Genomic DNA, 46,946 nt, shown 5'->3' on the forward strand with positions numbered 1-46,946 from the left:
GTTGTATTTACGCGGGATTATACGCCGTATGCGTCGGTGGCGGATTTGTCGCGCCGGGTTTATGATGGGTATGTGAAGTGAGTTTTTTGCTCAGCCCAAAAATCGGGCGGATTTAATGAAGTACGTGAGACCATTGCTTGAAAAAGATTTTGTGGAAACAATGGCCTCATGGCCTATCGTACGATGGACCGTCCCACGTTTGGGGATCGCCTACGCCTGGGCGTCCTTTTTATTTTTACTCGGCGCAGAAATCGCGCCGATTCAATGCAGTTACTTGCCATCCTTGCTTGAGAAATGATTCTTTTGAGAGCAAGGAAGGCATGGCGATTCGCAAGAGATTACGTACCACAATTTCATGTTAAAGTCGCCCGAAAAAATGGAGCCCTTGGGCGAGCCACTTCTTGGAATTTTTTCGGTTTTTTAGAGGAAACATGATTCGCCTGAAGCTCATATCGGCCCATCTGCGTTGTCAAAAAGACGCAGACTTCCTAGCAGCACAAAAATGCGTGTGCGGCTTCGTCAGCCTGCAGCTTTTTTCCTAGCATCTGAACCAATCTGAGCCCCATTTGAATCATGTAAATAGAAGAAAGACCAGAACGCCGGCACCAAACTGCTCCTCCTCATCCACCATCCACGCTCGCAAGCAAGCCTTTTCGGTGGATACCCCCGCTTTGGTAAGGCGGAACGGCATTCGCCGTTTCCAAGGCGAAAACACGAAGGGAAAAACACAGAGGCAAAAGATTGAAACGCAAAAGATTGTAAGGCAAAAATCGTAAGAAAAGCCCAAAACCAAATTCAGACGCAGGTTTGGTTTTGGGCTCTTGGTTTTTATTTAGCTTTTGTAAGAGGATAATCCTTGGGTTGGCTGATCGTTACACGGCTCGATATCGATTCTTCCCCTTCACCGTTTCACGAACCACCTTCCCCCGCAGGCGAAGGTAGTCCAGGTGGGCGACAGTTTCGCCGACGGCAAAGAATTTTTGGGCGAGGGGAAATTCTTCCCAGTTGCGGGATCGGATCTTCCACTGCATGCGGCCTGCAATTTCATAAGGCGTCAGCCCCGGCTTTTCGGTTACGATACGGAGCGCTTCGGCAATGCGGCGCTCATGGTGTTCCCGAAGGGCTTTTACGCGTTCTTTTATGGTGCCCATGACGCGGCGATGGCTTGGAAAGGGATGGGGCGCTTCAAGGTTCTCCACTTTTCCCAAACTCTCGAGATAGGCACCTAAGGAGTCCGCCACATTTTCCCAGTCGCAAATATTAGGAGAAATGGTAAAGAGGATGTGGTCTCCGGAAAAAAGCCAGCCTTCCGTCGGCGCGTAAAGGCAGAAATGTCCTGGTGTATGGCCTGGCGTCCAAATCGCCTCAAGGTCCACACCGCCATAATGCAGTTTGTCGCCGTCTTCAAGATATGTGTAGCCGTCAAAGGGTTCCGGTCCTTTCGTTTGGGCAGGATTGACGCGGCGCAGTCCATCTGTTTCTTCTTTCGTAAAGCCATTTTGGACGCATTTTTCGTAGCGCTTGTCCCAGAAGGCCGGATCCTTGAGATTGCGCATGATAGTGCCGTCAATGCGACTGATGTAAATCTTGCAGCCCTCACGGTGCAGGAACGTCGACTGACCCGTATGGTCATTGTGGACGTGGGTCAAAAAGATATCCGTCCGCGTAAGGTCCACGCCGATAGCGTCCAGTTCTTCCACCATGGCCTTTCGACATGTTTCTTCATTGAACCCCGTATCGATGAGAAGGTTGCGCTCTCCTGTAATGAGGTAGCTATTGAGAGCCTTAAGGGGGTTTCCCACGAGAGGGATTTCCAGGCGCCACAGGTTGTTAGCAAGTTGTTCTGCCATGAGAGGGTCCTCCCTTAGTTCATGAGGGGATCCGGGCCAAAGCGGTTGTCGCCAGCCGTTCCCTTTTTGCAAAAGAGCAGGAAAAGAAAGTACAGATTGATGAATGGAATCATGAGCAGGAAAAGGCTCCCCCACGACCGGTCAAGGTCATGGAAGCGCCGCAGGGCAAGGCCCAGCTGAAGGACTGACAAAAAGGCGTCGATGATCCGGGCTGCAAATTCGCCCATGGTAAAGGAAAAACCTGCATCCATGACGGCCATGTGAAGCAGCTCTTCACTGCTTGGATTGTCTGGCTGGAATAGCCTAAAGAAAAAGGCCAAAAGGACCTGAAGGCCTGCCAGGATGAGGGTACGTTGAAAATAGCGTTTTCTGTTGAGGCGTCCCCGAAAACCTAGGAACTTATCCTGAAGCGCGGCATCATGCCACGGTTCGTATTGGGGGCCTGCCGCAAAAGGCGTCTTTGCTTCCTCGGTCGATGCACCGCAGGCGTCACAAAATTTAGCACCGTCGGGCAGGAGATGCCCGCAGTGTTTGCAGAATTGAGTCATCATTGCTCCTTTGGGCCTTATTGGCCTCACCCCCGTGTGCCTTTCAGCATCTTTTGGGGAATATCCTAGAAAAAGAATCATTTTGTAAATCATACCCGAAACGGGGACTTTATGCAAGCAAAGAAGGCGTCAAGGAAAACTCCTTGAACGCCCTCGTACAAAAGCTTACAAATTCGATTCCGTGAGGAAAAGCAAGGTCGCTGTCATTGGTAAAAGCGGGCTTTGTGCCATGAGCCTCGCCGATGCCGAAAGGCGACCAATGAAGCGATCCTCATCGTGACGTGTCACGGCATGTTGTACAACTGGTCCATGTTGCTGCGGAAAGGGCACTCCGTCAAGAGATAAGGCCTCACACGCAGCGGGACTTCCCAAAAGCAGGGCCCCTGCTGAAAATACTGTCAGTACCACCTGTTTCGTCTTATTTCCCATCATCATCAACTCCCGACCTATCCTTGCTACCGATGTGGTTCATCGTCTGCTTTTCTATGGGGACTTGACCCCGTGCTACAAGATTAATGTAACATTTTAAGATGATAAAAACAAGTCGAATAGCCTTTTTGTAATAATTTTTAATCAATGGGATAAAATCAAGAAATTTTAGTGATAGGCGGGAGGCTGTCAAGCAATCTATTGGGGAAGGCCCGAATGGCTGTTTCGAGCAAAAAATCAGAGCGGAAAAGACCGTAACGCTGGATCCAAACTGCCCTATGGGAGGGGCAAATGGTCACTGCTATTTGTAAGGAAACGGTGCTGCCTATTATTTAGTCAGCGCAATTTGTGCACCGAATAAATAATCAACACTCCACTCCATCTGTCATTCTCTCATCGACTCCTATTTCTACGCTTGCCTTAATGGCAAGGGTTAACCCTTCCACAATCATCTCTAGACTCATACTGGGTTCGTTTTTTAGGCGGGCGGCCTGCTTCGGAAGGTACGGCACATGGATAAAGCCGCCGCGGCGCCCTTTGCCTTCTTTTTTCATGAAATCCATGAGCCCATAAAAGACATGGTTACAGACAAAGGTTCCAGCCGAGTTTGATACCTGAGCAGGGATTCCCGCTGCCATAAGCCGCATTACGATGCGCTTGATGGGAAGAGTTGAAAAATAAGCTGCCGGGCCGTCCGGCACAATCATTTCGTCAATGGGCTGGTTGCCTTTATTGTCCGGAATGCGGAAGTCGTCGCAATTGATGGCAACTCGTTCAGGGGTAATGGCCATACGTCCCCCCGCCTGTCCAACGGCGATCATGAGCTGGGGATCAAACCGCTCGATGCCGCGCTTGATGGCCGAAAGCGCCTCATAACGGACTGTAGGGATCATAAGGGCATGCACGGGATGCTGTCCGTCAATCACTTTTCCATCAAGGCGTTTTACGGCTTCCCAAGCTGGGTTGATGGGTTCGCCGTCAAAAGGATCGAAGCCGGTCACTAAAATCTCCATAGTTTCTCCTTCCAATGCTAAGATGCGTAAAAAACTTATTTTATGGCTGATAACGTCTACTGTGCCAATCATATCTATAACGTGAACAAAATTTGCAAAAGCAAATCCGGTTCAGATGGGTCCAATTGCGAGGAGCTTCCGCCTCCACTGACGACGCAAGTCAGTTGTCTAGTGCAGTTATTTATAGTCTTCGAGGTTTCCCATTTACCTTTCAGCATGCCTCCATTGCATCCACAAAACACGGAAGTAAGCAATGGAAGCATGCTCTTGGGGAGATTGGCGTGATTCTTGCTTCGACCCGATTAATAACACTCCGTCACTTCCCACGCCCCCTGATCGGTATGGAGCAGTTCCTCTGCTTTTTCACTGAGGGGGCTGCCGAGAAATTCCGCATAGAGGGCTTCGATTTGAGGATTGCGATGACTGAGGCGCAGGGCCATTTTTTGGTCAAGGGCATAGAGACTTTGACCGCGCGCTTCGGCTCGCTCTTCATCATCGATGGAAATCGGCTGGCCACCGCCGCCGCTGCAGCCGCCGGGACAGGCCATCACTTCCACGAAGTCATAATGGACTTTTCCTGCTTTGATGGCTTCCAACAGGTGCCGCGCGTTGCCAAGACCGCTTACAACAGCGCAGTGCACGTCGGCACCGCCCAAGGTGTAGGTCCTTTCCCTGAGGGCCGGACCGGTGCGGATGTCGGCAAACAGGTCCGGATCGGGATCTTTTCCTGTGACTTCATAATAGGCTGTCCGCAGGGCTGCTTCCATGACGCCGCCTGTCACACCGAAGATAGTGCCAGCCCCTGTATGGGTTCCCATGGGATCATCGAGGGGTTCTTCCTTGAGCAGGTGGGGATAGATGCGATCCGCGTTCAGCATACGGATAAATTCCCGTGTCGTAAGGACGCAGTCCACGTCCTTACCATGCTGGGTCCGCATCGTGGGAAGGTCGCATTCTGCTTTTTTGGCAAGGCAGGGCATGATGGAAACGAGAAAGAGTTTTTCCGGCTCCGTTCCCAGTTTTTTTGCAAGCCAGGTCTTTGCGATGGCGCCAAACATCTGCTGCGGGGACTTGGAGGTTGACAGGCGGTCTGTCAGTTCCGGGAACTTTCCTTTGAGAAAGCGCACCCAGCCGGGGCAGCAGCTTGTAAATAGGGGGAATTTCTTTGTCTTACCGTTCTTAAATTTCTCGAGAAATTCGTTGGCTTCTTCCATGATGGTAAGGTCGGCCCCAAAGCACGTATCATAAACATAGCGAAAGCCCATACGGCGCAGGGCAGCGGCCAGTTTTCCCATCGGTGCTTCCTGGGGGGAAACTCCGTAGGCTTCACATAGGGCTGTGCGGACCGCCGGCGCGATTTGGACAATGGGAATGAGCTCAGGATTGGCAAGGGCACTGTAGACTTTATCCGTGTCATCCCGTTCCCGAAGGCCTGCCGTAGGGCAGTGGGTGATGCACTGCCCGCAGAGGGTGCAGTCCGAGTCCTTGATGACGCGGTTATGGGATACATCGACCGTGGTCCTTGATCCGGTGCCATCAACGTCCCAAATATGGACGGTCTGCATCTTGTCACAGACCTGGATGCAGCGCATACATTTGATGCATTTTTGATAATCTCGGTAGAGAGGGTAGGTTGTGGTCCAGGCTCCTCGCGCGCCTTTAGGCAGTTCCCGTTCGTAGGGAAGGGAAATGATGCCAAGGGAGTTTGCCAGACGCTGGAGCTGGCAGCTGCCGCTTCTTACACAGGTGGCGCACAGACAGTCATGCTGGCTTAAGATGAGCTCCACATTGATGCGGCGTGTTTCCCGGGCCCGCGGCGAATTGGTATGGACGACCATGCCCTCGACAACAGAACTGTTGCAGGCCGTAACCATAGCCGTTTCCCCTTCTACTTCAACGGAACAGACGCGGCAGGCGGCAATTTCGTTGAGCTCCTTGAGGTAGCACAGATGGGGGATGATGATTCCTGCTGATTTGGCTGCTTCAAGGATGGTCGTTCCTTCCGCAACGCGGACGGTTTGATTGTCAATGGTGAGTGTTACCATTCGGTTTGTCTCCCTCCTTTGAAGCTGCCAAAGCCAAAGTGATCACAGCGCAGGCAGCGGCTTGCTTCCTGACGGGCTTCTTCGGCCGTCATACCTTCTACAGGCAGGCTGAAGTCACCGGAACAGTCAGGTCTTCCGTGATACTTGAGATTGATGCGTCCGCAGGGCGGCGTGTTTGTAAAGTGGGCCGGCGGAATCTCGATATCGACCGAAATCTTGTGGTCAAAGCCGAGAAATGCGTCGATATTGGCTGCCGCGACTTTTCCCGCGGCAATGGCTCGGATGACCGTAGCCGGTCCAGAAACAGCGTCGCCGCCGGCAAAGATATTATTGAGGCCTGGTACGGCGCTTGACCGTTCGGCCTTGATGGCACCGTGATCTGTTGCCACGCCAATTTGTTCAAAGGGTTTTGTGACGATGGACTGACCAATGGCAACGATGACGTAGTCGCAGGGAATGCGCGTGAGGTCCGTCGCCGCGTTTCCCGGACGGGGCCGGCCATCGTGACCGTATTTCCCGATGATCTGGGGACGGGTCCATAGGGCTGCCACTTTGCCATCCCCATCCTTTTCGATGTGGTCAGGCGCTTCAAGGGGACGGATTTCACAGCCTTCTGCCATGGCAGCACTGATTTCTTCGGGTAAGGCCGTCATATCTTCGACACGGCGCCGGTAGAGGCAAATGACGCTTGCCGCACCAAGGCGTTTGGCCGTTCTTGTCGCATCCATGGAGACATTGCCGCCGCCGATGACGCAGATGCGTTTATCCGTAAAGTCAGGAATGATGTTTTCTCCAATGCCGCGCAGCATGGAGACGGCACTGATCACATTTTTGGCATCTTCTCCTTCGATGCGCAGCTTTTTGTCGCTGTGGGCACCGATGGCAATGTAAACAGCATCATAATCTTTCTGGATATTTTCGATCCCGACATCCTTTCCAATGGAGATGCCTGTATGGACATCGATACCCGTCCAAAGGATATGACTGATGTCACGGTCAAGGATTTCCGGCGGCAGGCGGTAATCAGGAATGCCATAGCGGAGCATCCCGCCTAGCTGGGGCCGCTGCTCAAAAATGGTACAGGAATGTCCCATGAGGGATAGGTAGTAGGCTGCCGTAAGGCCGCCAGGACCGCCGCCGATGATGGCAACTGTACGTCCCGTCGGTTTGGCACTTTTGGGCGGTGCCGCGGGTTTTGAATGGTCAATGGCAAAGCGCTTCAACCCGCAGATATTGACGGCATCGTCAACCATGCGGCGCCGGCAGTGGATTTCACAGGGGTGTTCGCAGACATAGCCGCAGACACCGGGAAAGGGATTGTCCTTACGAATGAGGGCGACAGCCTCGTCATAGCGCTTTTCCCGGATAAGGGCAATATAGCCCGGGACATCCACATGGGCTGGGCAGACCGAGACGCAGGGAACCGGATGGGTGAGTCCCGTAATGCAGCGGCCGCGGAGAATGTGCTCCTCGTAGTCGTCACGGAAGCCTTTGACTCCTTTAAGGACCATGACGGCAGCCTCGTAGCCAATGGCACAGTCCGCCGAGTCTGCAATGACTTTTGCCGTCCGCTCGATGCGGTCAATGGTTTCAAGTGTGGCCGTGCGGTTCATGACGGATTCAATCAGCGTTGCCAGCTGGCCCAGTCCAATGCGGCAAGGTACGCATTTCCCGCAGGTCTGGGCATGGCAGAGCCGCAGGAAACTGAGCGACATATCAATGGGACACAGACCGGGCGAACTGGCGCTGATGCGCCGCTCTATATCCCGGTAGAGCCCGCGCAGGACCACTTCGGCACTGGACGGGGTCTCAATGGACAGTCTTGTCATAGGATAAACCTCCCTTTTGAGGGGCACGGGGCACCTCCTCGTGGATGCATGCAGGGCCTTTTTCCCTCTCTTTGAAAAAAGACAATAAATAATCCGATAATTCGCAAAATAGTACAGCCCCATTATACACCAAAAACGAGAAACCGTTGTATATAAAATCTGGATAGACGATAGAAGCTGTCGAATCTTGTATAGAAAAATGCACAAGGCACTTCAGAAAAAGTACCTTGTGCAGGAAGTGTGGACAAACTCCCCAAGTCTGTCCGTCAGTAAAGCCACAGGGCTCCATTTTCCGCTCCGCTGACAATGCCGCGGTAGCGCTTCATAACGCCAAAAGCAGGGTGATTGGGCTTTTGGATTTCCTTTTTGCGCCGCTGGAGTTCTTCATCTGAGATTTCCACTTCGAGAAGATGCTGGTTGAGGTCGATGTGGATCATATCCCCGTTTTTGACGCAGGCAATGGGCCCGTCATCCCAGGCTTCAGGTGAAATGTGCCCGACGCAGGGACCGCGGGAGGCACCGGAAAAACGGCCGTCCGTGATCATGGCGACAGATTTTTGAAGGCCCATGCCGATGAGCATAGCCGCGGGAATGCTCATTTCCCGCATGCCTGGTCCGCCTTTGGGCCCTTCATAACGGATGACGAGTACGGACCCCGGTTTGATGTCCTTATGGAGAAAGGTTTCCATCACTTCTTCTTCGGAATCAAAAACGACGGCAGGACCGCGGTGAACGAACATGGCGGGGTCGACGCCGCTTTTCTTGACTACGGCACCCTTTGGGGCCAGGTTCCCGTAAAGCACGCTGTAGCAGCCCTTTTCAAATAGGGGATCTGTCAGATCGTGGATCACGTTCCGGTCAATGGGTCCTGTAAAGGCATCAAGGGCCTCGCCTAAGGTGCCGCCCATGGCAAGAGGCACATCCTTGTGAAGGAAGGGTGCGATGGTCTTGAGCGTTCCTAGGGATCCACCGGCTTTGCCGTAGTCAACCATATTGTATTGGGAGGCCGGTTTAAATTTCGCGATGACCGGGACCTGTTCCTGGATCTTATCGAATTCTTCCAAGGTAAGGGGAACCTCGGAGACGGAGGCAATGGCCATGATGTGGAGGGCAAAGTTGCTGGAACCGCCCGTTGCCGACGTGTGGAGGATACCGTTTTCAAGGGATTTTTTGGTAAGGAAAGCGCGTGCTGTGATTTTTTCCCGCGTGAGAGTGACAATCCGTTCTCCCACATCACGGGCCTGTTTTACCTTCTGGGAGACGCAAAAGGGCATTGTCGCCGACCCAAAGGGGGCAAGACCAATAGCTTCCGTAAAGACGGCCATGGTATTTGCCGTGCCGTACATGGAGCAGGTACCGCAGGATGCACAGATATTCTGGCGGAAACGGGAGAAAGTCGTTTCATCGATTTTCCCGGCCCTGTAGGCTCCAATTGACTCCTTGAGGTCCGGTGTAGCATAGGTGATGCCATTTTCCTCATAAGGGAGCATGGATCCTGGAGTCAAAAAGAGGCTCGGCAGGTCAAGGGAAGCGGCTGCCATGAGCATTGCAGGGACAATCTTATCACAGGCACACAAAAAGACGAGACCATCAAAATTGTGGGCCCGTACCATGGTTTCGATGGAGCCCGCAATGAGGTCGCGCGAAGCCAGTACATACTGCATACCCCTTAGCTGGGCCATGCCGTCGCAGGGAGCGGGGACCGTAAATTCAGCCGGCGCACCGCCAGCGGCCCAAACGCCTTCTTTAACATATTGGGCCAGCTCCTTTAAGGGTTTGTGCCCGGGATTGACATCGTTCCAGGAATTGACAATGCCGATGATGGGCTTTTTAAGGTCCTTGTCGCGATAGCCCGCGGCGTTCATGAGACCGATATAATAGGCTTCCGCATTGGGATCGATGAGAGTCATAACTGGTTCCTCCTTGTGGTACGGGATTGATTATCTTTAGTGTAGCCGAAAACGGAGCTTACGTAAAACAGAAGGTTCCTACATAGACCACAGGGTAAAACCTGTGATAAAATAAAAAAGGAAAGGAGGGAGGTCCATGCAAACTTCCTATGAAATGTTCCTCCTTGCTGCAAAGACGCTCAATTTTACCAAGGCGGCCAGCCTTGCCCACATTACGCAGCAAAGTTTCAGTGAACATATCAAAAAGCTTGAAAAAGAAGTTGGAACCGTGCTTTTTACGCGGTCTCCCCGCGTTGCACTCACCGAATCGGGCCGCATTTTTTACGAAACCGTACGGCAAATGGATCTTATCGAACGCCGCTGCTTGGTGCACTTAAAGGAGCGGGAAGCCGGAACGCGGGGACATGTGCGTCTTGGCACCAATGCGGCACGGGCCAAATGTTTTCTCCCCGATCTTTTGGAGCGGTATCATAAGGCCTATCCCGCCGTTACGGTGGAGACCGTGCTCGGGGATACCAGGGAACTGGAACCCCTTCTTGGGGAGGGACGCCTTGACGTGCTGCTTGGTGTGGACTGTACGGAGTCGGCGCTGTTTCACCGCATCCCCGTCGGGACGGAGGCACTTTACCTTGTCGGAAATCGAGAGTATGTAAAAGGACATCTCAAAAAAGGACGGGCAGTCACGCTTCAACCGGGGAGTGTGGTGAGTCTTCACGATTTTGAGAATCTCACGATCCTTGGAAAAGAAAAGCGAAGCACTGTTTATTCCCGGGTTACGGAGGTCCTTAAACGGGAAGGCCTCTTTACGGCCCCACTTTTTTCCATCAGTGATGATGAGACCCAATTTGAATTGGCACGGCGTAAATTAGGGGTGACCTTTTGTTCACAGCTGCATTTGACTTCCCTTTTTGACGCAAAGGAAGCCCCCCTTACGCCGCTTTCCGTAAAGGAAATCACGGATACGCTCCGGACGGACCTTGTAACGGCTAAGGCTCCTTACGAGGCTCCTTATCTGACGGCCTTTTTGGAGGAAAGCCGCCGTGTCCTACAGGAAAAATATGCGGAAATCCGGAAATTCATGGCAAAAAAGGGCTGAATTTCTGACAGTTTTAATTCCTATCAAACAGTATGGATTTTTTTTGAAATTTATAGTAAAATGGTATGGCAAGAGTCAGAAAGAATGCTTTTGGAGGAACCACGTCATGAAGATCTCAACAAAAGGTCGGTATGCCCTGCGTCTCATGCTGGATCTTGCCATGAATGGCAAGGAAAACTTTGTTCCCATCCGCAGTGTATCCGAACGCCAGGAAATCTCCGAGAAATATTTGGAGCAAATCATTACTGCCCTCTCCAGAGCCAAACTGGTCAAGAGCGCTCGTGGCGCCCAAGGCGGCTATAAGCTTGTCAAGGCACCGGAAGAATATACGACGGGAGAGATCCTGCGCGCTGTCGAAGGATCCCTTGCCCCTGTGGCCTGTCTGGAACCGGGCCATACAGTCTGTGCCCGCGCCAAAAAATGTATTACCCTGAATTTGTATAAGGAAATCCAGGAAGCCGTGGATTCTGTCGTAGATCGTACGACGCTGGCGGACCTGGTGGCCCAGCAGGAGGCGCAGGATAAAGCGTAACTGTTTTTGGCCAGCCCAAAAATCAGGCTGATTTGATGAAGTTACATGGCCCCATTGCTTTCGTTGAAATATATGGAAGCAATGGGGCCATGTCGATTCGTAGGAGGGTCCGTCTCACGTTTGGGGATCCCTTACGCCTGGGCGCTCCCCCTCCTAACCACGTGTCGTCACCTTCCGCGCCCAGCTCATCAAAGCGGAAACTTTTTGCAATCTTCGGCCCATATGGGCCCAGCTGCTTTGTCGCCCACACTCCCAACCTCCTAGACGTACCGGCCTCTGGCCGCAAGGAAACTCACGCGTCGTCGATTCGGAGAACTTTCGCGCAACAGCTCCCGCGTCGCTGCGCTAGCTGGTTGCTGGCGTCTCAGGTCCGTCGTCGTCGGTGGAAGCGGGGCTCCTCGCAATTGGACCCGTCTGAGCCAAATTCGCAAAAAGCAAATGAAAGAAAAGCCCGTAAGGCAAAAGAGAGTAACGCGCGGCCACAAAGCGTCCCGACCGGAGGGGGCCGAATCAATTTTTCGATAACACGGTCCTGCAACCGGCTATGGAGCAAGAGGTCCATACGCAGCGGTTTTGGCCCATCGAAAAATGCTCCTCGCTAGCCGTTCGTAAGGAAACGTCGGCCACAAACCGGCCTCCTCATCCACCACCCAACAAGCCTGCTTGTTACAATCCTGCTAAGAAAGATTGTCTGCAACATCGTCATACACGAAAACGTATCCGTTACTTTTGCATCCGCCGGAGTCTAATTAGGCGGATGTAAGGGATAAAAGGGCTCTGCGCTCCCTGGATAAGCGCCTGTCACGATCTCTCGCTTCGCTTTTTCAAAGGCGCCAAGGAAGCTTGCGAATCGATCGGCGATGCGCTTACCGCCCTGGCGGGGCGGAACGGCTTTCGCCGTCTCCAAGGCAAAAAGACCGTGACGTGAGCCCTGAATAGAACGTAGATACGAGTTCGGTTCTGGGCTTTTTGTAGGTTGAATCCGTTAGCGTAGTTAGTCTGATATGGGGGAATATTTATCCGATGGGATCTTTATCCATTCTATCCATATGATTATGATTACAATGAAATTAAGAAATGATTTCCTTCGTTTAAGCACTGCCCGCCTTTGTGTTTTGCCTCTGAGCTCGACTCGTAGAGTCGAGCCGCTCCACCAGGGCGGGGGACCAAAAGCCGCATGTTGCCTCATTAAAATGAGGCAAGCGTGCCCTTTTGGTGGTGGATGAGGAGCGTAGCGACGTTTCCTTACGAGCGAAAGCGAGGCATATCCGCCCGGGTTTCGAAGGTCGCTTTTGGAGCGGAGCGAAAGTCCGAAAAACATGTTTAAGGACGGATTTAATTCGGCGCCCAGTCCGAAGGACACGGTTTGGCGCCGACGTTATGGCCTTTTCTCCATTTTCCTTTTTCGAATAGGGCTCCAGATTGGCCCCGATGCTGGGAAAAACGCGAAGCAGGCTGACGACGTCGTATAATATTGTCATCCAACCCTCTATTTTCTCTTGCGTGAATTTAGGGAAAGGGCTATAATACTAACTATTGGGGCATTAGCTCAGCTGGGAGAGCGCAAGGTTCGCAATCTTGAGGTCAGGGGTTCGATCCCCCTATGCTCCACCAATTTGGAAGATTCCCCAACTCGTGTTACGGGTTGGGGGTTTGTTTTTTATAGGAGGAAAGATGCTGAAAAAGGTTCCCTTTTTACTGATGCTAAGCGCTTCCTTGATTGCTTTTTCAGCGCCTCTTCCTTGCGTCAGAGCAAAGGAGGCCCCTAAAAGCGTGCCCCTTGAGGCGCCTTTTTCCTACGAAGGCGCGCTGTGGCGTCTTGACGCAGAAAATGCACCTGGACTTCCGCGCAATTATAGGACCTGTGATGATGCTTATCGGGCAATCCCTCCTCGCTACGCAAAGGAAGCTTCTTCCCGTATTCCCAGCTGCAAAGGACTGTCTGAGCTCCATATCTCAGGATCCAGCCAGTACTCTGAAAAAGGACTCGATGCAATCCTTGCAGATCTTCGAAATAGAACCCAAGGACCTATTGTCCTTGTTGACCTGCGACAGGAGAGCCATGGCTTTGTGAATGGAATGCCCGTAAGCTGGTATGGGAAACGGAATTGGGCCAACAGGGGAAAGGGACACTTTGCTGTACTTGCTGATGAAGCGCAGCGTATCCACGCCCTTCAGGGACAGGACGTGACCCTTGTGCGTCTCAAAACGGATAAAAGGTCTGCTTCAACCATGACCGTGGAGGCGGGTCAGGTGCTTACGGAAGCGGAACTTGCTGCTCAAAAAGGAGTGATGTATGTCCGCTTTACAGCAACAGACCATCTGTGGCCTGATGCAGGGGAAATTGAGCGGTTCCGCCGTTTCGTAAAGACTTTGCCTAAGGACGCCTGGCTTCATTTTCACTGCGTTGCCGGTGAGGGACGAACAACGGCCTTCATGACCATGTATGATATGCTGAAAAATCCCGATGTCCCCTATGAGGATATTGTCCTGCGCCAGCTGCGGATTGGCGGCGTCTATACGCCTTTTCTCGGAAAGGGCCTTTCAACGTGGAAAAAGCCCTATTACAGGGCAAAGAAGAGGGGGCTTGAAGCGTTTTATCGAAAGCTTCATAAGACGCAGGTAACCGATTGAGATATTTCATAATCCAGAGGGGAGGGACGCTGGACTGCATGAACCGCGTACTCCCCTAGGAAGGGTTTCCTTTTACGCAGGAAACCCTTTTTTGTCGCTCTATGGACGCCCTTACCCTATGATATAATCGTGGTGAAAGATTATTTTATCAATTGTTTGCTGAATTTTTCGACGAAACAGGACTTTCCTGAAAAAAGGAGGAACCAGAATCATGACACCGGACGAAAAAGCGCGCTATTATGGGCGCATGGAAAAAAACTTTCCCCAGTTTCTAAAGGCTATGGAGCGGCTTGTGGCGGTCCCGAGCTATCTTAAGGAAGACGATGACTATCCCCATGTGCCGGCCATCAAGAAGGTTCTTGATGAAACCATGGCCCTTATGAAGGACCTGGGGTATCGTACGTATGCCGATCCAGACGGTTACTATGGATGGGCGGAAATTGGTGAAGGCGATACCCTGATCGGTGTTTTAGGGCATCTTGACGTGGTCCCGCCAGGGCTCATCGATGATTGGAAGAGTGATCCCTTTACAGTGAACTACCGCGACGGTAAGGCCTATGGCCGCGGCGTTCAGGATGATAAAGGCCCAACCTTGACTGCTGTCTATGCCGTTAAAGCTCTTCTTGACGAAGGATTTACCCCCAATTACCGTCTGCGCTTTATTTTTGGCACCGATGAAGAAAACCTCTGGCGCGGCATCAAGGTCTATATGGAAAAAGAGGAAAAACCGGATTTTGGTTTTACGCCTGATTCCATTTTCCCCCTTATCCATGCTGAAAAAGGGGTCCTTGAATATACACTCCATGCGCCGAACGAAAGTGGTCTCACCTTTAAGGCCGGTGATGCCTATAACGTCGTTCCCAGCTATGTCAAGGCTCCTAAATCGCAGGCCCTCATAGAGGCCCTGAAGAATCTTCATTATGAATACCGCGATGAAGGGGAGACCGTGGGCATTCTTGGTAAAGGGATGCATGCCCAGTTTGCTGAAAAGGGTGTCAATGCCATCCATCGCTATCTGCTTGCCCTTGAGGCCATGGGATACCCGACGAAGGCGGCCCGTTTTGTGAAGGACAATCTGGAGGGGCATCTTTTTGCAGAACCTATTTTTGGTGATGTCAAGGATGACGCATCCGGTGAGCTCAAATTCAACCTCGGTAAGATTGAACTTACGGAAAAAGAAGAAATCCTGTCCATCGATATGCGCATTCCCGTGACCTATCCAAAGGAAAAGGCGGTTGAAGCCATTACGCAAAAAGCGGCTGAATACGGCTTTACCTATCATGAATTTGACTGGTTGAAACCGGTCTATCTGCCCCTTGATTCGCCTATCATCAAAAAGCTCATGGATAGCTATGTTGAAGCGACGGGTGATACGGAGCATAAACCCCTTTCCAGCGGCGGCGCCACCTATGCCCGTGCCATGGATAACTGTGTGGCCTACGGCATCATCCTTCCCGGCGTTGAAAAAAGTGAACACATGCCAAATGAAAATATGGTTGTTGATGATTATAAAACGGCGATGAAAATCTACATCCACACTTTTGTGAATTTCAACCGCTGATGCCTCCTCTTGCTTCCTGTTTCCGTACAAATAGAAAGAAGGGTCCTTATGTCAGACGTACAAGCAAAGAAAAAGAAACAAATGCTGAGCTCTTATTCCATTGTATTTTTAGTCCTGATCGTTGTCGCTATCCTGACTTGGTTTGTCCCTCAATCCGTTGTCGTTAAAAATAACGGGACAAAGGAAATCATTTACAACGCCATTATGGTCGAAGGCAAAGTCGTGACCGGACAGGGCCTGCAGCCCATGGGCCTGTGGGACATCCTCATGGCGCCGATCCGGGGCTTTGTCAAGGCCGCTCCTGTTGGCTTTGCCATCCTTATGGCCGGAAGCTTCCTGCACCTCATGAACCATGTCGGAGCCATGAATTCGGCCATTGGCTGGCTCCTCAAACGGTTTACGGGAAAGGCCCTGATCATCGTTCTCATGTTTGTTTCTGCCTTATTTGGCGCGGTCTATGGACTGTGGGAAGAAATCCCGGCTTATTCCATGGTCGTCGTTCCCCTTTTTGTACTTGCCGGGTATGACGTCATTACTGGGATCGGTGTCCTTTTTGTCGGGGCTACGGCGGGCAATATGGCAAGTATTGTCAACCCCTTTTCCTTGGGGGCTGCCGTAGGGGCCATTGGAACCGATGGACTGTCCATGGGCAGCGGCATGCTGCTGCGTATTGTCATTTTCTTCGTCCTTTATGTTGTGGGGCTCGTCTATATGCTCCACTATGCCGACACGGTCAAAAGGGATCCAACAAGATCCATCGTCCACGGTCTTGATATCAAGACCCTTGTTGATGAAGATCACAAAATGGAAGAATTTACGAGCCGCAAAGCTTGGTCCATCACCCTGCTGGTGGTCATTATCCTGGCCCTTGTCTGCGGGTACATGCCTTGGGACGCCATCAAGTTTGCTGACGGCAGCACCATGAAGGACGTGGTGAATCTGCCTTTCCGCAGCTTGGCCAAGGTCCCTATCCTGGGTGAACTGTTTGGCGCGGGTCATTATACGGAATTTGGCGATTGGTACTTTGATGAATTTGCCTTTGTCTTCCTTGTTGGTGCCTTGCTCTTGGGGCCCATCAACAAGATTCCTGAACCGGAATTTGTTCGCGAATTTGTTGCCGGTGCCCGTGAAATGCTGGGCGTTGTTCTCGTCCTCACCGTGGCAAACGGGATTTCTGTCATCATGGGCAGCAAAACGGCCGGTATGAGCGTAACGTTCGTGTACTGGATCCAGAATGCCCTTCAAGGTGTTCCCGGCTGGGCTTTTGCCATTGCAGCCGCCCTTGCTTATGTGGGCATTGGGTTCTTTATGCAGTCGACAAGCGGTGTTGCCGGCATTACTATGCCGATTCTTGGTGCCGTAGCCTATGCGCTTTTCCAAAGTGCTCCCATTGGTTCCATTGGTGGACAGGTCATGCTGATTGCTGCTTTTACGATTGGTCTTAACTTTACGAGTGCAATCTATCCCAGTGCGACCAATATGGGGACCCTTGAAATCTATCAGATTCCCTATGATCGGTATCTGTCCTTTATGCTGAAAATTGATATGGTTATGCTTATTGTCGGTATCGCGATTGTGTCCGTGGCACCGATGCTGGGCATCTTGTAAGTCATTTTTTGGCGCTGCGGAAGCTGCGCCGCAATTAGGTGAAGGTGAGCCCCTTGCTCTTTGGGAAAAGTGGGGCTCATTTTTTTATGAAACGAAAGAGGGAAATTTTTGCGATTTTCCCATCAATTATGTCCTATCACTTTTATTCTTGTGACAGATAGGGTATACTTTTATCTATCGCATATTTTTTTAGAGAGAAAAGAAAATCGAGGGGGACTTTTTTATGAACATCGTTATGGAACTTGCGCTGATTTTCGGCGTTTGTCTCGTTGGGGTCATAGTGGCATCCATCATGCCCTTTGCCGTCCCATACAGCGTCATCAGTCTGCTCATCCTGATGACCTTGCTGTATCAAAAGGCCATCAAGCCCTATCAGATTGAAAAAGCAAGCCGCTTTTTCATCGAAAATATGGGCATCTTTTTTGTACCGGCCGTCGTGGGCACGATGGAATACGTGGAGACGCTGAAAAACTATCTGCTGCCCTTTTTGGTCATTACGCTTGTGACAACGCCGCTGATTTATTTTGTGACGGGGTGGACTGTTCAGCTGATGCTGCGCCATAGGGAAAAGAAGGGAGTTCGTCATGCTTGAAAACGTGACAGCCACGCCTTTTCTTGGCCTTTTCCTCATCCTTGTCTGTTGGATCATTGGTGTCAAACTGCAGAAAAAGACAGGGTGGCTCGTCTGCAATCCTGTGCTGACGTCTTCCTGTATGATTGTCCTCATTCTCATGGCAACCGGCATTCCTTTGGACCATTTTCGTACCGGTGGCTCGCTTATTTCCATGCTCCTAGGTCCTGCCACAGCTGTGCTTGCTCTTACGATCTATCGGCAGAAAGCTATTTTGCATGAACATTTCCTGCCCATCCTCATCGGCTGCGCCTTTGGCAGTCTTGTCAGCATTGCCGCGGCCGTTGCCCTTTGCCATCTTTTTGGGACCAATTCCATTTTTTCGGCGTCCATGCTTCCTAAGAGCGTTACGACAGCCATTGCGCTGGGAATTTCCGAAAGCGGGGGCGGGATTCCCGGCATTACGGCAGCTGCTGTTGTCATTACGGGGATAGAAGGGGCCGTTCTGGCTCCCTTTCTGGCCAAACATTTCAAGATTACAGATCCCGTTGCTGAAGGCGTTGCCATCGGGGCCTGCAGCCATGCCATTGGCACGATGAAGGCCTTGGAAATTGGTAAGATCCAAGGGGCTATGAGCTCCATCTCACTTTGTGTCTGCGGGATTGTTACGACGGCGCTGGCGGTTGTGTTTATGTAAATATGGAATCGGCCCCAAAATTGGGCCGATTCTTCAAAATGACGTGCCTCCATTGCTCAACCTCTTATTTTAAGGTAGCAATGGAGGCATGTCGATTCGTACGACGTTTCGTTACTGATTGGGGGATCGCTTACGCCTGGGGGCTTCCTTTCCTACCCATGTGTCGTCACTTCCAGCGCCCAGCTTATCAAAGCGGAAGCTTTTTGCAATTTTCAGTCCATATGGGCCCATCTACTTTGTCGCTCGCGCACCCAACCTCCTAGACGTACCGGCCTCTGGCCGCAAAGAAACTCACGCGTCGCCGATTTATTTTTGGTGGCGCCGCTTCGGAGAACCTTCGCGCAACAGCTCCCGCGTCGCTGCGCTAGCGGATTGCTGGCGTTTCAGGTCTGTCGTCGTCGGTGGAAGCGGGGACTCCTCGTATCTGAACCCATCTGAACCGAATTTGCAAAAAGCAAATGGAAGAAAATACCGGAAGGGAAAAGATTATAAGGCAAATAACACGGAGGCAAAGATTGTAAGGAAAAAACATAAAAGAAGCCCAAAACCGGACGTAGAGGCAGGTTCGGTTTTGGGCTCTAACTTTTATTTGATTTTTGTGAGAGGCTGGTCTCTTTGAAATCGGGGGGCCGAAACCAGAAATTTTCCATAAGTATTGATCAACATAATTTCCCGGCTTTGGTGATGGATGAGAAGCTATGCGCCATATCCTTGCAAGCGGCAGTGAGGACCATTTGCCCGGGTCCCAAGCCCGCTTTGAAGCGAAAGCGGAAGGGCGCAGGGACATGTTTCCAGGCGAATCATTTCGGCCCCGTTCCCCCATGAGGGGCCGGTTTGGGTCCGTGCCTTTGAGGCTGTTCCCTCCCATTTTTGCCTGACAGCTCCCGTCCTCATCCAATCAGCTCAATCCTTGGGCTGACTTATTTTTTCCCCCAATCTCCAAACTTGCAATATAACGCTCCAAAGCATTGATGTAGCTTGTGCCAAGGCGGCTCAGATGAATCTTTTTGTGGGTAATATAGCCAATATGGATGGTATCTTCCTCATCTAGGGGAACGGCAATGATGGATTCACCATTGAGGCGTTTATCAATGACGCCGCTGCAGACGGTATAGCCATCAAGACCAATCAGCAGGTTAAAGAGCGTAGCCCGGTCAGTGACGCGGATATTCTTTTTTCGTACGACGGTACTGAAAATCTCTTCCGAAAAATAAAAGGAGTTATGGTCCCCTTGAACGTAGGAAAGGTAGGGATATGGTTCCAGTTCTTCCATGGAGACCTTATCTCGATCATGGAGGGGATGGGTATTGGAAATGAAGATGTGGGGGGATGTCGAAAAGAGCTCATGGAAGACGAGGTCGTGGGTCTTGAAGAGCTTTTCCAGGACGGAACGGTTGAAGTCGTTCATATAGAGGATGCCGATTTCACTTTTCATATCCGCCACATCACGGATGATTTCATAGGTCTGTGTTTCCTGAAGACTAAAATCGTAGGTGTCGCGGCCGTATTCCTTGATGAGGTCGACAAAGGCATTGACCGCAAAGGAGTAGTGCTGGGTCGAAACACGAAATTCCTGCTTGCCGCCGGCTTGGGTCTTATAGTGGGATTCAAGGAGTGCGGCTTGTTCCAGGACCTGACGGGCATAGCCTAAAAAGATTTCCCCATCATGGGAGAGAAGGACCCCTTTGTTGGTCCGTTCAAAGATCTTGATGCCCATTTCATTTTCCAGTTCCTGTACGGTTTTCGTAAGGCTTGGCTGGGAGATGAAGAGGGCCTTGGCAGCGCCGCTCAAGGTACCTGCTTCGGCAATGGCGACGATATAGCGCAGCTGCTGGAGGGTCATGACATCTTACTCCTTTCTGGTGCTGCCATTGGGAAGGAGTTTGACAACGACAGTGACTGGAGTCCCCAAGGTTTTGCGGATCCATTTCATCAGGGCGTTTAGCTGCTTCATTTCAATGAGGGGATCCTTGCGGGCAATGAGAGTGAGCTGGGCCGCTTCATCTAGGTCGCGGGCCTCCACATCGAGGATATCCCCCATGTGGGGATGATCCAGGCTTTCGGCGATGGCCACAATAACTGCTGCCCGCGTCAGGTCTTCAATATCCTTATCCGTGATCAGTTTCCGGTAAGGTTTGTTGCGCAGGTAGGAGCGGTTTACCCCGTGGTGCCATGCGGCAATGATGGAGGCAAAGACGATGTCCATATGGCTCATGCCAAAAAGTCGGGCATTTTCAATGATGTAGCCGCTGTGCCGTGTGTGGTTGTAGTAATTGATGGTAATCCCTGTATCGTGAAGCAGGGCCGCTGTTTCCACAAGGTCCCGCCAGCGTTTTTCCGGCAGCTTGTGAAAGCGCTTCCAGCCATCAAAGATTCGCAGGGCAAAGCGGGCCACAAGACGGGCATGTTCCTCATCTGGCACATATTGATGAATCATGTCGTTGCGGCTCGTTTCAAGGATGTTAGGCGTAATGAGGGGCATGTTTTCGTGCTGGTGCCGGTATTCGCAAAAGAGGCCTTCCCGGAGCCCACAGCCGGAGATGATGAGTTTTTTAGAATTGCATTTGTCTGCCAGGGCCTTGATGATGGAGCTGCCAGCGACGATGACGTCTGCCCGGTCGCTTGAAAGGCCGGGAATGCGCCGGCGCATCCCCGGCGGTGTCGAGAGGAGCCCTTTGTACCAAATCGCAAAATCGGCTATATCAAATTGGAAGTTATGCAGCTTGGCCGTAAAGTACTTGATCCGCTTTTCTTCCACTTTCCCAATGGAACGGGCCGTACCACCTACGCCGACAAGGGGCAGTCCGCAGCCAGTTAGCCAAGGCGTTTTTTTCATCTGTTCGGCAATGAGCTTCTGCATGGTCTTCATGTCTTCGCGGCCGCGCATAGAGCCCTGCCGGCTTTGCTTTGTCAGGTTGACGCAGCCAATGGGCAGACTGACGGAATCAATGAGCTTCCGCTTTCGGACGAGGATGACTTCTGTCGAACCGCCTCCTAGGTCAAAAATCACAGCATCTTCTACATTGATGGTATTGACGACGCCAACGTAACTCATAAAGGCTTCCGTCTTGCCCGAAATGATATCCAGATCGACACCGGTTTTTTCCTTGACGGCCCGTGTCAGTTTCATGCCGTTTTTTGCGTTCCTGATGGCGGCTGTGGCTACCGCAACCATATCTGTTACGTGGAAGAAACGGCACATGGAAGCAAAGCCCCGGATGCAGTCGATGGTGCTCGTGAAGGCCTCTTCCGTCAGATATCCCTGGGGATCGGTCTTAAGCGCCAGACGCAAGGGATCTTTCTGGTTATAGACGAGGTGGCTCCCTTTTTGGCTTGAGATTTCCATGATGACAAGCCGTGCCGAGTTGGAACCCACGTCTATGATTCCGATTCGTTTCATATTGTTTCTCCTATGGAAGTTTGCTTTTCTTTTCCTCTATACTAGCAGTACCCTGTAAAGAATCGGTAAATTATTCGATGAAGGGAAGAAAACGTGCTACAATGAAAAGAAAATGATAGATTACTGTTAGTATAACACGATTTCCAGGCGGTGTGACAGGTTTTCCGCCGATACCCATAAGATTGAGACGGGAGGCATACTATGGCAAAGAAAAAACAGCTGGCTGCCATCATCCATTTAGGCTCGGAGCGGGTCACGATGCAGCTTATTGAGTACACTGACCTTTATGCTGTGACCATCCTTGATGAAGCCAGTCAGACTGTTCGTCTGGGCGAAGAGACCTTCAAGACGGGGCGTATCTCAACCGAGACGATGCGGGCTCTTATTGATATTTTGAAGGGCTTCCGCCGTCTCATGAAGGATTACGGGATCAAGGACTATGTCCTTGAAGCAACGACCGCTGTGCGGGAAGCCCGGAATCGAACGTTCTTTTTGGATCAGGTCCTTGTGAAAACGGGCTTTGTCATGGACGTGATCAACCTGCCCCAGGAAATCTTTCGAAAGATTGCGTCCCTCAGCTACCATTTGGAATCCCATAAGAAAAAGGTGGAACATAAAGGCGGACACCTTCTTGTGGATCTATCGAGCGGAGCCATGGGCTTTACCTATGTGCGCAGGGGAGAGATGGAATATCAGCAGAACCTGCATGTGGGGCTGATCCGTATGAAGGAATACTTCACGCGCAATGAACAGTCCAGCATCCATTTTGGGGAGGCCCTGCGGGAGTATATTCGGGCCAATCTTTTTCCTGTCATGCAGGAACTGGAAAATAAGCCCGTCGAGAGCATGTTCATCAGCGGCGTTGAATCAAGCTATTTGCCGCGGATCTTGAAAAAAAAGCCGGACAAAAAGGGCCTTATCAAGGTTGGGGCAGGGGACCTTGAGGAAATCCTCCTGCGCCTTAGAAGTCTTTCCCCCCGCCAGCTGACAAAGGTCTATGCCCTATCTGAGGAAGAAGCAGATTTGGTCCTTCCGGCGGCAACCCTTTATGAGGAACTGATCCGGGCGGCTGGATCGCCTTTTGTCTATATCGTGACCAATCGTTTCATTGACGGGATCCGGGCCCTTTATATTGCCCGCCAGAAAGATCCAGCCTTTATGGCGTATATGCAGAGCATCCAGATGAGCCAAATCCGAGGTGTGGCCCGCCGTTTTGGAACCAATCTTGTCCATGTGGGCCTTGTAGCAGATCTTTGTGAAGCTATCTTCAAAACGGTCGCCAAAAGCGAGGGCCTCGACGGGGCTGACCTCCATCTGCTCCGCGCTGCCGCCCTGCTCCATGGTGTGGGTAAGTTCTTTTCCCTGCGTGCGGGGAAGCTATACAATTATGAGCTGATCCAAGCAACGGACTTTTTGGGATTTGGGCCCGACGCGCAGCAGACCATTGCGTCCGTATCCTATCTCTTTTCCCTGCCGTCGCCTGACGCCCTGTCGCCAGAAGCCTACGACCGGGAGATTTCTGCAACTCCCGCGGTGGCTAAACTGGCAGCCATCCTGCGTCTTGCCGATGCCCTTGATGTCAGCCGCAAGCAAAAGATCACAGGCTGCCGGACCGTAATGAAGGAAAATCAATTCCGCGTCATTGTCACAAGTCGCGAGGATCTTTCCCTCGAGCGCTGGACCTTTGAAAAACAGAGCGGATTTTTTGAAGAAGTTTTTGGCCTTACGCCAATCCTGGAACAAGTGGAAAGGTGAGTGGAACCCTTATGGATCTCAAGAAGCCAGAATATTATATCAATCGGGAACTGAGCTGGCTGAAATTTAACCTCCGCGTCCTGCGTGAAGCTGGCGTCAGGACCCTGCCTCTTTTGGAACGTCTTCGTTTTGTGGCCATTTCTGCTTCAAACCTTGATGAGTTTTTCATGGTCCGTGTAGCCGGTCTTGTGGGCCGCGAGGAATCAGGAATCGAACGCCCCGACATTGCCGGACTTTCCACGCGGGAGCAGCTTACGGCTATTGCGGCAGCTGCCCATAGTGAAATGAAACTCAAGTACCGCTATTTCTTTGCCCTTGTAAAGGAACTGGAAAAGTATGCCATTTCCTTTTCCCGGGTGGAGGATCTTTCGGGAAAGGCGCGGGAAAGCCTTGAACGGTACTACAAGGAAATGGTCTTTCCGGTTCTCACGCCCATGGCCATTGATGCGTCACGGCCCTTTCCTTTTCTTGCCAATAAGTCCCTTAATATCGCCCTTGAACTGCGGGATGCCAAGGACATCCGTAAGATCGCCTTTATTCAGGTGCCGAGCGTCTTGCCCCGTGTCATCCCTGTGAAGGGGGCGGGGGATGAAAAATCCTTCGTTTTCTTGGAAGACCTCATCATGGCACACTGCGGGGAGCTCTTCAAAGGATTGAGCGTCCTTGATGCGGTACCTTTCCGCATTACTCGTGACTCGGATCTTGAGGTTGATGAAGATGAAACCCACGACCTCATGAAGGAAATCGAACGGTCTTTAAAGAAACGCAAAAGAGGGAGTGCCGTTCGGCTTGAAATCAATCCGGAAAAGGGTTCCTTCCTACAGGACTTCCTTAAGCAAGAACTTGACCTTGTGGACGAAGAGATCTACGAAGTGCGGGGCCCGCTGGACCTTACCTTCCTTTTTGGCTTCATCAGCCAAAAGGGGATGGAGTCCCTATGCTTCAAGCCCTATACGCCCCAAGTACCAGCTGAACTGACGCCCGACCTTTCCCTTTTTGACCAGATCCGGGACCATGATATTTTGCTCCATCACCCTTATGAAAGTTTTGATCCTGTCGTCAATCTCATCCGGGATGCAGCCGAAGATCCCAAGGTCCTTGCCATCAAGCAGACTTTGTACCGTGTCAGCGGGAATTCACCCATTGTCGCGGCCCTTGCCAAAGCGGCGGAAAACGGCAAGCAGGTGACGGCCCTGGTGGAACTGAAAGCCCGCTTTGATGAAGAAAACAATATTGTCTGGGCGCGCCGTCTGGAACGCGCCGGCTGTCACGTCATCTATGGCCTTGTAGGGCTGAAGACCCATTCCAAGATCACTCTCATTGTGCGTAAGGAAGAAACCGGCATCAAACGGTATGTCCATTTGGGGACGGGAAACTACAACGATAAGACGGCCAAGCTCTATACGGACTTTGGCCTTCTCACGGCAAACGATGAATTTGGGCAGGATGCCTCTGCCTTTTTCAATGTCCTTTCCGGTTATTCCGAGCCGCCCACCTTCCACAAGCTCATCATGGCTCCCTTGGGCCTGAGGGAACGGATGACCGAACTGATTGATCGGGAAATTGCTCATGCCAAGGCGGGAAAGGAAGCCTATCTCATTGCCAAGATGAATTCCCTGATCGATCAGCCCATGATCGAAAAGTACTATGAGGCCTCCCAAGCTGGCGTCAAAGTCGATCTGATTGTCCGCGGGATCTGTGGCCTGCGTCCGGGAATCAAAGGGCTGTCGGAAAATATCACGGTCCGTTCTATCATTGGCCGTTTTCTTGAGCATCACCGGGCCTATTATTTTTGGAATGACGGTCAGGAAGAACTCTATCTTTCCAGTGCAGACATGATGCACCGCAATCTCAGCGAGCGTGTGGAACTCATGTTCCCTGTTGAGCGCCATGCCCACATTGAACGGATCAAGGCCTTTCTTGATCTGTGTCTCAAGGATAATGTCGGGGCCCATATGGAGCTTTCAAACGGCAATTACCGCCGCGTCTACGCTCATGGCCGGGAAAAGGTCAGTGTCCAGGAACGCATGATGGCCTGGTCCATGGCCCATGCACCCAAAAAGAAATTGCCCCTTTCCCAGCGCCTGAAACCGGTTTATCATAAGGAATCCTGACGATTTCTGCCGTCCTGTCCCGCGTCTTTTTTCTTGAGACATCGGGACAGGATTTTTTTTGTACGTCTCCCAGAAACTTCCCGTGCATCGAGTCCATCCTTTATGATATAATGGGGCTATCACTTGAAAAGAGGATGGTTTAACAGTATGGCAATAAAAAGTGTCACTTTGAATTATAACGGCCATTATGGCGCGCTTGACTATAACGAAGAAACCAAGGAACTTACGGTCACCATCAAAGGCGAGACCCAGATCGAGCAGAAAGTCATGGACTTTCTTGCGGCACCGCATAAGATGGAAGTCCCTATTGACGCCTGTACTTATCATTTCGAAGAGCGGACCTTCCTTGCCAGAGACAGTTGGAAGGACTGCCAGCAGGTATTGACCCGTCTTTGGGTCAATACGGGCGTTTTGGTGGAGTGGAGCATGCCGCCCCACATGGTGGAAGACCTGTAAGGGATTCCGAACGGAGGGCCCGTCCTGGATAAAGACGCGGCCTTTTTTCCATTTCTTTCCCCCAGAATAGCGGTGGAAAAGGCAGCTAGGCCATTCCGTCTTTCCAATCATAGGTTATACACAAGGTTATCCACAGGGACTGTGGATAACCTTCGATTTGGTGAATAACTTTCTTCACTGGGCTGGAAAAGCCCATGAATGGGGACCTTTTATTGTGGATAACTTGACTGTCTCCGCGTGCGAAAGTGCCGCCTGCCTTTGGCACGAACGCTGAATAAAAAGCGAAAGAAGGCGGCTTGCGTGCGGGTTTTTAAAGCATTCAATCTTTGGAGACTCATCTTTCCAGCAGGCAAAGAAGCTGCTGCCTGCGACCAACCCAAATGCAGCTGGCGTGATCAATCGATGAAGGAACACTTCCCGCCGTAAGGAAGGGAAAAGGAACCACTTTTGGTATGAAAGGGGCATACATACAAATGGCTGACCGATTTTATGAACTGCACGTCGCAGGTGTAACAAGAAAACTTCCGATTCTCAATGTCAATGACAAACTGGCCATTGCGGGCTTTGTCATCCTAGGCGATGTGGAGCTTGTGGAAAAGGCCGCTGCAGCACTTGTCAAACGCGTGCCGCCGGAAACGGAAATCATGGTGACCGCTGAAACCAAGGGCATTCCTTTGGTTCACGAAATGGCGCGCCTCATGGGGATGCCGCGTTATGCCATTGCCCGAAAGTCCGTCAAGGCTTACATGGAAAATCCAATTATTGTTGAAGACCGCTCCATTACAACCAAGGGAAAACAGATCCTCGTTCTTCAAGATGAGGATATTGCCCTTGTTCGCGGCAGGAAGGTCCTCCTTGTGGATGATGTCATCAGCACAGGCGGCTCCATCAAGGCCTTGGAAGAACTTATCGAAAAAGCGGGCGGCACAGTGATTGGGCGCATGGCCATCCTCGCCGAAGGGGACGCCATGAACCGCAAGGACATCGTGACTCTCGAGAACCTGCCGCTTTTTGACGCTCAAGTCTAACTTCCATTGTTGACTAGGGCCAATTTGAGGGGAATTGATTTCACATCACAGCAGAAAAGGAGACAAAAAACATGACCACTGCAACAGAACGCTTCCTGAAGTACATCGCTGTCAACACAACCTCCGTAGATGATGCCAAGGTGTATCCATCCAGTCCGAACCAAAAAGTCCTAGGAGCCCAGATCGCGGAAGAAATGAAAGCCATGGGTCTTACGGATGTAATCCAAGATGAATATGGCTATGTCATGGGGACCATCCCCGCGACCCGTGATAAGGGTCCGACCATTGGCCTCATCAGCCATCTTGATACGAGCAATGCTGTAAGTGGCGGTCCAATCCATCCTGCCTTTGTAGATTATCAGGGGGGCGATATCGTCCTTAACAAGGAACAGGATATTGTCATGACGCCAAGCGCTTTTCCCTGTCTCAATGAAGTCAAGGGAAAACGGCTCATTGTGACAGATGGAACGACACTTTTGGGGGCTGATGATAAAGCCGGTGTGGCTGAAATCATGACCCTTGCGGAGCGTCTGCTTCGTCCGGATGCTCCTAAACACGGAAAGATCCGCATTGGTTTTACGCCGGATGAGGAAGTCGGGGAAGGTACGAAGTTCTTCGATCTTGAAAAATTTGGTGCCCAGATTGCTTATACTGTTGACGGCGGAGCCTTGGGTGAACTGGAATATGAAAACTTCAACGCGGCTACGGCAACTATCACCATCAAGGGCGTGAGCGTCCATACGGGAAGTGCCAAGAATCAAATGATCAATGCGGCCGCTGTGGGTTGTGAGTTCCAGTCCTTGCTGCCGGAAAAAGAGCAGCCTGTTTATACTGAAGGGTATGAAGGGTTTTACCATCTGTCTTCCATCGAAGGCAGCTGCGAGCACTGCGAAATGAAGTACCTTCTGCGCGAGCATGACGCTGAAAAATTTGCTGCCCAGAAAAGGAAAGTGGAAGAAATTGGCAGGAAGCTGAACGAAAAATGGGGAAGCGGTGTCGTGACGGTCTCCATCCGTGACTCCTATGCCAATATGCGTCCCATCATCGAAAATCATATGGAACTTGTCGATGAAGCTCGTCATGCTTTTGAAGCCTGCGGGGTAAAACCCATCGTGCAGCCTATCCGCGGCGGTACGGACGGGGCGCGTCTCAGCCATAAAGGACTGCCTTGTCCGAACCTTTCGACTGGCGGCTATCTTTTCCACAGCCGTTATGAATTCATTCCTCAGGAATCCTTGGAAACCATGGTGGATGTGCTGGAAAAATTGATAGTAGGACTCAGTAAGTAAGTTTTTTACTCGGCGCACAAATCGCGCCGATTCGATGCAGATACATACGTGCCCTCCTTGCTTGAGAAAAGATTCTTTTGAGAGCAAGGAAGGCATGACGATTCGTAAGAAGTCACGTACCATAATCTCATTTCTAAGACGCCCGAAAAAATGCCGTCGTCGGGTGGGCCGCTCCTAGGAATTTTTTCGGATTGCAGAGGAAACCTTTTTCGCCTATGGCCCATATCGACCCATCTGTGTTGTCAAACGCGGCGAGCCTCTTAGCAGTACCCCGCTTCTTGTACGGCGTCGTCGGCCCGCTTCGCGTTTTTCCTAGCATCTGGGCTAATCTGGAGCCATATTCGAAAAAGGTAAATAGAAAAAAGACCGTAAGGCAAAAGACCTAACGGCGACGATTCGATGCATCCTGCATCGAACCTAAAGAAAAAGAATAAAAAAGGGGAAAGCCTCAAACCGAATCAAGACACGAATTCGGTTTGAGGCTTTTTGATCTTCTACGTAGTTTGTTTTCTTAACTCTTAGGATTTAATGCTATTGTAAGATTTAGCAACGTTTCTTCAATCCACGGGAGTACCTGCTTTTTCGCCTTAGAGCTCGATTTCTCTGAAATCGAGCCGCCCCGCCAGGGCGGGGGACCGAAACTGGAAAATTTCCATAAGCATTTATCATTAAAATTTCCCGGTTTTGGTGGTGGATGAGGAGCGGTAGCGACGTCTCATCATGAGCGGTAGCGAAGCAGATTCGCCCGGAGTTTCGAAGGACGCTTTTGGAGCGAAGCAGAAGTCCGAGGAACATGTTTGAGGGCGAATTAAGTTCCGCCCCCTCCCGAAGGGCGGTTTGGGGCGGAGCGGTACGGTCTTTTGCCTTACAATCCGCCTTCCTATCGACAAGAAACGTGACCTCGACAACATAGTTACTGCGTCTCAGCAGTCCGCGGACGCTTGGGACCTGCCCCCACTGCTTCTTCCCTCTTTTTTACTTATGCGTCCCTAAGCCCTCGAGCCCATACATGGTAAAGCGCAGGAGCTGGAGCTGCATTTCGTACCAGTCATCGTTCTTGCACCAGCCAATCTTCTTGTTGACCGCCATGGATCCGTTGATGATGCTCCCAAAGACGCTTTCTGCTGTCGTGGCGGGAACGCCCTGCTTTTGTAGAAGAAGTCAAAAATATGGGCCGCAAGACCTTCATCATTGCAGGGACGGTTACGAGCGTCTGCCTTGCTTTCCCGGCAATCAGCGCCGTCCATGATGGCTATAAGGTCTTTGCCCTGCCTGATGCATCGGGCACCTATTCCAAGATGGTCGAGGAGATCTCCCTCGCCCGTATGGTCCAAGCCGGCATTATTCCGATGGATACGTCTTCTGCCATTGCTGAGCTCCAATTTACTTGGCACCGTGAAGATTGGGAAAAATGGGCTCAATTGTGGTCCCGCGTATTCACGAACTATGGTCTCCTGCTGGAAAGCTATGCCAAGGCCGTCGAAGTTACGAGGACGGGCGAACCCATGGACAGCCTGCACGAAGACTAAAGCATCAAGCCCTGAAAATCACCGTGACGGAGGGTCTCTCTCGGAACACCATCAGTCCTTTCCTCTTTGCGGGGAAGGGACTGATTTTTTATGCCACTCTGGTGCGTCATTGCCCTGCAAAATAGGGTAACCGTTGAGGTGTCAGCCGCCCTGAGCAGGGAGCCTTTCTTGTAAGGGAAAACGCCGCCTTCACTCAATTTCAGCTCCGAGCTGCGGCTGCAGCCCTTTGGCAATTCCTGTTTCCTCCCACAAAAGAAAAATAGAATCTTTTGTGGACATATTGTTACTTTTTTCTTTTTTATTGCCTATCTTTTCCCTTTGTATTACAATAGGGACATTGTAAGAGAAGGGGGCCCAGCCATGAAAATCAAGGAACTTCTAGATAGTCCCAAAGTAACCATATCATGCGAACTTTTTCCGCCCAAAAAAGGGACAGAACTGCAAAATGCCATGGATATTGTCCATGCTATTGCCATCGATGGGGTGGACTATATGAGTGTCACGTATGGCGCCGGCGGCACCGCAGTCGGCAAGAGCCTTGCGATTGCCTCTGAGGTCGAGCGGAGCGGGGTCCCGGCCTTGGCCCATCTAACTTGTATCGGTGCGAAAAAAGATGGCATCGCCCGCGTCCTTCGCGACATGAAAGCCGGCGGCATTGATAATGTCCTCGCCCTGCGCGGTGATCGTCCTCAAGGGATGGACGAGCTGCCGGAATCGGACTTCCCCCATGCTAGCGACCTCGTCCGCTTCATCAAGGAAACGGGGGATTTCTGCGTGGGCTGCGCTACCTATCCTGAGGGACATCCTGAATCGCGGACCCTTGATGAGGATTTGGAGAATATGAAACGCAAGGTAGATGCGGGCTGTGATTTTCTCGTGACACAAATGTTCTTTGATAATGAGATGTTCTATAACTTCATGTATCGGCTCCTGGCCAAAGGGGTCCGTGTCCCTGTTGTGGCCGGCGTCATGCCGATCACGAACGCAAAGCAGGTGGAACGCATCTTTACCCTCAGCGGAACACCCATTCCCAGCAAGCTGCGGGCCGTGGTGGAGCGCTTTGGTGATCATCCGGAGGCTCTGCGTCAGGCGGGGATGGCGTATACGACGGGTCAGATCATGGACCTGATTGCCAACGGATTCAACCATATCCATGTCTATACGATGAATAAACCGGAAGTCATTGGCGGCATCCGCCGTACTCTTTCGGAAGTTATCAAACTGTAAGGAGCCCAAGATGGCACAAGTAAAGATTCCCTTTGATGAAAAGGAAGCGGTTCGCTATTTTGGTGCCCAAAAAGATGATCGGGAAGCTGCGCGCCTGGTTGATGAAGCCTTTATCGCCCTTCGCAACGAAGTCCAGCCGCGTGCCGTGAAACGGCGTCTTTCCTGCCGCGTCACGCCCCCTTGTGACGGCGGGATGGGCCGCGTGGAACTTGAGGGCGGCACGGTCTTTGAAAGCAGCCAGCTTGCCAACCACCTTTTGGGCTGTCCGGAAGTGATTCTTTTTGGGGCCACCTTGGGCAGCCGCTTTGATATCGGCATCCGACGCCTCAGTCTGCAGCGGATTGCCTATGGAGCCGCGGCCCAAGCCGTTGGTGCAGCTCTTATTGAAAGTTACTGTGACGAGCTGGAAGAGAAATGGAAGGGGGAGTTATCTGCGGAATTTACCTACCGGTCACGGTTTTCTCCAGGGTATGGGGATTGGCCGCTTACGGATCAGGAAAAGATTTTCCGTCTCTTGGAGCTGCCTAAGAAGATTGGCCTTACGTTGACGGCAGGAGGCTTAATGGCGCCTATTAAGTCCGTAACGGCTGTGATTGGCATCAATCATGGCCTTCAAAATGAAACCAGAAAGGAGCCGGATGCTCGTCATAGCTCGTGCAATGCCTGCACGGCCTTGAACTGTCCTTTCCGGAAAGAGGAACCTTGACGATGGAGATTCGAGAACGGTTAGAAAAGGAACGCTTGTTTTTTGATGGCGGCATGGGAACCATGCTTCAAAGCGCGGGGCTTATGCCGGGTGAGCTGCCAGAACTGTGGAACCTGAGCCATGCTGATGTGATCCAAGGCGTCCACGAAGCCTATATCAGGGCAGGGGCCCAAATCATCAAGACCAATACATTTGGCTGCAATGGCCTCAAATTTGGAAAGGCCCATGGCACGCCAGCGGTTTCGACTCTTGTTACGGCAGCGGTAAAACTTGCCCAAAAGGCCTTCCAGGCTTGTGGCGAGAAAGGATGTGTGGCCCTTGACCTAGGACCGACGGGAAAGCTTCTCCAGCCGTATGGAGACCTTCCGTTTGAAGAGGCCGTGTCCCTTTACGCGGAAGCGGTCGAAGCAGGGAAAAAAGCCGGTGCTGACCTTGTCCTGATTGAGACCATGAGTGATACCTATGAGGCCAAAGCGGCAATTCTGGCCGTAAAGGAACATTCTAATCTGCCTTTTGTGGTGACCTTTACGTTCGACGAAGAAGGAAAGCTCTTAAGCGGCGCCGATGTGGAAACAGCTATGATTGTCGCTTCTTCCCTAGGGGCTTCGGCTGTTGGTTTCAACTGCGGGCTGGGGCCCAAGGAAATCAGCCGCCTTGTGCCCCGCGCCCTTGCGGCCACGGACCTGCCTCTTGTGGTCAACCCGAATGCCGGTCTTCCTGTCACGCACGATGGGGTCACACAGTTTGAGGTGGGACCTGAGGAATTTGCCGCAACCATGTTGGAATTTGCTCCCCAGACAGCCCTTTTGGGTGGCTGCTGTGGGACAACGCCCCAGCACATCAAAGCCCTTGTAGAAAGCTGCGCCGAGCTGCCGCCTCCGGAAAAACGGAACGGGGCCCCAGAATGCATTACCGGCTATGGTGCGCCTGTTTGTTTTGACCGCATGCCTGTCATCATTGGCGAGCGCATCAATCCGACGGGGAAAAAACGGCTCAAAGAGGCCCTTAAGGCCGGGGATATGGATTATGTGTGCCAGCTTGCCTTGGAACAGATCGATAAAGGGGCCCAGGTCCTTGACGTCAACGTCGGCGTACCCGGTATTGATGAACCGGCCCTTCTTGAAAAGGCGATGAGGACACTCCAGTCCATTACGCCCCTGCCGCTTCAGATTGATACGAGTGATCTCAAAGCCATGGAACGGGCCCTGCGCCTTTATAACGGACGGCCTCTCCTTAATTCTGTAAATGGCAAGACAAATTCCCTTTCGTCGGTCCTGCCCTTAGCAAAGAAGTATGGCGCAATGCTGGTTGGACTTTGTCTTGATGATGACGGGATTGCGGAATCGCTGGAAGGCCGGCTCAAAAGTGCACGCCGCGTCATTGACGGAGCCAAAAAGGCGGGCCTTTCTGAAAAGGCACTGCTTCTTGATCCCCTTGCCATGACCATCAGCACGGGGGGACAAAATGCCCAGATTGCCCTTTCCATCATCGCGGCTCTCAAAAAGGCAGGACTTAAGACGGTTATGGGAGTCTCGAATATTTCCTTTGGCCTTCCTCATCGGGACGCTGTCAACAGTGCCTTTTTTGCCTCGGCTATGCAGCTGGGCCTTTCGGCAGGCATCATCAATCCTAATTCAGCACCGATGATGGAAACCTATCTTGCCTATGGCGCCTTAAGTGGGTATGACACAAGCTGCAAGGCCTATGTTTCCTATTTTGCGGATCTGCCAACAGAAAAAAGGGAACCCCATGTTCCTGCCGCAAAAGACAGCGGCGAACAAGGCCGCTATGGTCTTGACGAAGCCATTGAAAAGGGCCTCATCTCACCGGCTGAGACGGCGGTTGCAGCGCTTTTGGATGAAGGAAGGGACGCACTTTCCATCATCAATGAATATATGATTCCAGCCCTTAACCGCGTGGGCGATGCCTTTGAAAAAAAGACCCTCTTCCTGCCCCAGCTCCTCATGAGTGCCGACGCGGCCAAAGCAGGCTTTGAAATCATCAAGAAAGCAATGTTCCAAAAGGGTACGGATAGGGGGAAAGGCGACCCTGTCATTGTTGCTACGGTCAAAGGGGATATCCACGATATTGGGAAAAATATTGTCAAGGTGCTTCTTGAAAACTATGGCTATGATGTCATTGATCTTGGCAAGGATGTGCCGCCGGAGGCCATCGTGGAAAAGACCTTGGAACGGGATGTGAAGCTTGTGGGCCTTTCGGCCCTCATGACAACGACCTTGGGTTCCATGGCAGAAACGATCCGACAGCTTCGTGAGAAGGCACCGGGGTGCCGCGTCATTGTTGGCGGCGCCGTTATGACCGAAGAGTATGCGGCAGAACTGGGCGCGGATGCCTATGCGGGAAATGCCGTTGCGGCCGTAAGCTATGCCAATGCCCTTTTTCGCAAAAAGTAGAACAGAAGCAACCTGTCTTTGAAACCTTGTTTCACAATTTTTGTTGAACAGAGAAATTTTCATTTTCTTCACAATTTCATTGTGCTAGAATGAAAAATATACAAAAACATATAGAAAGAAGATGAACTCCTATGACAGCAAAACCGTTAATTGGGATTTCCGGCAGCCATATGATTGATGGCGGCGGGCAATTCCCCGGTTATCATCGAAGCTATGTGAACCATGATTATGTCCGTTCTGTTACGGAGGCGGGCGGTATCCCCCTCATCATTCCTTTCAATGAAGAGGATGATGTCGTGGAAGCCCTTATGGACCGCGTCGATGGGCTCCTTTTGTCGGGCGGACACGATGTGTATCCCCTCCTTTATGGGGAAGAACCTTGCCGGCAGATTGGCGCGGTGTGGCCGGAACGAGATCATTTCGACATGCTGCTTTTGAAGCGGGCGGAAGCACGGAAAATTCCTGTTGTCGGGATTTGCCGCGGTCTGCAGATCATCAATGTGGCGCACGGCGGGACGCTTTATCAGGACCTTTCCAAAGATCCCCAGTCCTTTGTGAAGCATTCCCAGAACCAGGATCCGGCGACGGCGACGCATACCATTGAAATCGATCCTCAAAGCCGGCTGGCTTCTCTTCTCGGCCGTACGGAATGGGTCACGAACAGCCATCATCACCAGACCGTTCACGAAGTGGGCCAAGGACTCCTTGTTACGGCCCGCGCCAAGGATGGCACCGTGGAATCCCTGCAGGGTACGGGGGAAAGCTATCTCATGGCCTATCAGTTCCATCCGGAAATGATGTCCATTCACAGCAAGCTTGCTCGGAACCTATTTGTGGATTTTGTCAAGGAAGCGGAGGTGCGTCATGGGAACCGATAAAAAAGATAAATTTGGCCTTTGGAGCATTGTCCTTCTCGGTATCAACGGTATCATCGGGACGGGAATCTTTCTCCTGCCAAACCGGGCCTATGCCCTGATGGGACCGTCAAGTCTCCTGATTCTTCTTTTTGACGCGTTCCTTGCTGGCTGCCTTGCCCTTTGCTTTGCGGAAGTCGCCGGTTTCTTTTCCCGGAATGGAGGACCGTACCTTTATGCCAAGGCCGCTTTTGGGGATTTTGTCGGTTATGAAGTGGGCGTGCTGAAGCTCGTTGTGACCATCATTGCCTGGGCGGCTATGGCCGTTGGCTTTGCGACGGCACTGGGCGCGGCCTTTCCGTTTTTTGCCGGCGACACCATGAAGAACCTCATTGCTGCCGTGCTCATTGGCGGGCTTACCATCATGAATATTGCAGGGGTCAAGATTTCAAAGATCCTCAATAACATCATGACCATATCCAAATTGGTTCCTTTATGCGTCTTTATTGCTGTGGGCCTGTTTTTTGTCAATGGCAGCAATTTCACGCCTTTTGTTCCGACCCATATGGCTGACGGGGCCTTTGCCAATGCCGCCATTACCATGTTTTTTGCGTACACGGGATTTGAAGCCATTGCGGTTGCCGCCGAAGACTTCAAGGATCCTAAAAAGGATTTGCCTCGGGGTATCATCCTGACCATGATCATTGTCACCATCATCTATATGCTCGTCGTGGGGATTTCCATTGGCATCCTGGGACCGGATCTAGCTGTGGATAAAGCTCCTATCCAGACCGCCTTTGGCCGCGCCGTTGGGCCCGTCGGGGCTTATTTCATCCTGATCGGGACGCTCTTTAGCATGGGCGGCATCAACCTTGCCGAATCCTTCATTGCGCCTCGGGCGTGCACGTCCCTTGCTGAAGACGGCATGCTGCCGGCTTTCCTCAATCGGCGCACGAGCTGGGGCACGCCGTGGGCTTCAAGCGTCGTCGTTGCCATTCTCAGCATCCTTCTTGCTTGGAGCGGCAGCTTTACGACCCTTGCTGCTATCAGTGCCGTAAGCCGGTTTACCCAGTACCTGCCGACGGTCCTTTCAGTCATTGTCTTCCGCCGCAAGTGGAAGGACCGGGAACGGACCTATAAGATCCCTGGCGGCATCTTTGTTCCAGTCGTTGCCTTTTTAACGAGTCTCTGGATGCTCTCCAATGCCAAACCGATGCAGCTTGTCTGGGGCCTTGGCGGAATCCTTGTCATCGCACCCTACTATCTTGTCTATAAAAAGAAAAAAGCCGAGGGCCTCGTCAAAGATCACGACGAAGAAGCCTGATGTACGGGAGACTGCGGAAAAATGAGTAATTCATTTTTCCGCAGTCTCTTTTGTTCATTTTCCTGATTCGAAAAAAAGTCAGATGGCACTGGGGGCTGGACGTGACGACACATGGTTAGGAAAGGAAGCGCCCAGGCGTAAGCTATCCCCAAACGTGGGACGGTCCACTGTACGATAGCCCATGAGCCCATTGATTCCTCCATTTTTTTTAATGATAGAACGGGCTTACCTTTCCCTTGAATTCGCCCAATTTCCAAGGCCAACATTTGACAGGCCGCCCTCTTTCCATATACAATAACGTCACTTGATGGAAGATAGGAGAACCGTTGTGACCATTGATGCAATCTTACAGAAAGAAACCTTGACCCATAGTGACCTTGTGACCCTTCTGGGGACAACGGACGCGGGACAGCGAAAGAAACTTTATGATGCGGCTTATGCCGTAAAACTCAAATATATTGGTAATGTTGACCATTACCGGGGCCTCTTGGAATTTTCCAATCGCTGTATCAAGAATTGCAAATACTGCGGCATCCGCCGGGATAATGAAGAGGTGGAACGCTTTGACACGCCTTATGAAGATCTTCTTGCCATGGCCCAATGGGCTTATGATGAGCGTTACGGATCGCTGACCCTGCAGAGTGGGGAGCGTCAGGACGAGGAATTCATTGCCTACGTGGAACGTCTGATCCTGGATATCAAAAAAATTGGCGGCGGTGCCTTGGGCCTTACGCTTTGTGTTGGGGAGCAGACGGAAGAAACCTACCGACGCTGGTTTGAAGCGGGGGCCCATCGCTACCTTCTGCGCATTGAAACGAGCAATCCTGCCTTATATCGGACCCTTCACCCCCAAGATGGGCACCATAAGTGGGAAGTGCGCCGTGACTGCCTAAAGACGCTCAAAAAGATTGGCTACCAGGTAGGAACCGGAGACATGATGGGGCTGCCGGGGCAGACCTTGGATGACCTGGCCTGCGATATCGAATTTTTCCGCCATATGGATATCGATATGATCGGTATGGGTCCTTATGTCGTTCACCACAATACACCGATTGGGAAACATGTCCTTGCAGCCGGCGGTGACAGCAAAGAAGCACAGAACCAGCGCTTTATTCTGGGCCTTAATATGATTGCCGTGACGCGTCTTTACCTTAAGAACGTCAATATCGCCGCTACTACGGCGCTTCAGGCCCTGAATCCCTTGGGACGGGAACTGGGGCTTTTGGCAGGAGCCAATATCCTCATGCCGCTTGTAACGCTGCCGAAGTTCCGCCCTCAGTATCTGCTTTACGACAACAAACCCTGCGTTGAGGATTCCCCGGATCAGTGTAAGCACTGCCTTGCCGGTCGGGTGGCCTCTATTGGGGATAAAGTCGGATTTGGCGAGTGGGGCGATTCACCGCATTACTTTGCCGAAAAGACACAATAATAAAAAAGGAAGGGACGGGACCCAAAAGGGGACCGTCTTTTTGCTATGCTTTAAAGTTATAGGAAATGGTATAAAAAGCCTATTTTACAAATAAAAAGCATTGCGTTAGAATGGATTCCATCATCACCGTAAGGGGGAATCATCATGGCTGTACAGAGTCCCGTTCATTTTGATATTGTAGGCAGTTTCCTGCGTCCGGAACGCCTCAAAAAGGCACGTGAGGCGTTCCGCTCCGGCACCCTCGGTCAGGCTGCCCTGCGCCGCGTGGAAGATGAGGAAATCCGCAAACTCATCAGCAAGGAAAAGGCTCTTGGCCTGCGCACCCTGACGGATGGGGAGTTTCGCCGTGAATATTGGCACCTTGATTTTATGTGGGGCCTTGGCGGAATCAAGCGGGAAACCCTTTCCCATGGCTATTTCTTCGAAGGGGAGGAAACGGGCCGGGATACGGCAGTCCTTACGGGAAAGCTTTCTGGGGACCATCATCCCATCGTCGATGATTTCCGCTTTACCCAGCAGTTTGCCTATCAAAATACAGTGGTAAAGGAAACTCTCCCTGCTCCGGCGCATTTGCTTGATGAGCTTTACCGGGAGGAAAACGTCGCGGTCACAAAAGCAATCTATCCTGACGAGGACGCGCTCATCGATGATATTGTCGCCGCTTATCGAACCGTGATCCGTGACCTTTATGATGCTGGCTGCCGCTGCCTGCAGCTGGATGACTGTACGTGGGCCATGCTCTGCGACACGAAGTACTGGACCCAGCGCCAGGGCGGAACTGAAAATCTTAAGGTCATTGCTGAACGTCATCTTACCATCAATAACCGAGTCCTGGAGGACCAGCCCTTTGACCTTGTCATCTCGACCCATGTGTGCCGTGGTAACTACCATTCGACTTGGGCGGCCCGAGGCGGATATCTGCCTATTGCGCCCCTTCTTTTTGCTCGCGAAAAGGTTCATACCCTCTATCTTGAATTTGATGACGAGCGTTCCGGTGGGTTCGCTCCATTGCGTTATGTATCACCAGATAAGACGGTCGTCCTGGGCCTTGTGACGACCAAACGTCCTGACCTTGAAGATCCGGAACGTATCCGGGAACGCATCAAGGAAGCGGCCCAGTATGTTCCGCTTTCCCGGCTCAGCTTAAGCCCCCAATGCGGTTTTGCGTCGACGGAAATCGGAAACAAGCTGACGGAAGAGGATCAGTGGAAGAAGATTGCCCTTGTGCGCGACATTGCCCAGACGGTTTGGGGATAATAAAAAAGGCGAAGGAACCGGATGGGTTCTTTCGCCTTTTTGCTATATGATTAGAAGCAAACTTTATTGGGGTTCAGGATAAGGTCTGGATCAAAGACCTGCTTGATGCCCTGCATAAGGGCAATGGGAAGGGGACCCAGGTTTTCCGCAAGGTAAGCCCGTTTGCCGAGACCAATCCCGTGTTCTCCGGAAATCTGGCCGCCCAATTCGGACGCTTTGGCGTAGAGGGCGTGCATGAAACGTTCTGTTTCTTCCTTGAAGGGCAGGATGTCTTCACGGGCGCCTTTTTTGCAGGCATAGACGTGGATATTGCCATCGCCGGCATGGCCGAACATACGGATGTCAAAGGAAAAGCCTTCCGCAATTTCCCGGATGTAGAGGGTAAAGTCCGGAATCTTTGAAACGGGGACGACCACATCACATTCATCAATGAGGTTATAGATTGATTCAATCCCTTCAAGGAAACTGGAGCGGGCTGCCCAGGTCTTTTCAAGATACATTGGAACATCGGCAACAAGGACGTCAAGAGCGCCTTTTTCCAGGAGCATTTCGGCCGCTTGTTCTACGAGACGGTCCAATTCATCGTTGTGATCGGCATCAAGGGTGATGAGGAGATAGGCGCCGACTTCGGTTCCTTCCACCACTTTCGGAAAAACGCTTGTCCCCATGTAGGCTTCCGTGGTTTCAAGCATTTCCTTTTCAAAGAACTCCAGGGCCTGGGGTTTCAGGTTCGAGTGCTTGATTTCAGGAACTGAGCCAATGGCGTCAGCAAGGTTTTCGAAGGGGACGATAAGGGAACAGTGGCAGGCTGGGGGCGCAATGAGTTTCAGTGTCAGTTCCGTAATGATGCCCAGTGTTCCTTCTGAACCAATCATCAGGTGGAGCAGGCTATATCCCGATGAGGATTTGGATACAGGCGCGCCTACGTGCATGATTTCCCCGCTTGGCAGGACAACGGTCATGGCTTCTACGTAGTCCCGCGTCGTTCCGTACTTGACGGCCCGCATCCCGCCGGCGTTGGTTGATACGTTGCCGCCCAAGGTGGCAAACTTCTCACCTGGATCGGGCGGATAGAAAAAGCCCCGGGATTCAGCGTCCTTGGCAAGGTCTGCCAAAAGAACCCCTGCTTCGATGCGGACATTCATGTTTTCCTCGTCGTAACCAAGGATCTTGTTCATGCGCATGGTGCACAAAACGACGCCCCCTTGGACCGGGGTGCATCCCCCTACGAGGCCCGTTCCCGCGCCGCGGACCGTGACGGGGATATGATGGCGGGCACAGACTTTCATGATGGCTGAAACTTCTTCCGTTGACGTGACGTCAATGGTTACTTCCGGCATGGCAAGGCCGTAGATGGGCATATCATCATGTGTGTAGTCAGGATTGATTTCTTCACCGACGATGACACGGTGACCAGAAATGGCCTTCAGTTCATCGAGGATGTCAGGCGTAATGGCTTCATACTGGGTCATAATAGGTACCTTCCTTTTCTTTGGGGAGGAGACTGTCCTCCGGACTCACGTGACTCTAAGTATAGGCGTCTTGGAACTTTCTGTAAAGGGAAAATACAGAATTTTTTAAAAAAACAGACGCCCCCTTGCAGAAAGAAAAATATGGCCGTGCCCGTGCTTTTCTGTGAGGCCTATAGTATAATGAGAAAATAAGTGTTCATAATAGATCAATCATCAAGAATTTGACTTTTTCTTCTACATCGCAGAGGAGGTTTTATTGATATGAATTGCAGGAAACATACCTTTGTTACCATGGTCCTTGCAGGACTTTTGGGAATGCCCGCCCTTTGGGGGGAAGCAGCCTCTCCTAAAGGAAAAGCACCTCTTCCGGAAGCCGCCCGTACAGCGGCTGAGGGGTGGAGCCAAAAGGAAGCCGCCAAAAAGGGAACCGCACCTGTAGAGGGAAAGACCAATCAAAAAAATCTGGCAGCTCCCATCAGCAATGTGCCTGTCAAGCCTCCTTTCAAGAAGGCGGTCCGTGAAGTGGAACTCAAGCTTCAGCGCGGCCAGCTCATCAGCGAAGCCATTGGAGATGTCGACGGCGATGGGAAGGAAGAGGTTGTGGATCTTTTAGGCAATCCCGTTGTTGAAAAATCCTCTTTTATGGGGGACCTTTATATTGTTGTCAAGGAAGTCGGGAAAAAGGATGTGAAATATTTCATCCGGCCCCAAAACCTAGGCGGTTATGATCCCTATCTCATGCTGGCTGATGTGACCGGCAGCGGCGCACCCAATGTCATCGTCGCGGCTCCTACGGGCGGCACGAGCGGTATGGTGGATTTCCGTATCCTTGATTTTACCGGGAAGAAACCGGATGAAATCTTTACCGCTGCCGATAACCGGGGTGTCCAGATTGTAGGAACCTATCTTGACGGCTATCGGGCCCGCCTCCAGTTCCCTAATCTGCCCGGGAAGATGCAGGAAGTCGTCGTCGATCTTTCCCGCAATGAAGATGCCTACCACACACTGAACGTCTTTGATGAAACGGGCCGTGTCCTTCCTTCCGGTCAGCGGCCTTACGCTCAGGGCATCAGTGAACTCATTCCCATGGATACGGACGGCGATGGGGTGGATGCCCTCATTACGACGCAGAAGGTCATTGGTGCTGTTCAGGCCGCGCCCATTGGCTATGTGAGGACCTTGTGGGCTTATCGGGCCGGTACGTGGCAGGTCCAAGATGTTTCCTTCAGGACCGAGCTCTATACGAAACCGGCTTATCAGACAAGTGACCGCGTCAAGGGCAAATCAGGATATGAAATCATCCCTCTGCCTCTTGATACCCCTGTGGGCAATCTCTATTATCCTCATTTCCAAAAGTTCGATGCAAAACTTGCTTGGAAAATGAACCATGCTATGGAAATGTTCTATCGCAGCAAGATCCGCGATGCCAGCTTTGGAAGTAGGCTCCATCTTTCCTATGATGTGAAGTACGCAGGGAAAAACTATGCCAGTATCCTCGTCATGGGTCTTTACTCCGACCATGAGATGAATGAACCCATCATCCAAGGTTTCAATTTTGATTTGCGGACCGGGGAAGCGGTGGAACTTAAGGATCTTGTCCGGCCTGCGGGCAAGTTCTGGACCATGGTTCGCAATGAAGCCCAAGCGTCCGGGATTTCCCTCACGGAAAAAGACGTGAAAGGATTCTACTATGATGGTGCCGTGTTGGGACTGTTTTATGGCGACAACAGGGAATTTGATCTGGAAGAAGACAAGGTATTGCCTTTCATGATCAAGAATCGTCTTGAAGAAGAATTTTTGACTAGCCAGTCAAAAGAAGAAAAAGAAAGAAATGCCGAGAAAAAAGAAGAACGGAAAGTAAAAACAACAGAATCCGAGATTTGAAGGGACCCTCTTCATAGGGTATAATGTATAGAAATTTTGTCGATTCAGTTTACTTTCCCTTGCTGGAAGTGCCTCTTTAGGGGCACTTCCTTCAGCAAGGAAGGATTTTAGGAGGAGTTTCAATGCTAGGAAAAAAGAAAGCCATGGCTCTAGGGCTGGCACTTCTCGTTGCCTTGGGAGCTGCCGGTTGCAGCAAGAAAACAGCCGCTCCTGGTGGCGCTGTCAAGGTCAAGGTCATGCAGGCCATCAAGCGTGATACACCGCTGACCTATGAGTACACCGGTTTTGTTGAAGCAAAGGATCAGGTTTCCATTAAGTCAAAAGTCACAGGAACCATTATCAAGAAGTATGTCAATGGCGGCGATTATGTTGAAGCCGGACAGCTTCTTTACGAAATCGATCCTCGGGCCTATGAAGCCAATGTGCTCAATGCTCATGCCAATCTAGCCAATGCCCAGGCTTCCCTTGCCAATGCCCAGCGTGATGCAGCCCGTTACCAGAGCCTTTACGAAGAAGGAGCTGTTTCCAAACAGACAGCAGACCAGTACAATACGGCGCTTGAACAGGCTCAGGCCAGCGTCAATGCGTACCAGGCCCTTGTGACAAGTTCCCAGGTAAACGTCAGCGATACAAAAATCGTAGCTCCCTTTGCAGGGAAAATCGATACGAATACACTGGCTGAAGGGGAATTTGTAACGGCCAACTCCACCGTCCTTACGACCCTTTCCAACAGCGATCCCATGCGGGTGCGTTTTTCCGTTTCCGAAAGTGATTACCTTGATATGTTGAAGGGCAATACGGACAACGGCAATCAGCTGCGTGACATTACGCTGACCCTCGCCGATGGATCTACTTATGCCTATAAGGGATATGTCGATCAGGTCGACCGTTCCGTCAGTGATTCAACGGGTACCTTGACTTTGAAGGCACTCTTCCAGAATCCGGATCATCTGCTCCTTCCTGGTATGTTTGCCAATGTTTCCGTTGTGGGTTCGACGGAACCTGGAGCCATCCTTGTTCCTCAGCGGGCTGTTACGGATCTGCTCTATAAGCATTATGTCTATGTCGTCAATGCTGACAACAGCGTTTCTATGAAGGAAGTCCAACTTGGCGCCCGCATTGGCCGTTTGTGGCTCGTCAAGAGCGGTCTTGACGGTACGGAAACTGTTGTGGTTGAAGGCGTACAGAAACTAAATAAGGACAGTAAGGTTGATCCCGTAACCATGACGGAAGATGAACTCGACACGTCGAGTGATTCTTCCAGCGCTGGGAGCGCAAGCTGACAAGGAGGTCTAGGAAGTGGCAAAATTCTTTATTGAACATCCTGTTTTTGCCTGCGTTATCTCCATCATCATCGCCCTTGTCGGTTCCATTTCCGCCGTCAGTCTCCCTGTTGCCCAGTATCCGCAGATTTCCAACCCCCGTATTTCCGTATCAACGAACTACGTTGGTGCCAACGCTGAGGTTGTAGAGCAGACGGTTGCCCAGGCAATTGAAAAAGAAGTCAACGGCGTTGACAACATGGTCGACATGCGTTCCACCAGTGATAACGATGGGAACTACACCCTTGATATCAAGTTCGATCTCGGTACGGATGATGACATGGATATGGTCAAGGTCCAGAACCGCGTGGCCCAGGCCAATGCGTCCTTGCCGAGCGAAGTAACAAGCTATGGCGTAACGACCAGTAAGCAGGCAGAAGAGACCATCATGTATTTCTCCCTGTTGTCGCCGAATGGGACTTATGATGAACTCTTTCTTAAAAACTATGGCACGACGCAGTTCGTCGATGCCTTGAAACGTGTGGATGGGGTTTCCGAAGTCAACGAATATGGTCCGGACCTGTCCCTGCGTGTTTGGCTCGATCCGATGAAGATGGCCCAAAATGGCCTTACGGCCGCCGATGTCAAGTCGGCCATTACCAGCCAGAACATTCAGGCACCGGTTGGTTCCATCGGGGCCCGTCCTACAGAAAACGATCAGGAATTCCAGTATTCCGCCCGTCTGCAGGGCCGACTCAAGACGGAAGAGGAATTTGGCAATATTGTTCTAAAAAACAACAATGGACAGCTGCTCCATCTGCGTGACATTGCCCGCGTCGAGTATGGCAAGCGCAGTGACGGGGTTGTTGGCCGGTTGGATGGGATTCCTGCCATGCAGTACGCCATCCAGCTGAACTCCGATGCCAACTCCTTGGAATCGGTTGCTGCCATCAAGAAAGTCCTTGAGGAAGCGGAAAAGAACTTCCCACCGGACATGAAGATTGAAATCGTTCAGGATAATACGGAATACGTTAAGGAATCCCTGAAGGAAGTCGGGGTGACCTTCATTGAAACCCTGCTCCTTGTTGTCCTTATTACCTGGATCTTCCTCCAGAGCTGGCGGGCCACGCTGATTCCGGTCCTTGCCATTCCGGTTTCCCTTTTGGGAACTTTTACTTCCTTCTATATCTTTGGCTTTACCATCAACACCTTGACGTTGTTTGCTTTGGTGCTGGCCATTGGTATCGTCGTCGATGACGCCATCGTTGTTGTCGAAGCCGTTGAATATAACGTCGATGAAATGGGCATGAGTCCAAAGGAAGCTACTTTCGCCGCTATGCGCAGCGTATCGGGCGCTATTGTGGCAACGGCTTTCGTGCTCCTTGCCGTGTTCCTGCCAGTTTCCTTTATGGGCGGGGCAACGGGCGTTCTGTATAAACAGTTCGCTCTTACCATCGTGGTCGCCCTATCCCTTTCCGCTGTCGTTGCCATGAGTTTGTCACCAGCTGTCAGCGCGCTTGTCATCAAGCCGAAAAAGGACCTCAAGAAAGCTACGGGGCCGATTGGGAAACTCTTTGATGTATTTAACCGCGCCCTTGAATGGGCGACGGAAAAATATGTCGGCCTTTCGAAAAAACTGTTGAGCCATTATAAAGTAGGGCTTGCCGGCATGCTCGTTGTCTTCTGCCTGATTGGGTTCTTCTTCAAGATGATCCCGACGGCTTACGTGCCGGATGAAGACCAGTCCTTCATGCTGGTGTCAGCTTCCCTGCCAGCGGCTGCTTCCACGAACCGGTCCATGGCCTTTACGGAATCCTTCGGAGCCAAGATTGCTGAGATTCCCGGCGTCCGTCACGTCATGCAGATCATCGGTATCGATATCCTGTCCTCGACGCGTCAGCCAAACGGGGTCCTCATCCCGGTTAAGCTCAATGACATTGGGGATCGTGAAGGCAAGAACGGTCAGTCGGTCCAGGAAATCATCAATAAGGTGGCGGCGTTGGGTGCCGATGCACCGGAAGCCACGGTGCGCGCCTTCAACATGGCTGTCCTGCCGGGCATGAGCAATACGGGTAACCTCAGCCTTTACATCATGGATACGGTCGGTAAGGACACCAGCGAAATGACTCAGGATGTTAATAAGCTCCTTGGCCTCATCAACCAGCGTCCGGAAGTCGGAATGGCCTATACGACATTTTCCAATAACACGCCATCCATTGAGTTCCATCTCGACCGCGAAAAGGCAGAAAGTCTCAATATCCCTGTTTCCAACGTAACAACGGCCCTTCAGGCAAACCTCGGCGGCAGTGAAGTCAACGACTTCAACCTCTTGGGGAAAACCTGGAAAGTCGTCATCCAGGCAGATAAGAAATATCGTGCCGATACGAAACAGCTTTCCAATATCTTTGTGAAAAATACTTCAGGTGACCTGATTCCGCTGTCTGCCGTCGTAACCTCGCAGGAAATTCAGGCACCGCCGGTTATTACGCGTTTCAATAACGCCCGCGGCGCTAAGATTGCCGGCAGTCCGGCAACGGGTTATTCCACCGGTGACGCCATGAGTGCCATCGATGAAGTCCTGAAACAGAATCTTCCAAGCGGCTACACCTATGAATGGGTTGACCAGAGCCGTGACGAACGAGATGCAGGGTCCTCGTCCTACATGATCTTTGCCGTGTCCCTGATTTTCGTTTACCTTTGCTTGTCCGCTCTTTATGAATCCTGGTCCCTGCCCCTTGGCATCATCTTTGGTGTGCCGACGGCGGTCATGGGCTGCGTCGGATTCCAGTATCTGCGTGGACTGTCTGCCGATATCTACATGCAGATCGGGATGATTGTGCTCATTGGTCTGTCGGCCAAGAACTCCATCCTGATCGTAGAATACGCAAAGATGCGTGTCGATAATGGCCGTGCTATCCTGCCGGCTCTGATTGATACGGTCAAGGTTCGTCTGCGCCCGATTCTTATGACGGCGTTCTCAACGGTCATTGGTGCTGTGCCCCTTGCGTGGGCCTCCGGCGCTGGATCCGGGTCCCGTATCTCCATTGGTACGGCCATCATCGGGGGGATGATGAGTTCCACGCTCCTTTCTATCTTCCTCGTACCGGTCCTCTTCCTTGTCATTGAAATGATCTTCCATCCGGATATCCCCGTGGGTTCTGTCGATGACGAATAAGTTTGTCCTGTCCCTTGCTTTCTTTGAGGAAGCAGGGGACTTTTTTGG

The 46,946-nt window shown here is 51.6% G+C and carries 32 protein-coding genes, 1 tRNA gene and 1 pseudogene (1 of these 34 only partly in view); 25 read left to right on the forward strand and 9 right to left on the reverse strand.

The window, feature by feature from the left end:
• On the forward strand, nt 1-81 hold the end of the coding sequence (locus HMPREF1246_RS09905) for a serine hydrolase (RefSeq protein WP_231368289.1). It extends 765 nt beyond the left edge of the window; the window shows 81 of its 846 coding nt (coding positions 766-846); its start codon lies beyond the left edge, outside the window; it ends in the stop codon at nt 79-81.
• 791 nt (nt 82-872) lie between these two features.
• Here HMPREF1246_RS09905 and HMPREF1246_RS09910 read toward each other — a convergent pair.
• From HMPREF1246_RS09910 to HMPREF1246_RS09940, 6 genes are all read right to left on the reverse strand, one after another.
• Entirely contained in the window at nt 873-1,850 is a 978-nt protein-coding gene (locus HMPREF1246_RS09910) for an MBL fold metallo-hydrolase (RefSeq protein ID WP_021737384.1), read from the reverse strand.
• A gap of 14 nt (nt 1,851-1,864) precedes the next feature.
• Complete coding sequence (locus tag HMPREF1246_RS09915) at nt 1,865-2,401, reverse strand: DUF805 domain-containing protein (protein WP_035224792.1); 537 nt, start codon at nt 2,399-2,401, stop codon at nt 1,865-1,867.
• Nucleotides 2,402-3,192: 791 nt separating this feature from the next.
• Nucleotides 3,193-3,840 carry a pyroglutamyl-peptidase I gene (gene pcp / locus HMPREF1246_RS09925; RefSeq protein WP_021737434.1) on the reverse strand — a complete coding sequence of 216 codons (648 nt, stop codon included), beginning with the start codon at nt 3,838-3,840 and terminating at the stop codon, nt 3,193-3,195.
• 302 nt (nt 3,841-4,142) lie between these two features.
• Complete coding sequence (locus HMPREF1246_RS09930) at nt 4,143-5,885, reverse strand: [FeFe] hydrogenase, group A (RefSeq protein WP_021737390.1); 1,743 nt, start codon at nt 5,883-5,885, stop codon at nt 4,143-4,145.
• A complete protein-coding gene (locus HMPREF1246_RS09935) occupies nt 5,879-7,714 on the reverse strand; it encodes an NAD(P)-binding protein (RefSeq protein WP_009015162.1) in 1,836 nt (611 codons plus the stop codon). The genes HMPREF1246_RS09930 and HMPREF1246_RS09935 overlap by 7 nt, the downstream gene beginning before the upstream one ends.
• Nucleotides 7,715-7,980: 266 nt before the next feature.
• On the reverse strand, nt 7,981-9,624 hold the full coding sequence (locus tag HMPREF1246_RS09940; RefSeq protein WP_009015163.1) for a dihydroxy-acid dehydratase: 1,644 nt from the start codon (nt 9,622-9,624) through the stop codon (nt 7,981-7,983).
• A 136-nt stretch (nt 9,625-9,760) separates the two neighbouring features.
• On the opposite strand from HMPREF1246_RS09940, the gene HMPREF1246_RS09945 reads away from it, so the two are divergent.
• The 8 genes from HMPREF1246_RS09945 to HMPREF1246_RS09985 all read left to right on the forward strand — a co-directional run bounded on the left by HMPREF1246_RS09945 (nt 9,761) and on the right by HMPREF1246_RS09985 (nt 18,323).
• On the forward strand, nt 9,761-10,720 hold the full coding sequence (locus HMPREF1246_RS09945; RefSeq protein WP_021737417.1) for a LysR family transcriptional regulator: 960 nt from the start codon (nt 9,761-9,763) through the stop codon (nt 10,718-10,720).
• A gap of 106 nt (nt 10,721-10,826) precedes the next feature.
• Nucleotides 10,827-11,252 (forward strand): Rrf2 family transcriptional regulator, encoded by a 426-nt coding sequence (locus HMPREF1246_RS09950; protein ID WP_009015165.1) that lies wholly within the window; start codon nt 10,827-10,829, stop codon nt 11,250-11,252.
• Nucleotides 11,253-12,790: 1,538 nt separating this feature from the next.
• Nucleotides 12,791-12,866, forward strand: a tRNA-Ala gene (locus HMPREF1246_RS09960).
• A gap of 60 nt (nt 12,867-12,926) precedes the next feature.
• A complete protein-coding gene (locus HMPREF1246_RS09965) occupies nt 12,927-13,886 on the forward strand; it encodes an inositol hexakisphosphate (RefSeq protein ID WP_021737451.1) in 960 nt (319 codons plus the stop codon).
• Between the two features lie 211 nt (nt 13,887-14,097).
• The gene (locus tag HMPREF1246_RS09970; protein ID WP_021737409.1) at nt 14,098-15,447 is read left to right on the forward strand and encodes a Sapep family Mn(2+)-dependent dipeptidase; all 1,350 of its coding nucleotides are present in this window, start codon (nt 14,098-14,100) and stop codon (nt 15,445-15,447) included.
• A 48-nt stretch (nt 15,448-15,495) separates the two neighbouring features.
• Nucleotides 15,496-17,055: a YfcC family protein gene (locus HMPREF1246_RS09975; protein WP_021737413.1), complete on the forward strand. Its 1,560-nt coding sequence runs from the start codon at nt 15,496-15,498 to the stop codon at nt 17,053-17,055.
• A 223-nt stretch (nt 17,056-17,278) separates the two neighbouring features.
• Nucleotides 17,279-17,647 carry a CidA/LrgA family protein gene (locus HMPREF1246_RS09980; RefSeq protein ID WP_009015169.1) on the forward strand — a complete coding sequence of 123 codons (369 nt, stop codon included), beginning with the start codon at nt 17,279-17,281 and terminating at the stop codon, nt 17,645-17,647.
• Nucleotides 17,640-18,323, forward strand: a complete 684-nt coding sequence (locus HMPREF1246_RS09985; RefSeq protein WP_009015170.1) for an LrgB family protein — start codon at nt 17,640-17,642, stop codon at nt 18,321-18,323. The genes HMPREF1246_RS09980 and HMPREF1246_RS09985 overlap by 8 nt, the downstream gene beginning before the upstream one ends.
• 898 nt (nt 18,324-19,221) lie before the next feature.
• Here HMPREF1246_RS09985 and HMPREF1246_RS09995 read toward each other — a convergent pair.
• A complete protein-coding gene (locus tag HMPREF1246_RS09995) occupies nt 19,222-20,166 on the reverse strand; it encodes a LysR family transcriptional regulator (protein ID WP_009015171.1) in 945 nt (314 codons plus the stop codon).
• Nucleotides 20,167-20,172: 6 nt separating this feature from the next.
• Nucleotides 20,173-21,723, reverse strand: a complete 1,551-nt coding sequence (locus HMPREF1246_RS10000; RefSeq protein WP_009015172.1) for a Ppx/GppA phosphatase family protein — start codon at nt 21,721-21,723, stop codon at nt 20,173-20,175.
• A gap of 201 nt (nt 21,724-21,924) precedes the next feature.
• On the opposite strand from HMPREF1246_RS10000, the gene HMPREF1246_RS10005 reads away from it, so the two are divergent.
• From HMPREF1246_RS10005 to HMPREF1246_RS10075, 13 genes and pseudogenes are all read left to right on the forward strand, one after another.
• Nucleotides 21,925-23,478, forward strand: a complete 1,554-nt coding sequence (locus HMPREF1246_RS10005) for a hypothetical protein (protein ID WP_009015173.1) — start codon at nt 21,925-21,927, stop codon at nt 23,476-23,478.
• 11 nt (nt 23,479-23,489) lie between these two features.
• Nucleotides 23,490-25,592: an RNA degradosome polyphosphate kinase gene (locus tag HMPREF1246_RS10010; RefSeq protein WP_014129093.1), complete on the forward strand. Its 2,103-nt coding sequence runs from the start codon at nt 23,490-23,492 to the stop codon at nt 25,590-25,592.
• 147 nt (nt 25,593-25,739) lie between these two features.
• The gene (locus HMPREF1246_RS10015) at nt 25,740-26,048 is read left to right on the forward strand and encodes a hypothetical protein (protein ID WP_009015175.1); all 309 of its coding nucleotides are present in this window, start codon (nt 25,740-25,742) and stop codon (nt 26,046-26,048) included.
• Nucleotides 26,049-26,521: 473 nt separating this feature from the next.
• Complete coding sequence (locus HMPREF1246_RS10020; RefSeq protein WP_009015176.1) at nt 26,522-27,076, forward strand: phosphoribosyltransferase family protein; 555 nt, start codon at nt 26,522-26,524, stop codon at nt 27,074-27,076.
• A gap of 71 nt (nt 27,077-27,147) precedes the next feature.
• Complete coding sequence (gene pepT, locus HMPREF1246_RS10025; RefSeq protein ID WP_009015177.1) at nt 27,148-28,365, forward strand: peptidase T; 1,218 nt, start codon at nt 27,148-27,150, stop codon at nt 28,363-28,365.
• Nucleotides 28,366-29,501: 1,136 nt separating this feature from the next.
• A pseudogene (locus HMPREF1246_RS10030) lies at nt 29,502-29,894 on the forward strand (isochorismatase family protein); the annotation flags it as partial.
• A 360-nt stretch (nt 29,895-30,254) separates the two neighbouring features.
• The gene (locus HMPREF1246_RS10040) at nt 30,255-31,121 is read left to right on the forward strand and encodes a methylenetetrahydrofolate reductase (protein ID WP_009015180.1); all 867 of its coding nucleotides are present in this window, start codon (nt 30,255-30,257) and stop codon (nt 31,119-31,121) included.
• 10 nt (nt 31,122-31,131) lie between these two features.
• Nucleotides 31,132-31,827, forward strand: a complete 696-nt coding sequence (locus HMPREF1246_RS10045) for a vitamin B12 dependent-methionine synthase activation domain-containing protein (protein ID WP_021737456.1) — start codon at nt 31,132-31,134, stop codon at nt 31,825-31,827.
• A gap of 2 nt (nt 31,828-31,829) precedes the next feature.
• A complete protein-coding gene (locus HMPREF1246_RS10050; protein WP_021737403.1) occupies nt 31,830-34,241 on the forward strand; it encodes a homocysteine S-methyltransferase family protein in 2,412 nt (803 codons plus the stop codon).
• Nucleotides 34,242-34,372: 131 nt separating this feature from the next.
• Complete coding sequence (locus HMPREF1246_RS10055; protein WP_021737431.1) at nt 34,373-35,119, forward strand: gamma-glutamyl-gamma-aminobutyrate hydrolase family protein; 747 nt, start codon at nt 34,373-34,375, stop codon at nt 35,117-35,119.
• Nucleotides 35,106-36,419 carry an APC family permease gene (locus tag HMPREF1246_RS10060; protein ID WP_021737407.1) on the forward strand — a complete coding sequence of 438 codons (1,314 nt, stop codon included), beginning with the start codon at nt 35,106-35,108 and terminating at the stop codon, nt 36,417-36,419. Before HMPREF1246_RS10055 ends, HMPREF1246_RS10060 begins: the two co-directional genes overlap by 14 nt.
• 307 nt (nt 36,420-36,726) lie before the next feature.
• The gene (gene hydE / locus HMPREF1246_RS10070; protein WP_196800442.1) at nt 36,727-37,848 is read left to right on the forward strand and encodes a [FeFe] hydrogenase H-cluster radical SAM maturase HydE; all 1,122 of its coding nucleotides are present in this window, start codon (nt 36,727-36,729) and stop codon (nt 37,846-37,848) included.
• 144 nt (nt 37,849-37,992) lie between these two features.
• Nucleotides 37,993-39,105 carry a 5-methyltetrahydropteroyltriglutamate--homocysteine S-methyltransferase gene (locus HMPREF1246_RS10075; RefSeq protein ID WP_021737422.1) on the forward strand — a complete coding sequence of 371 codons (1,113 nt, stop codon included), beginning with the start codon at nt 37,993-37,995 and terminating at the stop codon, nt 39,103-39,105.
• Nucleotides 39,106-39,155: 50 nt separating this feature from the next.
• Here the strand turns inward: HMPREF1246_RS10075 and HMPREF1246_RS10080 are convergent, their stop codons facing one another.
• Nucleotides 39,156-40,577, reverse strand: a complete 1,422-nt coding sequence (locus tag HMPREF1246_RS10080) for an FAD-binding oxidoreductase (protein ID WP_021737391.1) — start codon at nt 40,575-40,577, stop codon at nt 39,156-39,158.
• A gap of 261 nt (nt 40,578-40,838) precedes the next feature.
• Here HMPREF1246_RS10080 and HMPREF1246_RS10085 point away from each other — a divergent pair, with 261 nt between their 5' ends.
• The 3 genes from HMPREF1246_RS10085 (at nt 40,839) to HMPREF1246_RS10095 (ending at nt 46,898) form a co-directional block, all read left to right on the forward strand.
• Nucleotides 40,839-42,461 (forward strand): hypothetical protein, encoded by a 1,623-nt coding sequence (locus HMPREF1246_RS10085; RefSeq protein WP_021737416.1) that lies wholly within the window; start codon nt 40,839-40,841, stop codon nt 42,459-42,461.
• A gap of 122 nt (nt 42,462-42,583) precedes the next feature.
• Nucleotides 42,584-43,744: an efflux RND transporter periplasmic adaptor subunit gene (locus tag HMPREF1246_RS10090; RefSeq protein WP_021737393.1), complete on the forward strand. Its 1,161-nt coding sequence runs from the start codon at nt 42,584-42,586 to the stop codon at nt 43,742-43,744.
• Nucleotides 43,745-43,760: 16 nt separating this feature from the next.
• Nucleotides 43,761-46,898 (forward strand): efflux RND transporter permease subunit, encoded by a 3,138-nt coding sequence (locus HMPREF1246_RS10095; protein WP_021737446.1) that lies wholly within the window; start codon nt 43,761-43,763, stop codon nt 46,896-46,898.
• Nucleotides 46,899-46,946 lie beyond the last annotated feature (48 nt).

Source organism: Acidaminococcus sp. BV3L6, from assembly GCF_000468835.1.
In the GTDB taxonomy this organism is placed as follows: Bacteria; Bacillota; Negativicutes; order Acidaminococcales; family Acidaminococcaceae; genus Acidaminococcus; species Acidaminococcus intestini.

Coding starts and splice junctions, on each gene's coding strand:
- HMPREF1246_RS09910 (WP_021737384.1), bottom strand. CDS start 1,850: ATGGCAGAACAACTTGCTAACAACCTGTGGCGCCTGGAAATCCCTCTC.
- HMPREF1246_RS09915 (WP_035224792.1), bottom strand. CDS start 2,401: ATGATGACTCAATTCTGCAAACACTGCGGGCATCTCCTGCCCGACGGT.
- pcp (WP_021737434.1), bottom strand. CDS start 3,840: ATGGAGATTTTAGTGACCGGCTTCGATCCTTTTGACGGCGAACCCATC.
- HMPREF1246_RS09930 (WP_021737390.1), bottom strand. CDS start 5,885: ATGGTAACACTCACCATTGACAATCAAACCGTCCGCGTTGCGGAAGGA.
- HMPREF1246_RS09935 (WP_009015162.1), bottom strand. CDS start 7,714: ATGACAAGACTGTCCATTGAGACCCCGTCCAGTGCCGAAGTGGTCCTG.
- HMPREF1246_RS09940 (WP_009015163.1), bottom strand. CDS start 9,624: ATGACTCTCATCGATCCCAATGCGGAAGCCTATTATATCGGTCTCATG.
- HMPREF1246_RS09945 (WP_021737417.1), top strand. CDS start 9,761: ATGCAAACTTCCTATGAAATGTTCCTCCTTGCTGCAAAGACGCTCAAT.
- HMPREF1246_RS09950 (WP_009015165.1), top strand. CDS start 10,827: ATGAAGATCTCAACAAAAGGTCGGTATGCCCTGCGTCTCATGCTGGAT.
- HMPREF1246_RS09965 (WP_021737451.1), top strand. CDS start 12,927: ATGCTGAAAAAGGTTCCCTTTTTACTGATGCTAAGCGCTTCCTTGATT.
- HMPREF1246_RS09970 (WP_021737409.1), top strand. CDS start 14,098: ATGACACCGGACGAAAAAGCGCGCTATTATGGGCGCATGGAAAAAAAC.
- HMPREF1246_RS09975 (WP_021737413.1), top strand. CDS start 15,496: ATGTCAGACGTACAAGCAAAGAAAAAGAAACAAATGCTGAGCTCTTAT.
- HMPREF1246_RS09980 (WP_009015169.1), top strand. CDS start 17,279: ATGAACATCGTTATGGAACTTGCGCTGATTTTCGGCGTTTGTCTCGTT.
- HMPREF1246_RS09985 (WP_009015170.1), top strand. CDS start 17,640: ATGCTTGAAAACGTGACAGCCACGCCTTTTCTTGGCCTTTTCCTCATC.
- HMPREF1246_RS09995 (WP_009015171.1), bottom strand. CDS start 20,166: ATGACCCTCCAGCAGCTGCGCTATATCGTCGCCATTGCCGAAGCAGGT.
- HMPREF1246_RS10000 (WP_009015172.1), bottom strand. CDS start 21,723: ATGAAACGAATCGGAATCATAGACGTGGGTTCCAACTCGGCACGGCTT.
- HMPREF1246_RS10005 (WP_009015173.1), top strand. CDS start 21,925: ATGGCAAAGAAAAAACAGCTGGCTGCCATCATCCATTTAGGCTCGGAG.
- HMPREF1246_RS10010 (WP_014129093.1), top strand. CDS start 23,490: ATGGATCTCAAGAAGCCAGAATATTATATCAATCGGGAACTGAGCTGG.
- HMPREF1246_RS10015 (WP_009015175.1), top strand. CDS start 25,740: ATGGCAATAAAAAGTGTCACTTTGAATTATAACGGCCATTATGGCGCG.
- HMPREF1246_RS10020 (WP_009015176.1), top strand. CDS start 26,522: ATGGCTGACCGATTTTATGAACTGCACGTCGCAGGTGTAACAAGAAAA.
- pepT (WP_009015177.1), top strand. CDS start 27,148: ATGACCACTGCAACAGAACGCTTCCTGAAGTACATCGCTGTCAACACA.
- HMPREF1246_RS10040 (WP_009015180.1), top strand. CDS start 30,255: ATGAAAATCAAGGAACTTCTAGATAGTCCCAAAGTAACCATATCATGC.
- HMPREF1246_RS10045 (WP_021737456.1), top strand. CDS start 31,132: ATGGCACAAGTAAAGATTCCCTTTGATGAAAAGGAAGCGGTTCGCTAT.
- HMPREF1246_RS10050 (WP_021737403.1), top strand. CDS start 31,830: ATGGAGATTCGAGAACGGTTAGAAAAGGAACGCTTGTTTTTTGATGGC.
- HMPREF1246_RS10055 (WP_021737431.1), top strand. CDS start 34,373: ATGACAGCAAAACCGTTAATTGGGATTTCCGGCAGCCATATGATTGAT.
- HMPREF1246_RS10060 (WP_021737407.1), top strand. CDS start 35,106: ATGGGAACCGATAAAAAAGATAAATTTGGCCTTTGGAGCATTGTCCTT.
- hydE (WP_196800442.1), top strand. CDS start 36,727: ATGGAAGATAGGAGAACCGTTGTGACCATTGATGCAATCTTACAGAAA.
- HMPREF1246_RS10075 (WP_021737422.1), top strand. CDS start 37,993: ATGGCTGTACAGAGTCCCGTTCATTTTGATATTGTAGGCAGTTTCCTG.
- HMPREF1246_RS10080 (WP_021737391.1), bottom strand. CDS start 40,577: ATGACCCAGTATGAAGCCATTACGCCTGACATCCTCGATGAACTGAAG.
- HMPREF1246_RS10085 (WP_021737416.1), top strand. CDS start 40,839: ATGAATTGCAGGAAACATACCTTTGTTACCATGGTCCTTGCAGGACTT.
- HMPREF1246_RS10090 (WP_021737393.1), top strand. CDS start 42,584: ATGCTAGGAAAAAAGAAAGCCATGGCTCTAGGGCTGGCACTTCTCGTT.